Source organism: Paenibacillus sp. FSL W8-0439, assembly GCF_038008995.1.
GTDB classification, from domain to species: Bacteria; Bacillota; Bacilli; order Paenibacillales; family Paenibacillaceae; genus Paenibacillus; species Paenibacillus polymyxa.
The window spans coordinates 817,843-875,000 of record NZ_JBBPAK010000001.1; the positions used below are offsets into that span (position 1 = coordinate 817,843).

53 protein-coding genes and 1 riboswitch (2 of these 54 only partly in view) are annotated in these 57,158 nt (G+C 46.8%); of the genes, 36 read left to right on the forward strand and 17 right to left on the reverse strand.

What is annotated here, in order from left to right:
- On the forward strand, positions 1-51 hold the 3' portion of the coding sequence (mutY, locus tag MKX36_RS03675; RefSeq protein ID WP_340864236.1) for an A/G-specific adenine glycosylase. Its footprint begins 1,182 nt before the window's first position; 51 of the gene's 1,233 nt are visible here — the last part of the coding sequence; its start codon lies beyond the left edge, outside the window; the stop codon is at positions 49-51.
- Between the two features lie 103 nt (positions 52-154).
- Here the strand turns inward: mutY and MKX36_RS03680 are convergent, their stop codons facing one another.
- Positions 155-976, reverse strand: coding sequence for an AraC family transcriptional regulator (locus tag MKX36_RS03680; RefSeq protein ID WP_164965345.1), 822 nt, complete (start codon positions 974-976; stop codon positions 155-157).
- Between the two features lie 174 nt (positions 977-1,150).
- Here MKX36_RS03680 and MKX36_RS03685 point away from each other — a divergent pair, with 174 nt between their 5' ends.
- Together MKX36_RS03685 and MKX36_RS03690 are read left to right on the forward strand one after the other, a co-directional pair.
- Positions 1,151-3,343: an alpha-galactosidase gene (locus MKX36_RS03685; RefSeq protein WP_340864237.1), complete on the forward strand. Its 2,193-nt coding sequence runs from the start codon at positions 1,151-1,153 to the stop codon at positions 3,341-3,343.
- A gap of 24 nt (positions 3,344-3,367) precedes the next feature.
- Positions 3,368-4,807 carry a PTS transporter subunit EIIC gene (locus MKX36_RS03690; protein ID WP_340864238.1) on the forward strand — a complete coding sequence of 480 codons (1,440 nt, stop codon included), beginning with the start codon at positions 3,368-3,370 and terminating at the stop codon, positions 4,805-4,807.
- A gap of 85 nt (positions 4,808-4,892) precedes the next feature.
- On the opposite strand, the gene MKX36_RS03695 is transcribed toward MKX36_RS03690, so the two are convergent.
- Positions 4,893-5,381, reverse strand: coding sequence for a DinB family protein (locus tag MKX36_RS03695; protein ID WP_340864239.1), 489 nt, complete (start codon positions 5,379-5,381; stop codon positions 4,893-4,895).
- A gap of 136 nt (positions 5,382-5,517) precedes the next feature.
- Complete coding sequence (locus tag MKX36_RS03700; RefSeq protein WP_016819339.1) at positions 5,518-6,132, reverse strand: superoxide dismutase; 615 nt, start codon at positions 6,130-6,132, stop codon at positions 5,518-5,520.
- Between the two features lie 521 nt (positions 6,133-6,653).
- Here MKX36_RS03700 and MKX36_RS03705 point away from each other — a divergent pair.
- From MKX36_RS03705 to MKX36_RS03735, 7 genes are all read left to right on the forward strand, one after another.
- Positions 6,654-7,079 (forward strand): GNAT family N-acetyltransferase, encoded by a 426-nt coding sequence (locus tag MKX36_RS03705; protein WP_013369410.1) that lies wholly within the window; start codon positions 6,654-6,656, stop codon positions 7,077-7,079.
- A 119-nt stretch (positions 7,080-7,198) separates the two neighbouring features.
- Positions 7,199-7,783 (forward strand): signal peptidase I, encoded by a 585-nt coding sequence (gene lepB, locus MKX36_RS03710; protein ID WP_016819338.1) that lies wholly within the window; start codon positions 7,199-7,201, stop codon positions 7,781-7,783.
- Between the two features lie 93 nt (positions 7,784-7,876).
- Complete coding sequence (gene rnhA, locus MKX36_RS03715) at positions 7,877-8,314, forward strand: ribonuclease HI (protein WP_016819337.1); 438 nt, start codon at positions 7,877-7,879, stop codon at positions 8,312-8,314.
- Between the two features lie 96 nt (positions 8,315-8,410).
- A complete protein-coding gene (queG, locus tag MKX36_RS03720; protein WP_025364019.1) occupies positions 8,411-10,144 on the forward strand; it encodes a tRNA epoxyqueuosine(34) reductase QueG in 1,734 nt (577 codons plus the stop codon).
- Positions 10,145-10,249: 105 nt separating this feature from the next.
- A complete protein-coding gene (locus MKX36_RS03725; protein ID WP_013369414.1) occupies positions 10,250-10,504 on the forward strand; it encodes a YneF family protein in 255 nt (84 codons plus the stop codon).
- Positions 10,505-10,558: 54 nt separating this feature from the next.
- Positions 10,559-11,152, forward strand: a complete 594-nt coding sequence (gene folE, locus MKX36_RS03730; RefSeq protein WP_013369415.1) for a GTP cyclohydrolase I FolE — start codon at positions 10,559-10,561, stop codon at positions 11,150-11,152.
- 198 nt (positions 11,153-11,350) lie between these two features.
- The gene (locus tag MKX36_RS03735; RefSeq protein WP_340864240.1) at positions 11,351-12,196 is read left to right on the forward strand and encodes a lipoate--protein ligase family protein; all 846 of its coding nucleotides are present in this window, start codon (positions 11,351-11,353) and stop codon (positions 12,194-12,196) included.
- An 11-nt stretch (positions 12,197-12,207) separates the two neighbouring features.
- Here the strand turns inward: MKX36_RS03735 and MKX36_RS03740 are convergent, their stop codons facing one another.
- Both MKX36_RS03740 and MKX36_RS03745 read right to left on the reverse strand, forming a co-directional pair.
- Positions 12,208-13,587: a Fe-Mn family superoxide dismutase gene (locus MKX36_RS03740; protein ID WP_019686141.1), complete on the reverse strand. Its 1,380-nt coding sequence runs from the start codon at positions 13,585-13,587 to the stop codon at positions 12,208-12,210.
- A 252-nt stretch (positions 13,588-13,839) separates the two neighbouring features.
- Complete coding sequence (locus tag MKX36_RS03745) at positions 13,840-14,877, reverse strand: alpha/beta hydrolase (protein ID WP_017428436.1); 1,038 nt, start codon at positions 14,875-14,877, stop codon at positions 13,840-13,842.
- Between the two features lie 298 nt (positions 14,878-15,175).
- Here MKX36_RS03745 and MKX36_RS03750 point away from each other — a divergent pair, with 298 nt between their 5' ends.
- Positions 15,176-15,919, forward strand: coding sequence for an IclR family transcriptional regulator (locus MKX36_RS03750; protein WP_340864241.1), 744 nt, complete (start codon positions 15,176-15,178; stop codon positions 15,917-15,919).
- 117 nt (positions 15,920-16,036) lie between these two features.
- Positions 16,037-16,148: riboswitch (TPP riboswitch) on the forward strand.
- Between the two features lie 187 nt (positions 16,149-16,335).
- Positions 16,336-18,180 (forward strand): phosphomethylpyrimidine synthase ThiC, encoded by a 1,845-nt coding sequence (thiC, locus tag MKX36_RS03755; protein ID WP_340864242.1) that lies wholly within the window; start codon positions 16,336-16,338, stop codon positions 18,178-18,180.
- Between the two features lie 207 nt (positions 18,181-18,387).
- Here thiC and MKX36_RS03760 read toward each other — a convergent pair whose 3' ends face one another.
- Positions 18,388-18,540: a hypothetical protein gene (locus MKX36_RS03760; RefSeq protein ID WP_010348453.1), complete on the reverse strand. Its 153-nt coding sequence runs from the start codon at positions 18,538-18,540 to the stop codon at positions 18,388-18,390.
- Positions 18,541-19,046: 506 nt separating this feature from the next.
- On the opposite strand from MKX36_RS03760, the gene MKX36_RS03765 reads away from it, so the two are divergent.
- A complete protein-coding gene (locus tag MKX36_RS03765) occupies positions 19,047-19,883 on the forward strand; it encodes a YitT family protein (protein WP_013369422.1) in 837 nt (278 codons plus the stop codon).
- Positions 19,884-20,056: 173 nt separating this feature from the next.
- Here the strand turns inward: MKX36_RS03765 and acnA are convergent, their stop codons facing one another.
- Positions 20,057-22,768: an aconitate hydratase AcnA gene (gene acnA / locus MKX36_RS03770; RefSeq protein ID WP_016819329.1), complete on the reverse strand. Its 2,712-nt coding sequence runs from the start codon at positions 22,766-22,768 to the stop codon at positions 20,057-20,059.
- Between the two features lie 421 nt (positions 22,769-23,189).
- On the opposite strand from acnA, the gene MKX36_RS03775 reads away from it, so the two are divergent.
- From MKX36_RS03775 to MKX36_RS03840, 14 genes are all read left to right on the forward strand, one after another.
- Positions 23,190-24,185, forward strand: a complete 996-nt coding sequence (locus MKX36_RS03775; protein ID WP_019686143.1) for an amidase domain-containing protein — start codon at positions 23,190-23,192, stop codon at positions 24,183-24,185.
- A 73-nt stretch (positions 24,186-24,258) separates the two neighbouring features.
- The gene (locus MKX36_RS03780) at positions 24,259-25,347 is read left to right on the forward strand and encodes a D-alanine--D-alanine ligase (RefSeq protein WP_019686144.1); all 1,089 of its coding nucleotides are present in this window, start codon (positions 24,259-24,261) and stop codon (positions 25,345-25,347) included.
- A gap of 102 nt (positions 25,348-25,449) precedes the next feature.
- Positions 25,450-25,773 carry a hypothetical protein gene (locus MKX36_RS03785; protein WP_016819326.1) on the forward strand — a complete coding sequence of 108 codons (324 nt, stop codon included), beginning with the start codon at positions 25,450-25,452 and terminating at the stop codon, positions 25,771-25,773.
- A gap of 139 nt (positions 25,774-25,912) precedes the next feature.
- On the forward strand, positions 25,913-26,914 hold the full coding sequence (uvsE, locus tag MKX36_RS03790) for a UV DNA damage repair endonuclease UvsE (RefSeq protein ID WP_340864243.1): 1,002 nt from the start codon (positions 25,913-25,915) through the stop codon (positions 26,912-26,914).
- A gap of 173 nt (positions 26,915-27,087) precedes the next feature.
- Positions 27,088-27,954: an inositol monophosphatase family protein gene (locus tag MKX36_RS03795; protein ID WP_029514326.1), complete on the forward strand. Its 867-nt coding sequence runs from the start codon at positions 27,088-27,090 to the stop codon at positions 27,952-27,954.
- A gap of 37 nt (positions 27,955-27,991) precedes the next feature.
- Positions 27,992-28,228 carry a hypothetical protein gene (locus MKX36_RS03800; RefSeq protein ID WP_193190435.1) on the forward strand — a complete coding sequence of 79 codons (237 nt, stop codon included), beginning with the start codon at positions 27,992-27,994 and terminating at the stop codon, positions 28,226-28,228.
- 171 nt (positions 28,229-28,399) lie between these two features.
- Positions 28,400-30,130, forward strand: a complete 1,731-nt coding sequence (locus tag MKX36_RS03805; RefSeq protein WP_206704095.1) for a sensor histidine kinase — start codon at positions 28,400-28,402, stop codon at positions 30,128-30,130.
- Positions 30,108-31,667: a response regulator transcription factor gene (locus MKX36_RS03810; RefSeq protein WP_016819321.1), complete on the forward strand. Its 1,560-nt coding sequence runs from the start codon at positions 30,108-30,110 to the stop codon at positions 31,665-31,667. Before MKX36_RS03805 ends, MKX36_RS03810 begins: the two co-directional genes overlap by 23 nt.
- A 174-nt stretch (positions 31,668-31,841) precedes the next feature.
- Entirely contained in the window at positions 31,842-33,134 is a 1,293-nt protein-coding gene (locus MKX36_RS03815) for an ABC transporter substrate-binding protein (RefSeq protein ID WP_340864244.1), read from the forward strand.
- Positions 33,135-33,324: 190 nt separating this feature from the next.
- A complete protein-coding gene (locus tag MKX36_RS03820; RefSeq protein ID WP_016819319.1) occupies positions 33,325-34,233 on the forward strand; it encodes a carbohydrate ABC transporter permease in 909 nt (302 codons plus the stop codon).
- A gap of 5 nt (positions 34,234-34,238) precedes the next feature.
- Entirely contained in the window at positions 34,239-35,078 is an 840-nt protein-coding gene (locus MKX36_RS03825) for a carbohydrate ABC transporter permease (protein ID WP_013369435.1), read from the forward strand.
- A gap of 116 nt (positions 35,079-35,194) precedes the next feature.
- Positions 35,195-36,307 carry a rhamnogalacturonan acetylesterase gene (locus MKX36_RS03830; protein WP_340864245.1) on the forward strand — a complete coding sequence of 371 codons (1,113 nt, stop codon included), beginning with the start codon at positions 35,195-35,197 and terminating at the stop codon, positions 36,305-36,307.
- 73 nt (positions 36,308-36,380) lie between these two features.
- Positions 36,381-37,415 (forward strand): glycoside hydrolase family 88/105 protein, encoded by a 1,035-nt coding sequence (locus MKX36_RS03835; RefSeq protein WP_340866067.1) that lies wholly within the window; start codon positions 36,381-36,383, stop codon positions 37,413-37,415.
- Between the two features lie 52 nt (positions 37,416-37,467).
- Positions 37,468-37,869: a sensory rhodopsin transducer gene (locus MKX36_RS03840; protein ID WP_019686151.1), complete on the forward strand. Its 402-nt coding sequence runs from the start codon at positions 37,468-37,470 to the stop codon at positions 37,867-37,869.
- 101 nt (positions 37,870-37,970) lie between these two features.
- On the opposite strand, the gene MKX36_RS03845 is transcribed toward MKX36_RS03840, so the two are convergent.
- The 3 genes from MKX36_RS03845 to MKX36_RS03855 form a co-directional block, all read right to left on the reverse strand.
- Entirely contained in the window at positions 37,971-38,921 is a 951-nt protein-coding gene (locus MKX36_RS03845; protein WP_340864246.1) for a DMT family transporter, read from the reverse strand.
- 207 nt (positions 38,922-39,128) lie between these two features.
- Entirely contained in the window at positions 39,129-40,445 is a 1,317-nt protein-coding gene (locus MKX36_RS03850; RefSeq protein WP_340866068.1) for a glutamate-1-semialdehyde 2,1-aminomutase, read from the reverse strand.
- Between the two features lie 82 nt (positions 40,446-40,527).
- Complete coding sequence (locus MKX36_RS03855) at positions 40,528-41,649, reverse strand: LCP family protein (RefSeq protein WP_044788127.1); 1,122 nt, start codon at positions 41,647-41,649, stop codon at positions 40,528-40,530.
- 103 nt (positions 41,650-41,752) lie between these two features.
- Here MKX36_RS03855 and MKX36_RS03860 point away from each other — a divergent pair, with 103 nt between their 5' ends.
- From MKX36_RS03860 to bcp, 4 genes are read left to right on the forward strand one after another with little or no spacing between them, the layout of a single operon-like run.
- Positions 41,753-42,793, forward strand: coding sequence for an ABC transporter ATP-binding protein (locus tag MKX36_RS03860; RefSeq protein WP_016819312.1), 1,041 nt, complete (start codon positions 41,753-41,755; stop codon positions 42,791-42,793).
- The gene (locus tag MKX36_RS03865; RefSeq protein ID WP_016819311.1) at positions 42,786-43,580 is read left to right on the forward strand and encodes an ABC transporter permease; all 795 of its coding nucleotides are present in this window, start codon (positions 42,786-42,788) and stop codon (positions 43,578-43,580) included. Before MKX36_RS03860 ends, MKX36_RS03865 begins: the two co-directional genes overlap by 8 nt.
- Positions 43,581-43,584: 4 nt before the next feature.
- A complete protein-coding gene (locus MKX36_RS03870) occupies positions 43,585-44,373 on the forward strand; it encodes an ABC transporter permease (RefSeq protein ID WP_080902359.1) in 789 nt (262 codons plus the stop codon).
- 42 nt (positions 44,374-44,415) lie between these two features.
- On the forward strand, positions 44,416-44,892 hold the full coding sequence (bcp, locus tag MKX36_RS03875) for a thioredoxin-dependent thiol peroxidase (RefSeq protein ID WP_045245112.1): 477 nt from the start codon (positions 44,416-44,418) through the stop codon (positions 44,890-44,892).
- 59 nt (positions 44,893-44,951) lie between these two features.
- Here the strand turns inward: bcp and MKX36_RS03880 are convergent, their stop codons facing one another.
- From MKX36_RS03880 to MKX36_RS03905, 6 genes are all read right to left on the reverse strand, one after another.
- Positions 44,952-46,070 (reverse strand): GerAB/ArcD/ProY family transporter, encoded by a 1,119-nt coding sequence (locus MKX36_RS03880; protein ID WP_045245111.1) that lies wholly within the window; start codon positions 46,068-46,070, stop codon positions 44,952-44,954.
- 15 nt (positions 46,071-46,085) lie between these two features.
- Positions 46,086-46,322 carry a hypothetical protein gene (locus MKX36_RS03885; RefSeq protein WP_016819308.1) on the reverse strand — a complete coding sequence of 79 codons (237 nt, stop codon included), beginning with the start codon at positions 46,320-46,322 and terminating at the stop codon, positions 46,086-46,088.
- 31 nt (positions 46,323-46,353) lie between these two features.
- Positions 46,354-47,463, reverse strand: a complete 1,110-nt coding sequence (locus MKX36_RS03890) for a GerAB/ArcD/ProY family transporter (RefSeq protein WP_090891539.1) — start codon at positions 47,461-47,463, stop codon at positions 46,354-46,356.
- A gap of 5 nt (positions 47,464-47,468) precedes the next feature.
- A complete protein-coding gene (locus MKX36_RS03895) occupies positions 47,469-48,677 on the reverse strand; it encodes a Ger(x)C family spore germination protein (RefSeq protein ID WP_340864247.1) in 1,209 nt (402 codons plus the stop codon).
- Positions 48,674-50,215: a spore germination protein gene (locus MKX36_RS03900; RefSeq protein ID WP_340864248.1), complete on the reverse strand. Its 1,542-nt coding sequence runs from the start codon at positions 50,213-50,215 to the stop codon at positions 48,674-48,676. Before MKX36_RS03900 ends, MKX36_RS03895 begins: the two co-directional genes overlap by 4 nt.
- 516 nt (positions 50,216-50,731) lie before the next feature.
- Positions 50,732-51,388, reverse strand: a complete 657-nt coding sequence (locus tag MKX36_RS03905; RefSeq protein ID WP_340864249.1) for a DedA family protein — start codon at positions 51,386-51,388, stop codon at positions 50,732-50,734.
- Between the two features lie 145 nt (positions 51,389-51,533).
- Between MKX36_RS03905 and guaA the strand changes: the two genes are divergently transcribed.
- Both guaA and MKX36_RS03915 read left to right on the forward strand, forming a co-directional pair.
- On the forward strand, positions 51,534-53,072 hold the full coding sequence (guaA, locus tag MKX36_RS03910; RefSeq protein ID WP_340864251.1) for a glutamine-hydrolyzing GMP synthase: 1,539 nt from the start codon (positions 51,534-51,536) through the stop codon (positions 53,070-53,072).
- Between the two features lie 467 nt (positions 53,073-53,539).
- The gene (locus tag MKX36_RS03915) at positions 53,540-54,157 is read left to right on the forward strand and encodes a Type 1 glutamine amidotransferase-like domain-containing protein (protein WP_016819293.1); all 618 of its coding nucleotides are present in this window, start codon (positions 53,540-53,542) and stop codon (positions 54,155-54,157) included.
- A gap of 99 nt (positions 54,158-54,256) precedes the next feature.
- On the opposite strand, the gene MKX36_RS03920 is transcribed toward MKX36_RS03915, so the two are convergent.
- On the reverse strand, positions 54,257-55,387 hold the full coding sequence (locus tag MKX36_RS03920) for a Gfo/Idh/MocA family protein (RefSeq protein ID WP_031462885.1): 1,131 nt from the start codon (positions 55,385-55,387) through the stop codon (positions 54,257-54,259).
- Between the two features lie 129 nt (positions 55,388-55,516).
- On the opposite strand from MKX36_RS03920, the gene MKX36_RS03925 reads away from it, so the two are divergent.
- The 3 genes from MKX36_RS03925 to MKX36_RS03935 all read left to right on the forward strand — a co-directional run.
- Positions 55,517-56,362, forward strand: a complete 846-nt coding sequence (locus MKX36_RS03925) for a LysR family transcriptional regulator (protein ID WP_019686163.1) — start codon at positions 55,517-55,519, stop codon at positions 56,360-56,362.
- Between the two features lie 294 nt (positions 56,363-56,656).
- On the forward strand, positions 56,657-57,022 hold the full coding sequence (locus MKX36_RS03930) for a MarR family winged helix-turn-helix transcriptional regulator (protein WP_230877827.1): 366 nt from the start codon (positions 56,657-56,659) through the stop codon (positions 57,020-57,022).
- A gap of 37 nt (positions 57,023-57,059) precedes the next feature.
- Positions 57,060-57,158 carry the beginning of a hypothetical protein gene (locus MKX36_RS03935; protein ID WP_016819289.1) on the forward strand. It continues 291 nt past the right edge of the window, so only the first 99 of its 390 coding nucleotides appear in the window; the start codon lies at positions 57,060-57,062; its stop codon lies off the right edge, out of view.

The window sequence follows — 57,158 nt, forward strand, 5'->3', positions numbered from 1 at the left end:
GTGTTCCTTGATCTGATCACCGAGTATTATACGAAGCAAAATGGGAACTGATGTTGATAAAATAGCGGCAGTATGGACTTGAGGTTACTCCATGCTGCTGCTATTTTTTTGTTTCTGGAATGAAAATGCCTAACTTAGTTACGAACAAAGCGTGTTATTTCTGGTGATGTTTTCGGTATTCGGATGGGGTCAATTTGTTGACCGTTTTGAACATCTTGGAGAATAGGAGTACATCTTTATACCCTACAGACCGAGCAATATCTCCGATTTTCAGGGAAGTATTTTTTAATAGGGAGCATGATTTTTCAATCCTCAAATGCAATAAAAATTCCTGCGGTGACTTATTGAGTTGCTGTTTAAATAAACGATGCAAATACGAACGGTCAATTGAAATGTACTTGGCAATGTCACTTACGGTAATGAAATGTGAATAGTTTTGCTGAATAAAGAGAAGCGCTTCTTTAATATACCGCTGCTGTCTTACCTCATTGTTGACTTCCTGATTAGGATAAAGTTCAAACATCAGATATAGAAATTCATACAACTTGGATGCAAGCAGCAGGTCTTTGTTGGATTTCAGCGTAGAAGAAACGACGATGCTCTCCATACAGCGGGCAAGGCTGCCCTCGGCTTCGAACTGGAAAATGGGATTATCCCTATTGATACAGGTTCGGCTTAGATATTCTTTGGCTTGCACCCCATTAAAACCGATCCAGGCATATTCCCACGGGTCGACTTCATCCGCTTCGTAGTAAATTAAAACCTTCGGCTCAATAAAGAAAGCATCGTTTTTCTCCAAATGATAGATTTTATCATTGACTTTAAAGATCCCTTTTCCTTTTAAAATAAAATGCACCATATACCCGCTTCGAATGGCTGGACCATAAGAGTGTTTGCTGGTACAGCTCTCTTTGCCACATGTGTATAAATTAAGATCCAGGTTGTTATAGGAATGATTGGAAAAATGCGAACTCATTTGGTTTCACCTCTTAATTCATCTCTGCATATTATCACACCGTTTCATATAGAGTCTACATTATTCCATATAATTATTAAAACTATTCAATTATTATTAGGGTGTAAGAAACAAGGAAACAACATAATTTATACTTCTTGAAAATATTACTATTGGCGCTACAAGGGGGTCACTATGGCTATAATCATCGATAAAGAGAAGCTTTTATTCCATTTACAAGGCAGCAATACGAGTTATGTCATGCAGGTTATACGAGATGGTTATTTAGCCCATTTGTATTGGGGAAAGAAAATTCAGAACTATCGGGGGAGCAATAAAATTATCTTTATGGATAGAGGATTTTCACCCAATCCGGATGGGGCGGATCGAGCCTTTTCACTGGATACCATCCCGCAGGAATATCCGTCATTTGGAAATAGTGATTTCAGGATTCCTGCGTATCAGCTTCAATTGGAGAATGGTTCTACGGTGACAGATTTTCGGTATAAAGAACATCGGGTTTACCAAGGCAAACCAAAATTGAAAGGGCTTCCTTCTACGTATGCGGAGGATGATGGCGAAGTAGAAACACTGGAAATCATCCTTGAAGACCCATTAATTGATGTAAAGGTTGTACTATCCTATAGCCTATATCAAAAGTGGGATGTCATTACCCGTTCAGTCCGTTTCGATAATGAAGGTCAGCAGCAGCTAAAGTTGCTTAGAGCATTAAGTGCTAGTGTGGATTTTCGTGATGATGAGTATGAACTCATTACCTTGTACGGTGCGCATAATAATGAAAAAAATATAGCAAGACGAAAAATTTTACCCGGGATTCAAATGGTAGACAGCTGCCGCGGAGCCAGCAGCCCTCAACAAGCACCCTTTATGGCACTTGTAAGGGAAGGAACAGATGAAGAACAGGGCGAAGTGTACGCCTTTAATATGGTGTACAGCGGGAACTTTACGGCCCAGACTCAGGTTGATTCCTATCGGAACACTAGAGTTACGATGGGGATTAATCCTTTTGATTTTACATGGTTGCTTGAACCAGAGGAATCCTTCCAAACGCCAGAAGTCGTCATGGTATACACCGAAAATGGCTTGGGTGGTATGTCGAGAATTTATCATGATTTATACAGGAACAGATTATGTCGTGGACCATTTCGTGACAAGGAGCGGCCGATCCTGATTAATAACTGGGAAGCCACCTATTTTGACTTTGATGCCGACAAGATTGAGCAGTTGGCCAAGGAAGCTCAAAGTGTAGGAGTGGAGCTGTTTGTATTGGATGATGGATGGTTTGGAAAGCGTGATGATGACAATACTTCATTAGGCGATTGGGTGGTGGATCGTCGCAAACTTCCAGATGGCTTGCCGGATCTTGCCAACCGCATTCGAAATTTGGGTATGGAGTTTGGCTTGTGGTTTGAACCTGAAATGGTATCCATAGACAGCGATTTATACAGAAAGCATCCCGATTGGTGTATCCATGTCCCTGATCGTCCGTATACGTTGGGCAGAAATCAGCTTATGTTGGATTTATCGAGGAAGGAAGTGTGTGAGTACATCGTTAAGTCGGTTTCCGACATTTTATCGGATGTTCCAATTACTTATGTGAAATGGGACATGAATCGTCACATGACAGATGTGGGTTCGGCCGCTTTACCACCTGAAAGACAAAGGGAGACGGCGCATCGTTATATTCTGGGGCTCTACAGTGTTATGGAAGAGCTTACATCGAAGTTTCCTCATGTCTTATTCGAGAGCTGCTCTAGTGGAGGAGGCCGTTTTGATGCCGGTATGCTCTATTACATGCCTCAGACCTGGACAAGTGATAATACGGATGCCATTTGCCGACTGAAAATTCAATGGGGAACAAGTCTTGTCTACCCTCCGATTACGATGGGCGCACACGTCTCCACGGTACCTAACCATCAAGTGGGCAGAATAACTCCATTGGAGACCAGAGGTTATGTCGCCATGGCCGGGAATTTAGGATATGAGCTGGATCTGACGGTATTAACCGTTGAAGAAAAAGAAGTGGTAAAACAACAGATAGCTCTGTATAAAGAAATGAGATCGCTCATTCAGTTTGGAAAGTTTTACAGAATTATTAATCCATTTGATGAAAATGAAGCCGCATGGAGCTTTGTGTCAGAGGATCAAACGGAAATGGCGGCCAGCTATTTCAAGGTTTTATCCCAACCGGCTGCTGCGATTAAAACGTTAAAATTCAAAGGTCTGAATCCAGACTACGTTTACAGAAATATAGAAACGGGTGAGCTGTTCGGTGGTGATGAATTAATGCATGTTGGCATAACGCTTGCCAGGGTGAAGCAGGACTTTTTAGGCATGTTCTGGAGATTTGTTAAAGAGGACATCTGATTCAGCTAGAGGAGGTTTTACTAGATGGAAGCAAAAGAAAAGCAGTATAAGCAAATATCTCAAGAAATTTTAAAATATATCGGTGGTGAAGAGAACATTATCGGTGTGGCCCATTGTGCCACAAGACTAAGAATTGTCCTTGAGGACAATGAAAAAGCGGAATTAAAGAAGATTGAAGATATTGATCTGGTTAAAGGTGTTTTCATAGCAGGGGATCAACTGCAGATCATTTTTGGAGCAGGGTTGGTCAATAATATCTATGCTGTGTTCTCCAAACTGACTGGAACGGAAGATATGTCATTAAGTGATGTCAAATCGAAGTCCGCACAAAAGCAAAATCCTTTTCAGAAAGCGATTAAATCCCTGTCAGATGTCTTCATTGAGATCATGCCTGGAATTCTTGCCGCCGCATTGTTAATGGGGATAACCGGTCTTCTAGGTCAAAAGGGGCTATTCGGCCCTAAATCGATTGTGGAGATGTATCCAACTTTCCAAGGGATCAATCGCTTTGTTCAGATCGTTTCCACAGGGATTTTCACCATCCTCCCGCTGCTTGTTGTGTATTCTGCAACCAAGAGATACGGTGGTCGTCCAATTCTCGGGCTTGTGCTAGGTGCGATTATGCTTCATCCGGCCTTGGCGGATGCTTTTGAGGTAGCTAAAGGAAGCCAAAATCCGGAATCGATCAGTCTTTTCGGGCTTCCCGTACAGTTGGTTGGCTTCCAGGGCGGTATTATTATTGCTCTAATGATGGGATATGTGGTAGCCAAGTTGGATCAGTTTTTTAACAAAAAGGTTCCAGACATGATTAAACTATTTTTGGCCCCTTTGCTGACGGTCTTTGTTTCTTCCCTGCTTCTGTTTACCATTATCGGTCCTCTTGGGAGAGAGTTGGCCAGTCTGGTGACTGTTTCGTTGCTCTGGATGACGCAAAACCTAGGGATATTCGGCTTTATGTTTTTTGCAGGTATTCAGCAGATCATCGTTATTACGGGTTTGCACCATGTTATGGGCGCGGTAGAAGCACAGTTGTTAACCGATACAGGCAGAAATTTTATTAATCCGTTGGCATCGGTAGCTTTGATGGCTCAAGGGGGCGCCGTTTTGGGGTATGTTCTTTTGAATCGCAAAGACACCAAGGTTAAAGAACTGGGTTACTCTGCATTCGGGTCTGTACTTTTTGGAATCTCGGAACCAGCCATCTTCGGGGTCACTTTAAAGTATAAATTCCCTTTAATTGCTGGTTGCCTTGGAGGAATGGTTGCAGGGGCATATGTATATTTAAGCAAGCTGACAGCCATAGGATTCGGAACCACGGCTCTTCCTGGCTTTGCAATTGCAGCATCAGATAACCACGGTCATATCAATTATCTTGTTGCTCATCTGATTGCCCTGTTATGCGGAGCATTATTTACATTGGCTTACGGTATGATCAAGAGCAAGAGGTCAAAAGTAATATCTTAAGGAATGAATCGAAGTTTATGAATAAAAAGGAGTAGAAAGAGCTTGCAGGCTCTTTTCTACTCCTTTTTATTTGGGGGTATCGTACTTATAGGGAGGGATCGCTCTCAATCAGCCCTTTGCCGATTACATTGGCTGATACCGGAGGCTTGCCGAGCTCGCGCGACCATACGGATAACTGCCCGATATGATGAATCTGATGGGCAATGACATGGCGCATTACCTCGCCCCAGGCATCAATCGCAATTCTGCCGTCCGGGAGGTGATCTTCAAACCTTTTTCGTTCCAGACCTTCATGCCAGGCGAGTACGAACGGCTCTACATCGAGTCGAAACTTTGCATCCAGCTCGCGGACTTTATCCAGCGTATTATACTGAGAGAAGTCTTCCTGAAAATCAGGTTTGCCTTGAATGATTTGAATCCAGCTCCATTCTACATCAACGATATGAAAGAGCGTTTTTAGAATTCCGCCAACCCCGCCGATGCGTTCTTTCAGCAGTTCCTCCTGCGGCACCTCTTCACACCAGCGGTACCATTGTTCCCGAATCATCCAATTGTAACGAAAAAAAGTCTGCATCCATTACCCTCCAGGGACTGTAATAAAAAATGGTTTCCACCAGTTTACCACAGAATGCCAAAAGGGCTGTCTCATTCGTAGAAAATCTACTTTTGAGACAGCCCTCGTGATTCAGGATAAGAATGTTGCTACTGGCTTATTTCTTTGCAGCAGCGTAACGTTTGTTGACTTCATCCCAGTTGATTACATTGTAGAAAGCTGCAATGTAGTCTGGGCGTTTGTTTTGATATTTCAGGTAGTAAGCATGCTCCCAAACATCCAATCCAAGAACCGGAGTCAGACCTTCGAACAGCGGGCTATCTTGGTTTGGAGTGCTAGTGATCGCCAATTTGCCGTCTTTGCCGACAACCAGCCAAGCCCAGCCGCTACCAAAACGAGTTGTAGCTGCTTTAGTGAAGTCTTCTTTAAACTTGTCATAGCCGCCCAGTTCGTTGTTGATGGCTTCAGCAATTGCACCTGTTGGCTGTCCACCGCCGTTAGGAGCGATAACTTCCCAGAACAGGCTGTGGTTGTGGTGTCCACCACCGTTATTGCGAACCGCAGTACGGATGCTTTCAGGAACGCTGTCCAGATTGGAGATCAGATCCTCCAGGCTTTTGCTTTGCAGTTCAGGAGCGCTCTCCAGAGCTGCATTTAAGTTCGTAACATATGTGTTATGGTGACGATCATGGTGAATTTCCATTGTCAGTGCATCAAAGTGTGGTTCCAGTGCGTCTTTTGCGTAAGGAAGTTCTGGTAATTGAAATGCCATAATAAAATCCCTCCTGGTTATATGGTTGGGTAAGTGTTCCTATGTAATAATACCCTCGATAGTTATATTAAACCGCATTCGGCCTATTTTTTCAACATTTTTGTTTGTAAAATACCAAACTGAGCAATAGGGCCTGGTAGCTAGCATGTCCAAAAACCCGATTGGAATACGTAATACATAGGTAATAAGAGGTAAATTTGCCCCTCAAAAATGTAAACGCTTTATATACAGCGCTTACATGAGAAAAAAGGATGTATTCCGTCAAAAAGTATGGTTTAATGGTCAAGGAAGCAGAATTTTGGGCTTTTTTGTCGTCTGCTATAAGCTGTCATGTCTATGACATGACGAACTTGAGGGCACACACCCTTTTCCTGTTCTTCATTTCATATATAGCAGATCGTATGCATTTTTATCATAATGCCTTGTGATTAACACCATGATAAGCGCTTTATGGATTTATGTAAAAATGACGGTGCTGTCTCAATTTTTTTATTATGCTTACGAAAAGGGAGATATTACTTATGCACGTTCGTTCCTTTCAATTAAGTGATGTGAATTCAGTAACGGAACTCATGCAAATTGCCTTGTCAGAGGAGTGCTACAAAGAGACGGTGGGTGCTTTTGCCCGTCAGCTTTCGTGGGATTCCGGTTTGATCGTCGTTGCCGAAGAAGAGGGAGAGATCGTTGGTGCCCTGATTGGCACGATTGATCAGAATCATGGTTGTTATTATCGTATTGCTATTCACCCGGATCATCGTCGGATGGGAATCGGGAAATCGCTTGTGGAGTCCATGGAGCAGCGTTTTCAGCAACGTAAGGTTAGCCGTATTTGGGTAGCAGGGGACAAGCATAACAGTGCGGCCATGCCGTTGTACGAAGCTATGGGCTACGGAGCAAGCCAGATTTTACAGGCGTTTCAGAAGCTGAGTATTTTGGCACCTCATTAATCGGTATTCGATATACAGAAACGAAGTATAATATTTACATTTAGAGCATATCTGAGTAACCGTTGCAATCGGGTACGGGATATGCTTTTCTATTTATAACAGGGTTGAGGAGGTTAATTATGGACGCTTTGGCTCCTTCGTCAGACCCGCTTCCTTCACCGGAAACGTCCAAACAGGCAGGTCGCTCTGGTTACATACGCGATTGGTTAGTCACTCTGCTGATCGCGATGGTTGTCTTACTGCTTCTGAACCTGTTTGTATTTAACTTGTCTACGGTCAGAGGACATTCGATGCAGCCGACGCTAATGGAAAGCCAGCATTTGTTCGTTAACAAGCTGGTTTATAATTTTCATGATCCGGGAAGAGGGGACATTGTGATTTTAAAAGATCCCGATTCCAAACTGTCCAGCCCAAGATTTTTAGTGAAAAGAGTCATAGGTATTCCCGGAGATGTCATTCGGATTGAGCATAATCATTTATATGTAAACGGTGAGCTGCTAAATGAACCGTACACCAACTCGGACGTGGAGGATGGTGATTACGGTCCTTTTACGGTGGAGCCAGAACACTTCTTTGTCATGGGAGATAATCGCCATACGGCTGCAAGCAAGGATAGCCGGTACTTTGGCAGCGTTAAGTCTGAAGATTTACTGGGACGTGCAGAGTTTATATTTTGGCCGATCTCGGAGTGGAAGTGGCTATAGAGCAGTTATGAGTCTGAAATCAATGCGGAATACGTGCGACCCGATCAGAGCTACAACGGATCAGCGATTCCCAATCAGGAAAGGAAGAGGACGATGAAAGAAGTGATGGTTTATACCGACGGTGCTTGTTCGGGGAACCCGGGCCCAGGGGGCTGGGGGATTGTTTTGCTGTATGGAGAGCATCGTAAGGAGCTGTCGGGTGCCGAAAAGATGACGACAAACAACCGCATGGAGATCAAGTCGGTGATTGAAGCGCTGAAGCTGCTCAAGGAGCCGTGCCGTGTAAAAGTACACAGTGACTCTGCCTATGTCGTCAATTGCTTCAAACAAGGCTGGATTAAGAATTGGCTCCGTAATGGCTGGCGCAACAGTAAAAATCAGCCGGTGGAGAACAAGGAACTTTGGGAAGAACTATGGGCACTAATGGGTAAGCATGAGGTTGAATATGTGAAGGTGAAGGGCCACAGTGACAACGAACTGAATAATCGCTGTGATTTTCTGGCGACGAGTGCTGTTAAAAATTTACGGTAGCATCTGCTGCTATTTTCTGTTGAAATTTGAGATAGGAGAATGATACATCATTCTCCTATCTGTCACGAAGAATTGTGAAAGAGAGGTGAGTATCGGATGCAACGCGAACTAACTCGGACGGCGACCGGAACGGCTTCGACTTGGGCTTCGCTCAAGCAGGAAATTATTGAGGCAGCTCCAGGGCTGGGGATTGATTCCATCGGGTTCGCATCCGCCGATCCCTTTCTGTCTCTGAAAGCTATATTGGAAGAGCACCGTGCTAAAGGCTATGAATCCGGCTTTGAGGAGCCCGATATTGATAAGCGTATCTATCCAGAGCTGTATGGCTCGCAGCCCGCATCCCTGATTGCCATTGCGGTGGCGTATCCTTCGAAAATGAAGGACCCGCCGAAGTCGGACAAGGGAAAATACCGTGGTATTATGGCGCGTTCAGCCTGGGGCAAAGATTATCATCTGGTACTGCGGGAAGCGATGGAAAAGCTGGAGGCTTTTATAAGTGAGCGGGTACCTGATGCACTTTTGAAAAACATGGTGGATACCGGAGAATTGTCAGACCGAGCCGTTGCGGAACGCGCAGGAATTGGCTTTAGCGGCAAAAATACGATGATGATATCACCGACACTGGGGTCATGGATTTATCTCGGGGAGCTGTTGACGAACATTCCCTTCCAGCCCGATGAACCGGTTACGGATGGTTGCGGAGAGTGCACCAAATGTTTGGATGCATGTCCTACCGGTGCGCTTGTAGGTCCGGGACAGCTGAATGCCCAGCGGTGTGTGTCCTTTTTGACGCAAACCAAGGGCTTTTTGGACGAGGAGTTTATGCTGAAAATAGGGAATCGGCTGTATGGATGTGATACGTGCCAAATCGTATGTCCCAAAAATCGAGGCCTTAACTGGGATCATCATCCCGAGCTTACACCCGATCCTGAAATTGTAAAGCCGTTGCTGTTACCATTACTGGATTTGAGCAATCGCGAATTCAAAGACCGGTTTGGTCAAAGTGCAGCGGCTTGGCGGGGGAAGAAGCCGATTCAACGCAATGCAGTCATTGGTCTTGGAAATTTCAAGGATGTTAGCGCGGTGCCCAAATTGACGGAGGTTTTATTGGATGATCCGCGTCCCGAGCTGCGAGGCACGGCGGCGTGGGCTTTGAGTCGAATAGGAGGGGAAAACGCTATGACAGCGATCAAGCAAGCATCAGAGAAGGAACAACATGAGCAAGTACGCGAAATGATCGCGCAGGCGCATTCCAAGCTAGCGGAACAAGAGCAGGCAGAGCAGCAAACTTCTGCTGAATTAAAGACGGAGGATTCACAGGGTCCAACTAAGATTTATTATGACGAAATGGAGACGCCTGTGGGCACTCTGACGCTGTGTGCTACGGATCGAGGGCTATGCCGAATTGACTATGGCTCTTTTTATGCGAAGGAAGCATTGCTTCAGCAATGGGCCCGGACATGGGTCGGGGAATATGTCTATGTACAGGAGCCGGAAAAGCTGCGCGAAGCTGCAGAACAACTGCGTGAATATTTTGCGGGAGAACGACGGGAATTCAGTATAGCCTATGATTTGAGAGGCACTCCTTTTCAAGAGCAGGTATGGCGCGCACTGCAAAATATTCCGTACGGACAAAGTGTGTCCTATCAAGATATTGCAGAATCGATTGGACGAGCCAAGGCGATACGTGCTGTCGGCGAAGCCAATAACAAAAATCCATTGCCTATCCTGTTTCCATGCCACCGTGTATCGGGTGCAAACGGTAGTTTGGTTGGCTATGCCGGAGGCTTGCCAGTCAAAATGAAGCTGCTGGATTTGGAGAAGGAATAAGGACATATGTTTGCAAAAAGTAATTTGCTAGCTGTCCCATGTTTTGCTATGATAGGTTCGTGTAATTCAAGATGTCTCATATAAATATACAGAGGTGACGACTTCGTGGTGTGGAATATTGTCATTCCGATTATTACCCTGATTGTTGGCTTGGTCGGGGGATTTTTCATCGGTGCTTATTATCTTCGCAAACAGCTTGAAAAGATGCAGAACGACCCTGAAACGCTGCAAAAAATGGCCAAACAGATGGGCTACAACCTGAATGGGAAACAAATGCAAAAAGCCCAGCAGATGATGAAGAACCAACAGTTCTCCAAAAATCAGCCTGGTGCGCGTAAAAATCAGGGCCGTCGGAAATAATGAGCAACGTGAGTACGGATGCCGCATGAGGTTGCTGCATAGAGGAGGATTACTGTGGCTGGCGTAAAAGATTATATTAACCGCAAAGCTGCGGATAACCGGGATAAAATCGAGTACCATGTGGAGCAGATTTTAAAACTGATCGGTGAGGACCCCAAGCGTGAAGGTTTGTTGGAAACACCAGCACGCGTTGCGCGCATGTATGAGGAAATATTTGCGGGTTATGAGGTTGATCCACGAGATGCGCTGGGTGTGACATTTGACGAGAATCACGAGGAGCTTGTAATCGTGAAGGATATTGTCTACTACAGTCAGTGTGAACACCATATGGCTCCTTTCTTCGGAAAAGTGCATATCGGCTATGTACCCAGCGGTAAAATTGTAGGACTAAGCAAGCTAGCCCGTTTGGTGGAGGCGGTGACCCGCCGATTGCAGGTACAGGAGCGTATTACATCGCAGATCGCTGATATTTTAAATGAAGCGGTTTCCGCTCACGGAGTTATGGTGGTCGTGGAAGGCGAACACTTGTGCATGTGTGCCAGAGGTGTCAAAAAGCCTGGCAGCAAAACGGTAACGTCTGCCGTACGCGGTACGTTCCGTGATAATGCAGCACAACGCGCAGAGTTCTTGTCCCTGATCAAGGAATAATTGAACAGAATGCAATGGTTAGTGATAAAAAAAGGGTGGTTTACGCATAGGCGTAGCCGCCTTTTTTTGTTAACATCGGTAATAGTGACAATGGGATAGCTACTGTGAAGAAGATGAAATAAAAAAATAGCAGCATGCTGCCTTGAAAATTACGATTAGCCTATGGATAACAGTTATTTTTAAGATAGGGGATAACGTATGGACCATATACATAGCTCAACAGAAATAACAACAGCATTGCCTGAGTTGCAATGGTTGGAAACGCCACTGATGACTACTCAGGAAGACGTATTGTTTCCGCTGGCTTGGGAGGAGCTGGCTTGTCGGCAAGTAGGGAAAGGAGCTGCGCCCATTTTGCATGTATGGCGGCATCCGGCAGCGCTTGTGATTGGTCACCGGGACCGCAGGCTTCCCAACGCTCCACAGGCGATGGAGCGAGTGCGTAGTTCAGGAACGTCGGTATGCGTGCGTCCTTCAGGCGGAGCAGCCGTCATGCTGGACAGGGGGGTACTGAACCTGTCCTTAATCCTACCGAATCCGCAGCGGGCCATCAGCCTGCATGAGGATTTTCGGCTCATGGCAGGGCTGATTGCCGATGCGCTGGCCCCGTGGTCTGCCGAGGCGCAGACTGGAGAAATCATCGGGTCCTTCTGTCCCGGGGATTACGATGTGAGCGTCCGAGGACGCAAGTTTTGCGGCATTGCGCAGCGGCGTCAAGCCAAGGCGTATATCATCACGGCCTTTGTGATGATTGAGGGCCACGGAGCAGAGCGCGCACAGGCGGTGCAGCAGTTTTATCGGGAGGCAGCCGGGGATACACCGGCAGGCGTGCAGCAGCCGGATTATCCCCGGGTTAATCCGGCAACGATGGGCAGCCTGGCAGAGCTGGCCGGAGTGCCGTCTGTCGAGGCGTACACAGCATCGCTACGCCGTGTAGTCGAGAGTCGGGCGGCCATTTTGCCTGCCGATGGCTCGCTGGTGCAACCGGAAGAATTGACTGGACAAATAGAAGCGCTCAGAGAGCGATACGATTTGCAGGTGTAGTTTATTTTAGCTTAGAATGGTTGCCATCTCAGCTTGGAGGCTTGAGCGTAGCGCGCTTCCACTTCAGGCCAGTTGACGACATGCCACCAATCTTCGATGTATTTATTGCGTTCAGCCTGATGCTTTAAGTAATATGCGTGTTCCCACACATCGATCGCCAGCAGCGGAATAGACTCCCATTGAGTTAGGTTCTGGTGCTTTTCGGCCTGCAAAATTTCAAGCCGCCCGGCGCGCGGACTCCACACCAGAATGGCCCAGCCGCCGCCCTCGACCTTTTCGGCTGCTGAACTAAATTGCTTTTTGAAGGCATCGTAGCTGCCAAAATCCTTTTTAATCTGTTCAGCCAGCGGTCCGCTTGGATTTCCACCGCCTTGAGGGCTCATGATCGTCCAAAAAAGAGTATGCAGATAATGACCTGCACCGTTAAATGCCAGTTCACGTTCCCAATGCTTTACGAGGTCAAAATCACCTGTTTTTCGGGCTTCTTCCAGTTTCTTTTCCGCTTTATTCAGATCATTCACATAGCTCAAATGATGCTTGTCATGGTGAATACGCATCGTTTTTTCATCAATGTACGGTTCAAGCGCATTATAAGGGTAAGGAAGCGGAGGGAGCCGATGTCCGCCAATAGGGACCGGGCGACCGATTAAGGACTTTTCTGCTGGCGAAGGTTGAGCCTGGCCGGACTGGACGCCTTTAGTAGCCCCAGAACCTTCTCCTCTCATGCCGGCATGCCGCTCTCGAAACGCTTGTTCCGGGTAATCCTTACCCTCTGCCGCTACATGATACAGCCCAGCGGCTCGCGCGATGGAGCCGGGCTCTTGAAAGGGAGTGGTTGAGATCAGGAAATATTGACTTTCATGTGCTGCGTGTATTACAACTCCGGCGGATTTTGGCTGTTGACGCAATGCATGACTGTGTTCAGTCAGCAAACCTAGCTGCCGTACATATTCTTGTGATTGACGGTTCGCGGTTTGCAGCAAATCGTCCAATCGACGATTTAATTCCTGTGAGGCAGGCTGTGAATTCAAGCCTGATTCAGACAACGATTTCTCTCCAGTCGCTGATGCGTCTGATCCCCTTGAATGTGCTGATGATTCATCCAGCTGGTGTGTATGTGCTTGAGGAACAGACGACTCTTTTTTCCATTGATGCTGCCATGCCTGTTCTGCCGGATCAAGCGCGCTCCGTTGCTCTTCGAGCAGCTCGATGGCGGTGCGTTCCGTTTGTTCGAATACGGTTCGCCAATCATCCAGCAGCCGCACATAAGCAGGTTCTAGCCCTTCAGTAGCAGATTTAATTACTTCCACGTGCCAACTTTCCTGCTGCTTCCAATGACGAATTTCCTCCAGCACACGTAAGGGCAGGAAAGACCCATAAGTACTCAGCATTCGTTTTTACCTCCCGTATCCCGCTATGGCTATCCGGCAGATCTAGCAGATCTGTCCTGGATGCATATGTACCCAGTATATTCGCCGTCTCACCGTGAATATGTCTATGAACTTCCTTCATCAGGTTATACCTGTTGCGCAGAACAATAATTACTCATGGAAAATAAAAAAAGAAGCCCGTCTACGGCACGGGTTAAGTGTCCATAGGCAGGCTTCTTTAAGACGATGATTACTTGTTTTGAAAATAATTTCTTACTTCGTAGTCGTTTGTTTATGGGCAGCAGCAGTGGTTTTCTTGTCCTCCAGCTCCTGCACACTGCTTAGAAATGTCGATACCCGTCGCAAATATTCACGGGGATGCTCTCTGAAAATAAGCTCATGTATCCCGTTTTTGACAATCCATACACTGGAAAGCGGGTTGGTTTGATTGGCAGCAAGCTTTTCCGCAATGGGGTAAGGAGCCTTTTCATCCTGTGTACCATGCACAAACATGATTGGAAACGGATAGTTCTCCTTTTTAACCTCTTGATATGGAATCTGATGCAAGCTGGTGCCGTTTAAGACTGGAAACAGCAACTCCAAAATTTCCAAAGACGGATGTCTCGGCAGATTAATTTGATTGTGAATGTTATGGTACAGTGTATCTGGCTCCAGCAGGAAGGTACTGTCCAAAATCATTGCGTCCACATCCTTGGTTTGCAAGCCCGCCTGAAGAGCGGTTCCTGCTCCCATAGAAAAGCCCCATACGATAATTTCCGACGAGCCGCGTTGCTTCGCAAGCTGAATCGCTCCAAGAAGCTGCTGGGATTCCGCCTTACCTCCGGTTGCGACGGCCTTGCTGTTTTGTGACGCGAATCCATAATCAAACATGACCACATTAAAGTTCAGACTGTGGGCATAATGCGCCAGATCATACATGGGAATCCAGCTTTCTTCGCGATTAGCCCCGTAACCATGACTGAAAATAATGGTTTTCCGCGATTGATCCGCCGGGATATACCAGCCTTGTACGATGCGGCTACCATCCTTGGCTGGGAAGCTGACATCTTCATAAGGCATGCCTTTGGCCTGCATCGGATTAGAGTACAAGGGTGCGACGGTGGGATTCGTAAGCACCCAGGCGATGTAAGCATGCAAGGCAATAAAGCAAAACAACAGAAAAAATACGACCGACAGCAGCAGAGCAATCACAACGTGCTTGAACCGCAGCATACGGGGATTAAAGAGTGGGGTGGACGGCTCCTGAACAGCGGTCTGTAGCTGAGCGTTGCGCTGGGATGTCGAAATCATGTAAGAGCCTCCTTATATAAAATTGATCTTCGAATCATAAAATTTAGGTATAATTCCACTTGAAAATAGTAGGGTATGTCCGTATAGATACCTATTATCGTATGATGGCTATTATCCAAAGTCAACGCCTGAACCGGAAAAGTAAAAATGATGCAAAGAATTGTCGATGTTTGTTCTTGTTCTGTAATATGGTTGTCACAAAAACATCGGTTTACAGTAGCCGCGACTATTCTATATAATTTATGTAACCATGTTTCATAGTGTGAAACGAATATGGATACAAGAGGAGCGGTTCACGATGGAAGACCGTAAATTAACCGTCCGCGCTGTAGAGCGTGCACTTGATATACTGCTGTGTTTTACCGCAGAATCTGATCTTGGTCTAACGGAGATTGCCTCCCAAATTGGTCTACATAAAAGCACTGTTCATCGTCTTTTGACTACGCTGGAGGATCGGGGATTTGTCGTTCGGAATGCCGCAACGGAAAAATATAGGCTTGGTTTTCGCATATGGGAGCTGTCCACGCATCTGTCCCAAAGCGATGAGCCGGCGGTGTTGTTACAGCCTGCAATGGAAGGACTGCGTGATCGCTTAGGGGAAACGGTCAGCTTGTACCTGCGGGATGGAAGCATGCGTATTCGCATACAAGCCGTGCAGAGCAATCAGGCGATCCGTAGGGTTGCGCCTGTGGGTGCGCGTATGCCGCTGGCTGTGGGAGCCTCCAGCAAGGTGCTGGCGGCCTTTATGCCACCGCAGGAGCTGGAGGTATTGCTAAGCAGTGAAGAATGGCCACCTTCGGTAGACCCGGATGTTTATAAAGCCCAGCTGCAGGACATCCGTGAGAAGGGCTATGCGACCAGCTATGAAGAACGTGAGCCAGGAGCTGCGGCTGTGGCCGCGCCTATTGTGAACCGAAAGGGACAGGTCACGGCGGCTTTATCTGTATCCGGCCCGGTCAGTCGACTTGCGCCCGAGACGCTGCATGAGTTTGCACCGATTTTGATCGAAGCAGCCAAGGAAATGGGGCTTATGCTTCCGTGACAGTAATCAATACAAAAGGAAAGCATACAAGGGTTGCCAAAGCTATAAATTTAAAGTAGTCTGATAGAGATGGCGGGATGTCTGTTATAGCCGCCAATTCATGTGAATAGAAAGTATCACAGTTACTAGGGGAGCCTGTAATGCGGGCTGAGATGGAATCAGGCAAGATTCCGGACCCTTTGCACCTGATCTGGATCATACCAGCGTAGGGAAGTAATCGGCCATTGAAATGTATACGCAGCTGCTGTCTACGGCCGCGCATTGGAATATGATTATTCCACGTGCGATCGGTTTGGATAGCTGTTTCGTTTGATTAGCCGGTTCCCTAGGGAACCGGCTTTTTTGCATAGATCAGCGCCACCCTGGGAATGGTTCCGGATCGGTGTGTCATTTCAACGATACGGGAGGAATGGATCATGAAACCGACAGAAACAAAAGGAACGAAAGAAACAGGAATGAAATCAGCAGATGCAGGATTGGCGGGAATAATAGAAGTAGAGGGAGAGAAAGCCAAAGCGGAGCAAGCCAGTGGGCTAAAGCCCTTTCCGGGGAGCCGTAAGGTGTATATTCAAGGTTCTCGGCCGGATATTGCTGTGCCTGAGCGTGAAATCGCGCTACAACCCACACATACGCCGCAGGGCACCGAGCATCATGAGCCACTGCGTGTGTATGATACCAGCGGTCCGATGACGGACGAAGCCTACCAGGTCGACATCCGTCAGGGATTGCCACCATTACGGCGAGCTTGGGCACTGGAACGGGGAGATGTGGAGGCTTATGAGGGCCGCGCCGTCAAGCCGGAGGATAACGGGATGAAGCCTGGTTCCAAACGGGAGACAGTGGAATTTCCCGGCGTGACCAACCGTCCGCTACGGGCTTCGCAAGGGCGTACTGTGACGCAAATGTACTATGCGCGGCAAGGGATCATTACGCCTGAAATGGAATTCGCGGCGATCCGCGAAGGTGTAGAGCCCGAGTTTGTACGACAGGAGCTGGCGGCTGGACGAGCTATTTTACCTTCAAATATCAATCACCCGGAAAGCGAACCCATGGTCATTGGACGCCATTTTCACGTAAAGATCAATGCGAACATTGGGAATTCCGCAGTTTCGTCCTCCATTGAGGAAGAAGTGGAGAAGATGACCTGGGCTGTACGCTGGGGATCAGACACGGTCATGGACCTGTCCACAGGTCGTAATATCCATACGACGCGCGAATGGATCATCAGGAATTCGCCTGTACCGATTGGAACGGTGCCGCTATATCAGGCACTAGAAAAGGTGAACGGCGAAGCTGAGAAGCTGACGTGGGAACTGTATCGAGACACGCTGATTGAGCAGGCGGAGCAGGGAGTGGACTATTTTACAATCCATGCAGGTGTATTGCTGCGATATATACCGATGACGGCGAATAGAATGACAGGAATTGTGTCCCGGGGCGGGTCGATTATGGCAGCCTGGTGCCTCGCGCACCATCAGGAGAATTTTTTGTATACGCATTTTGAAGAAATCTGTGAAATTATGAAAGCCTACGATGTGGCTTTTTCCCTCGGGGATGGTCTGCGTCCAGGGAGTATCTATGATGCGAATGATGAAGCACAATTTGCGGAGCTGGAAACGTTGGGCGAGCTCACGCAAATCGCATGGAAGCATGATGTCCAAGTCATGATTGAAGGGCCAGGACATGTCCCTATGCACAAAATCAAGGAGAATGTGGATTTACAAATGGAGATTTGTAAGGAAGCTCCCTTTTATACTTTAGGGCCGCTGACGACGGATATCGCACCAGGATATGATCATATTACCTCAGCTATCGGGGCGGCGATGATCGGTTGGTTCGGGACGTCCATGCTGTGCTACGTTACACCGAAGGAGCACTTGGGTCTGCCGAACAAGGATGATGTCCGCGAAGGAGTTATTACCTACAAAATTGCCGCACATGCTGCCGATCTGGCGAAGGGTCATCCGCGGGCACAGCAGCGGGATGATGCTTTGTCCAAGGCGCGTTTTGAATTCCGCTGGCGCGATCAGTTCAATCTCTCGCTTGACCCTGAGCGGGCATTGTCCTACCATGATGAAACGCTACCAGCAGAGGGGGCCAAGGAAGCCCACTTTTGCTCGATGTGCGGTCCCAAGTTTTGCAGTATGCGTATCACGCAGGACATTCGTGCCTATGCGGCCGATAAGGGACTGAATACTGAGGAAGCCGTTGCCGCCGGGATGCGAGAGAAGGCAGAGCAGTATCGGGAAGCTGGGCAGTAAAAATCGGTAGCGATACAAAAGTCAATCAACTGGGAAGCCTCAACGAAAATTACAGTTAAGCTCGTCAGAGGTTTATTTCCATAAACGTATGAGCAAGGTTTAGAAACGCGTGAGTAAAAAAAGGCCGTGGTTCTCTACAGTCGATGTAGAAAACTACGGCTTTTCAACTTATGTAAAACGGGATCATGCTACCGGATTAACGGAGCTTTATTTTTTACCCATTTTTTCATTCAAAATGTCCTGAAAGCTGAGCTTCTTCTCCGAGCTGTCTTCTTTCTTCTGCATACTCACCGCGTTGGCACGTTGGTATTGGTGGTGAAAAGGCATCAGGGTGTGGACAGTTAAGTTCATTGTATTCATGTGGTCATTCCTCCAATTCCATTTTGTCAAATTCAGATTGAGTTGCTTAGGACGTCTGTATAGGACTATGTATATGTACTTGATGTCGTAATGCCGTGTAGGTTGCTTGGTAATGTTTCAATCATTATACCCGCATTTATCCAAAGTAAAACGCTTTTGACATAAAACAGGAAGATGGTCGTATGTGTCCAAAATGTGTATTAGGAGGATGGTCATTTTAGGGGAAAATGTGCCTAGGGCCTAAACAAGGGCTAGAGGCCCGTTTTCTCAGTTTAGTAGTCGGGATTGTGTTTTTTTGTCGAATAACCTTGTATTAGCGGAATTTTGCGGAATTATAAGGTTGGACTAAGGCAGTCTGGTGGCGAATTAAAGTGTCAAAGATGTATTGACTTTATGTTGGGTAGTAGATACCATGAACTGGTTGTCAGCGTATTTTGGCAAGAAGAGTCAGCCAATCCATCTGGCAATTCATCCGTTGAAATGTTAGAGAGAGGATTAGAGCATATATGAAAAAAAGTATTGCAGATATCGTATTTATTATTCTGGGTGCGTTTTTTTTCGCGCTCGCTGTTAATCTGTATGTGATCCCGAATGAATTTGGTGAGGGGGGCGTTACAGGGGTCACGATCATCTTGTACTACCTGTTTCAGTGGTCTCCCTCGATCGTCAATCTGGTCATTAATGGCTTGCTGCTGATTGTCGGATATAAATTTTTGGACAAGAGAACGACTCTGTATACTATAATTGCGGTCGCTTTTAACTCGCTGTTTTTACATTTAACAGTCAACTGGCGGATTGATTCGCATGAGCCGACGATTAATGCCGTATTTGCCGGAGTTTTGGTAGGGGTTGGCATTGGCTTAATTGTACGGGTCGGTGGTACAACGGCAGGAACAGTCATTTTAGCCCGGATTGCTAACAAGTATCTGGATTGGAATATCAGCTATGCCTTGTTGTTTTTTGATCTGATTGTCGCCTTCTCTTCCTACTTTATTATTGGCCCGGAAAAATTAATGCTAACTATCGTTATTTTGTACGTCGGTACGAAAGTTATGGATTTCATGATTGAAGGATTGAATCCGAAAAAAGCGGTCATGATCATTTCGGAGCATCAAGACAAAATTGCTGAGATGGTCATTACGCAGATGGACCGTGGAGTTACCGTCCTGTCAGGCCACGGATATTACACCAAAAATCCGAAAGAGGTCCTATATATCGTCATTAGCAAACAAGAGGTGTCGGCGCTTAAAAAGATTGTAAAAGCTATCGATACAGCAGCATTTATCACCATTCATGACGTACGGGACGTATTCGGAGAGGGCTTTTTGGATATTTCGAAGTAATTAAAGCGTGTGAAGGTAAGGTTATAAGAGAACGTGGCTAGAAGTCGGTCCTGAGAGGATCGACTTTTTTTGTCCTGTTTGTTGCCTTACATAGGGCCTCATACAGATAAAAAACACCCCTGAATCGCAGATGAATCTGCAATCAGGGGTGTTGTATATATAATGCTATATCATTACGCTTGAATCATTTGACGCAGTACGGTTTGCAAAATACCACCGTTGTGGTAGTAGTCGATGTCAACGGTGCTGTCCAGACGAGCAGTGACCGGGAATTCGAACTTGGTGCCATCCTCGCGTTTGGCTACAACCGTAAGTTCTTGACCTGGTTTCACGTCATTGTCAATGCCGAGGATGTCGAAGGTTTCGCGACCGTTCAGGCCCAAGCTGGACCAGCCGTAGCCTTCCTGGAATTGCAGTGGCAGTACACCCATACCGACCAGGTTACTGCGGTGAATCCGCTCGAAGCTTTCTGCAATGACGGCTTTAACACCTAACAACAGCGTACCTTTGGCTGCCCAGTCACGAGAGCTGCCTGTGCCGTATTCCTTGCCGGCGATGACGATCAGGTTCTGATCGGCTGCCTGATATTTCATGGATGCATCATAGATGGACATTTCCTCATCTGTAGGCAAGTACTTGGTCACACCGCCTTCGGTGCCTGGAGCTACATTGTTACGGATACGGATGTTGGCGAATGTACCGCGCATCATGACTTCATGATTACCGCGACGGGAGCCGTAGGAGTTGAAGTCCTTGCGTTCCACGCCATGCTCCTTCAAGTACAGTCCTGCCGGGCTGGAAGGGGCGATGTTGCCTGCTGGTGAAATGTGGTCCGTCGTGACCGAATCATTCAGCAAGGCAAGTACACGGGCATTACGGATTTCCTTGATATCCTGCACACCATCCTGAAGCCCTTCAAAGAATGGCGGATTTTGAATATAAGTTGAGTTTTCATCCCATTCATACAGTTCGCCTTCAGGAACCGGAATGGAATTCCATTTTTCGTTGGCCGTAAATACATTTTCGTATTTGCGACGGAACATATCCGGGCTCAGAGACAGGCTGATCGCTTCCTTGATTTCTTCGGAAGTAGGCCAGATATCTTTCAGGTAGACAGGCTGATTGTCCTGATCGTAACCGAGTGGTTCGTTCACCAAATCAATATTTACCGTGCCGGCGAGAGCATAAGCGACTACCAGTGGCGGTGAGCCGAGATAGTTGGCTTTGACTTGCGCATGCACCCGTCCTTCAAAGTTCCGGTTACCGGAAATAACTGCGCCAACGGTCAAATCATTGTCTGTAATGGCCTGACTCACTTCGTCAGGAAGGGGTCCGGAGTTACCGATACAGGTCGCGCAGCCATAGCCTGCCACATGGAAGCCGAGGGCTTCGAGCGGTTCGATCAGCCCGGCTTTTTGCAGGTATTCCGTTACGACAAGCGAGCCTGGTGTCAAGCTTGTTTTAACATAGCCTGGCTTTTTGAGCCCGCGCTGTACTGCCTTTTTGGCGAGCAAGCCCGCGCCTAGCATTACGCTTGGGTTGGAGGTGTTCGTGCAGCTTGTAATCGCTGCAATCACGACTGAGCCAGTACCCAGCTCGCTGGTGGAGCCGTCCGGATGGGTCAGTGGAACCTTCTGTGCGATCTTTTCATCGCTCAGTCCATAGCCGCCTTTGTCTACCGGGGTACGGATAATGCCTTCGAAAGTTTCTTTCATGCGGCTTAGCTCAACACGGTCCTGCGGACGTTTGGGTCCTGCGAGACTCGGTACAACTGAAGCCAGGTCCAGCTCAAGCGTATCGCTGAACACAGGGTCCGGGGTATCGGATGTGCGGAACATGCCTTGAGCTTTGTAATATTCCTCTACAAGGCTGACTTGCTCATCGGAACGTCCAGTGCTGCGCAGGTAAGCCAGCGTTTCGGCATCAACCGGGAAAAAGCCGATCGTTGCGCCGTATTCCGGTGCCATGTTGGCCACGGTCGCACGGTCAGCCAAGCTAATGTTGGCCAGACCTGGGCCGTAAAATTCTACGAATTTGCCGACCACGCCTTTTTTACGCAGCATTTGCGTGACTGTCAGCGCCAGGTCGGTAGCGGTAGCTCCTTCCGACAGGCTACCTGTCAGCTTGAAGCCGATCACATCGGGAGTGACAAAATACAGCGGCTGCCCCAGCATACCCGCCTCTGCCTCGATCCCGCCGACACCCCAGCCTACGACACCGAGTCCGTTAATCATCGTCGTATGGGAGTCCGTTCCCACAAGGGAATCCGGGAAGACAACCGTTTCGCCGTCGATGGTTTTGGTGGCAGCCACGGAAGCGAGATACTCTAGATTAACCTGATGAACGATACCGGTGGACGGCGGCACCGCACGGAAGTTATTGAATGCCGTTTGCGCCCAGCGCAAAAAACGATACCGTTCTTCGTTACGTTCAAACTCTACATTAATATTGTAGTCCAGCGCGTCACTGGTACCGAAGGCATCAACCATGACCGAGTGGTCGATTACGAGATCGACGGGAACGAGCGGGTTGATTTGTTTCGGATCACCGCCCGCTTTTTTCACCGTATCACGCATAGCTGCCAAATCGACAACCACCGGGACGCCAGTAAAATCCTGAAGCACGATACGTGCAGGAATGAACGGAATTTCCTTGTTGGTGTCACGATCCTCAGCCCAGCCTGTCAGCTGCTGCACGTGTTCTTCCGTAATGGCGCGTCCGTCAAACTGGCGAACCGCTGCTTCCAGCAACACTTTAATGGAGAAAGGCAGCTTGGCAACACCGCTTTTTCCTTGTTCCTCCAGTGCCTTAAGACTGTAGTAGCGATAAGGCTTCCCGTTAACTTCCAAACTACGGGCAATGGAGAATTGATCTTTTCCTGACATAAGTATTACCTCCTTGAAGTGGATGCTTGCGGGAAAATAGGGATGTCTTTTTTCGACGTCATGCACATTTGGTTTTAATTGGTTGCGTTCTCAATTTCATCTTCAGTGGTGCATTGTAAGTTAAGAGGTTGAGATGAATGTAATTCGTTTCATTAGATGAAACATGATTTCAAAATGATTGCTTTTGGATTAAGTATACCGTTTTCAGACGGTCCCGTAAAGTTTTTTTGACCTAAATTATGCGTGTTCAGACTGGAAAATAAAACGTTCCGTTCCCCTGCGTTTCGATGTTCATACCAAGCTTTAGAGATTCATACTTATAGATAGAGAGCATAACCGACCAGAGAGGAAAGAAGGAAGTTATATATCAGCGTGGTTATCCCCGAATAAGGATAGCGAGACGAAAAATGGAGGGATAGGGATGGGGGAGCGGGAATGGAAACAGGCCCTTTTTGCTTATGTGAATCAGTACAATCGCAGTGAGGTAAATGGTGTACCACAGCCGGATGAGTACCTGGAGGTGGGCCAGCGAATGGAGCGGGCGGCACGTGCGGCCAGATTGGAGCAGTGGTACAACGAACGGGACGCTGTTCCCCTGCGCAGCGAGACACGCGCCAAGCCGCTACGAATAGTGCAGGATACCCCGGATGAGGCAGTGGTCGATGTACAACTGCATGTGAGGCTCTTTTATGAGAAAGGCGGGATGACGCACCGGGAGGATCGGATTGAACGGGAGCGTCTAACGTTTACACGCGAGGGCGAAGCCTGGCAGGTGACGAGGATCGAGCGCGATCCGGCAGAAAGAAAGCCGGCGGGAGGAGAGGTTCCTTTTGAACAAGCGTCGTTTAATCAGGGAGGAAGTCTGCCGCTGCTGAATCGTGGTGTGCTGGGCTTCGGCTCATCAGCACGCCCCAGTCGATATCGTCGTGAAGAAGCAGCGGCCTATGCAGATCAGTGGTGGGATAACTTTAACCCGGAGTTTGAGGCGTTTGATGTGGATTGCACCAATTATATCTCGCAGTGCCTCTTTGCAGGTGGTGCACCGATCCACTATACTGGTAAAAGAGAATCGGGCTGGTGGTATAAAGGACGGGTCGCCGGACGTGAGCTGTGGAGCTATAGCTGGGCGGTTTCCAACAGTCTGGAGCGGTATTTGGGCTCCAGCTCCTGGGGGTTGACCGCAGAGCAGGTGAGTCGACCGGAGCAGCTCATGCTGGGGGACGTCATTTTTTATGATTGGGATGGTGACGGAACCTTCCAGCACAGCACGGTGGTAACGGCCTTTGATGCTGGCGGCATGCCGCTAGTCAATGCACATACGGTAAGCTCCAGACATCGTTATTGGGACTATAAAAATTCGTATGCGTGGACGGACAATACGGTATATCGCTTTTATCACATCGCCGACTATTTTTAAATGAGATGATGGATAACAGGTACAGTGAAGCAAATCAGGCACAATGACGAAAGCAGGAAAGCGGAGGATAGGCATGGCAAATCAAAAATTGACCGTAGGGCTGGTGTACGGTGGTAAATCGGGCGAACATGAGGTATCGCTGCAAACGGCGTATGCGGTAATGAACGCTTTTAACTATGAGAAATACGAGATTATTCCTTTTTATATTACGAAGGCTGGCGATTGGCGTAGAGGGACGCTGTTAAGTGCGCCTTTGACTACTGTAGACCAATTGAAGCTGGAGCACGCTGAGGGCGGCACCAAGGCGGCATTAGATACGTTGTTCGGTAAGCTGTATGGAGAGCAGACGCTGGATGTACTGTTTCCGCTGCTGCACGGCACCTTTGGCGAAGATGGAACGATTCAGGGTCTGTTCGAAATGGCTGATATGCCCTATGTCGGGGCAGGCGTGCTGGCTTCGGCAGCAGGTATGGATAAAGGCGTCATGAAGAAGCTGTTTGAGCATGCAGGATTGCCGCAAGTGAAATACTGCTATTTTAATAGTACACAGTGGGCACAAACCGGTCATGACTTGGTGCGTAACATAGAGACTGAGTTGGGTTATCCTTGCTTTGTCAAACCAGCCAATCTGGGATCAAGTGTTGGTATTTCCAAAGCGAGTAACCGGGAAGAACTGGAAAAGGCTGTTGATCTGGCTCTGCAATTTGACCTGAAGGTGATTGTGGAGGAGTACGTCGATGCCCGTGAGATTGAAGTCAGCGTACTTGGCAATGACGAGCCGATTGCCTCGGTACCGGGTGAAATTGTGTCGTCGAGTGATTACTACGACTATGCTGCCAAATATACCGATGGTCAATCGGAAATGCTCATTCCGGCACCACTGGACGAGGAAGTGGCAGATCGTATCCGTGAAGCCGCATTGCAAGCTTTCCGTGCTCTGGAAGGTTGCGGGATTTCCCGTGCCGATTTCTTCGTCAGACGCTCAGATGGACATATCCTTATTAATGAAGTGAATACAATGCCTGGCTTTACACCGTTCAGCATGTATCCATTATTGTGGAGAGAAACCGGTGTATCCTATGTAAGTCTGCTGGATCGCATGATTGCTCTTGCACTGGAGCGTTATGAGCGCAGGTCGGCACTGCACTATGAGAACTCATAAACGAAAAACGAAGGGGAGCTGATCACTCTCCTTTTTGTTCATATACATTGATAGACTTGAGCATTTTACCAAACCCTTAAGTATGAAAGGTGGCGGCTACACATGGGCTTTCAAACTGAATTTAACTCGGTGTGCAAATTCAAGAGTGAACAAGAACTTTATGAACTGCTGGAATATGGACGTGGCAAAATGGTTAAATCCGGCCTGCGCGTTTTTCCGACAGGACAGAAGGTTATCGCTTACAGCGTGGACAACGTGGCAGTAGCCATCGTTCAGATTGTGGGCTGTATCGCCGAAATCAATTTCCAAGGTGACGAAGTGACCGAGGTAGAAATGACTCTCATCCGTAAGCTGAATGAAGAGGAATCAAGAATTCAGACCGCATTGGCGGATGAAATGTTTTTTGGAGCACAGCAGCAATCCTAGCTGTTTGTTTCTTACAGTTTTGTGCAATACACCGAATCAGCAGGTGCTTTTCCGGGTATGATCAGTAGAAAAGGGGTTTAGGTCACAGAATGAAATCGGCCTTGCCATCTACTGCGAACTGCTGAAAGGAAGGACATCTATGATCGTAAGGTTCGGTTATGTTGCCATGTCGGTCACCGTGCAAAATGCATCCCCTTCTAAAACCATGACCATGGCCAGCTTTAACAAGATCGGAGACCGAGAAGCCGCGATCCGTAAGTTAGAACGGATTGCAGCCGAAAATCTCCATAATACATTGAGGCTGCTGCGTCATAATCGTGCGAGTGATATTCAGGTCTATCGTTTCTCATCCAAGCTGATTCCGCTTGCGACCCATCAAGATCTGAGGGATTGGGACCCATTTCAGGCGCTTGCTGCTGATTTTGCAGAGGTGGGGGACTATGTCAAGGCGAATAAGATGAGGGTCTCGTTTCACCCCGATCATTTTACAGTGCTGAGCACTCCCCGTCCTGAAGTGTTGCAAAGCTCCATTCATGATCTGAAGTACCACGTGGCGATGCTGGAGGCTATGGGACTTAGTGCCGAAGCCAAGAACAACATTCATATTGGTGGTGCATACGGAGATAAGGTGACCTCAGGTCAGCGTTTTGTAGAGCAGGTTAGTGCGCTGGATCTTTCATTAAGAGAACGGTTAACATTGGAAAATGATGATAAAACGTTCAATGCGGTGGAAACACTGGAAGCTTGCAAAATAACAGGCTTACCAATGGTTCTTGATATTCATCATCAATGGGTCAATAACGAGGGAGAGAAGCCGTGGGAGCTTTGGCCGGATATATTGGATACCTGGAAAGGGGAATTGGCCCAAGCCGGATCTTCTGCGGATCATCCATTGCCGCCCAAAATTCATGCGTCCAGTCCCAAAAGTGAAAAAGACCCTCGTGGTCATGCAGACGGTGTTCTGGTGGAGCCATTGCTGACCTTTCTGCGTAATATTGCTGGATATACGGATCGGATTGATGTCATGCTTGAAGCCAAACTTAAGGATGAAGCGTTGTTCGGATTAATGAATGAACTGCGTCTTCAGGAAGATAACGGGATCAAAGTGTTGGATGGGGCTTCCATAGAAATTACGCCTTAGAAAGCAGTATTTCGCGGATAAAACTTCCATATGGAGAAACTTTATGAGGCTTATTGTGTATACTAGAATGTGTAAACTAGCAAACTTGTACTGAAACAGAGATGGTTAAGAGAATGTCTGTTGGGCAGGCTCGTAAACCACGTAACAATGATATAGAAAGTAGAGTGAACACGTTGAACGAACATGAAAACGAAAAGGTTCCCTATATCGTATCAGGAAAAAGCTATACGGCCGTGGCTATTAATGCGGCATCCAAAGCCGGGGAATGGATTAAAAGCAGGCTGGGCACAGTTGAACAATTGAATACCAAGCAGTCGCCGACCGATCTAGTGACCGAGGTAGATAAAGGTGCAGAACAGATGATTCGTAGACTCATTCTCACCCATTTTCCCGATCATGCCATCTTGGGTGAAGAAGGGGTAGAGCCGGGAGCTGAAGCTTCAGCCCGAGCATTAGAAGCTGCCCGTGAAGAGGAATATTTATGGATTATTGATCCGGTAGACGGCACTACCAATTTCGTGCACAGTCTGCCGTACTACAGTGTGTCTATTGCCTTGGCTCATCGTGGTGAAGTGATTGTCGGGGTAATTTATGATCCGTCCCGTGATGAAATGTTTGTAGCGGAAAAAGGAAAAGGCGCATATGTCCACGGCAATCGCATGCAAGCATCGAGAGAAGAGACGCTGGGAGATAGCCTGGTGTGCATCGGTTTCCCGCCGGATCGTACGTATGCACAACCGTTGAATATGAAAATTACGCAGGTTCTTACACCTCAGGTACGCGGCATTCGGGCGCTCGGCTCGGCAGCATTGCATCTGGCTTATGTGGCGTCGGGACGTTTGTCTGCTTATTGCGAAATCGGTTTGAATGCCTGGGATGTGGCCGCGGGCGCTTTGCTGGTACAGGAATCAGGAGGTACCATTACGGACACATTGGGCCAACCTTATGACCTGAGTGTGCGGCATATTGTAGCTACGAATACAGCTATTCATTCTCAACTTATTCAAGTGCTGAAAGAAGCAGACGCAACCGGGTTATAATACTACGTACACCATCATCCTGAAGGAGGAAATCGCGATGAGCCAGTCCGAAGAATTGGAACGCCAGCTCAGTGAACTGCTGACGGAAGGCGAAATTCGTGAGAATGAGGCCAAAAAACGGGAACGACTCAGTCCCAAATATGAGGTGCGGGTTCAGACTCAATTGGACCCTATTGTCGAGGAGACGCGTAAATACCGGAGTATGGCACGTGAGCTTGATGATCGATATGATGAATATATGAGCAAGGCGGACAAATCGAAAGCAAACGATTAACGCTAAGCAAGCCCAAATACCTCTTGCCGAATGACCAAGGCATGGGGTATTTTGTATAATATATAGAGTTTTCTCCATTTTGAGCTGGACGGGCAGGACGTGCGAAGGAGGCGACGTGTACTGATTACCTATTTTAAGAGCGCTTACAAAAATGCCGGAATCCATCATAAGATGGTACTGCTGATTACGGTGCTCATGCTGGTTAATTTTGCGGTTGTTGCAGTCATACTTAAATACGTATTTCATATTTATGATAATCAAATGTATAAAAAGACATCCGAGGTGCTCAATATTTCTTCGATTGGCATTGAAAATGAACTGAAGGATGTTGAAAAAGTTACGTTTAAGGTAATAACGGACGAGCAGCTTCAGCGTTATTTGCTCCAATTGGAAAAGGAAACATCACCTTATGTCAAAACAGTACTGCGCAAAAAAATAACGAATAGGCTTATTGCCTTCGCCGGCTCTGAAACCTATGTCTATTCTATGATGGTAATCGACAAAGAGGGACAGGTCATGAGTGCGGGCAACCGCGAAGGTATCCCCCAAGAGCTTCGATCCACCCTGTCGGAGTTGGCAGACGAATATGACGGCTCCCATGCATGGTATGCGGCAGGTCACTCCTCCTTGCTGGCAGCGCGGCAATTCAAATCCTTTACCGATTCCAATTTTACGCTGAACGGGCTCGGCACGCTTGCGATTCGTGTACGAATTGACCGGATTGTAGCGGATCGAGTGCAGACTTCCGGCCGTGACGGACAGTTGATGATTACAGACGGAAGACGGATGATTTATCCCGAAACACCGCTTTTGAGTGAGAGCGATATTCAGGCAGAGCTTGCGCGGAAGCAGCCTTACGGGATCGCGACCTATACAGGCGGAACCTTTTTTGCTGCTCAGATCAAATCCTCATATACGGGCTGGACGTATTTACATATGACTCCCTTTGATGATATGTTCCGCAGTATTACGATAATCAAAGAAATTGTAAGCGCTATTTTTGTCATTATGCTGCTTATTGCATTGGCGCTGGGCGCGAGGCTGTCGGGCAGCATTACTCAACCGATCGTTCAGTTGATCCAGAACATGCGTAAAATAGAAAAAGGCGACCTCGACCGTCTGGAAGAGGAAGCGCTTGGGGCGGTACCCCTTTCCACACAGGATGAGGTTGGTCTCTTGCATCGGACGTATAAGAAGATGATCCGCCGTATCCGCGAGCTTATTAATGAGAATGTTGCCAAGCAGCTATTGCTGCGGGAAACAGAGCTAAAGGCGCTACAGGCACAGATTAATCCACATTTTCTATACAATACGTTAGAATCTGTGAACTGGCTCGCCAAGGCCAACAAGCAGGACCGGATTTCAGAAATGGTGGAAGCCCTTGCTTTTCTACTACGCAGCACGGTCAGTTTTGAAGAGCAGTTGATTCCACTTCAAAAAGAGCTGGATATCGTAAGGAGCTACGTAACGATCCAAAAAACACGTTTTGATGAGCGCCTCGATTTCCACCTCGATGTCCCGGAAGAGCTGATGGATGCACAAATTCCGAAGCTAACGCTTCAGCCCTTGGTGGAGAATGCGATCCATTATGCGCTGGAGCCGCGTATTGAACCGTGTCGGATCACGATTGTGGCCAGAGAAAGCGAGGGAGCGCTGTTCCTGCGGGTTGAAGATGACGGACCTGGAATGAGCCCGGATTTCTTGGAAAAGCTACGCAGCGGTCAGATCACAACCCGTGGGCGGGGCATTGGACTTGCGAATATTCAGGAACGGATTAACCTGACATTTGGTACACCTTGGGGGATAGAACTGCACAGCGAGTCAGGAACAGGTACGTCAATTCATGTCTGTATTCCATATGTGAAAGGGGATCAGGGTCGTGTACAAGGTGCTACTGGTTGATGATGAGCGTATGATTTTGGAAGGCATATCACAGGTGGTCGATTGGGGCAAGGCCGGAACACAACTGGTAGGTACGGCGCGTAATGGGATTGAGGCATATGATCAGATCCAGGCGAGCCCGCCTGATTTTGTGATCAGCGATATTTCCATGCCAGGACTGGACGGTATCGGACTCGTTGCCAAAACGACGGAGCATTTTCCAGACGTTCGTTTTATTCTGCTGTCTGGCTACAAAGATTTTGACTATGCCTGTCGGGCCATGCAATACGGGGTAAAGCACTACTTGTTGAAGCCCTGCAATGAGCGGCAAATTCATGAGGCTCTGACTGAGCTGGGACAGGAGCGAGAGGAACAGGAAGAACGCAAGCAGTTTGTGAACCGGATGAAGCTTGATTTTCAGCGTATGCTACCGCATGTGAAGGAGCATTTTTTGAAGGAGTTTATTTCCTATAAGACTTACGGTAGCCGTGATATCGCTTTTTATGAGCGTTTGTTCGGTCTGGAGTTGCAAGATAAGCAGGTTCGAATGCTGCTGCTGCGGGTAGAGGAGTCCCATGAGCCGGAGCATTTGTTTGCTTTGCAAAATATAGCAGGGGATTTAATGGATCATGTCTTGCTCAGTACGACGATGCAAGGGCAGCTGCTGATTGTGCTGGAAAGTGCGGATGACACGTCTGGGTTTATGAAACAGATTGAAGCGGTACGTACGACGTTCCACCGTTTTTATAAGCTAGAGGTGACCGTCGCAGTTAGCGAGTCGGATAGCATGCAGCATTCGCGGGGGATGTACCGGGAGACATTGCATTGTATGAATCACCGCTTTTACACCGGGGAGGGCAGCCTCATTACGAAGGAAGATTTGGCGGCTGATGACACCCGGGAGATGGCAGATTTGGAACTGGACGAAGAGAAGTTCGGTCTGCTGATCAAGGCTGGAAATAGGGAGGAAGTTGCACAGGAAGTGGATCGGCTGTTCGGCATCCTGTCCCGTATGAAGCTGGAAATTTCCGTAACCCGTTCTTATGTGCTACAGCTATATGCTGCCATGATTCGTATATGTCCTGAAGAAGAGCGTGCGGCGTTCACGAGTCGAATGGTCGTGCTGGCAGAGCAAAAAACATTGGCATGCCTCAAATCTTTTGTACAGGAAGCCGCCGAACGAATGACCGCAATTTATTATAAAAGCAATGTATATCGCCAATCTTCCACGGTGGATAAAATGATCACTATTATTGAGCAAAACTATAGAAAATCCGATCTTTCGCTGAACGGAGTGGCGGGTCAAATGCTCTATATGAATTCCGACTACTTAGGGAAAATCTTCAAAAAAGTGACGGGGGAAAACTTTTCACACTATGTTAACCGTTACCGGATCGAGCGCGCGGCTGAGCATATTCGGGAGACGGGAGACGTAAAGGTGTTTGAGCTGGCGGAATGGTTCGGCTTCGGCGGGAACGCGCAATATTTTAGCCAGGTGTTCAAAAAATGGGCAGGTATGACACCCTCCGAGTACATTAAATCACACGAACGGGGATGAGCAGCTGAGTCCCTCTGTTTTTTAAACCTTTGAAATCTGATTTGTGTATTCCAATGTTTCTCTGCTTTTGGGAAAATAACAACAGGAGCAAATGTAAACGCTATCAAACAAGCGTAAGTACATTGTTACTCGTAATAAGGCTCCTTTCTAGAACAGCGAAAAGGGGAGAGATAGGTGGGCAAAAAGGGATGGTTTCTGGTTATAGCGATGCTGCTCGTGTTGACGACGGCATGTAGTGGAGCGGACGGTGGAGGCAATTCGGGCACAAGTGCAGACGGAAAAGTAAAGTTGCGGATCGCTTGGTGGGGATCGGATACGCGCCACGAATATACGCAGAAGGTCATCGATTTGTATAAGCAAAAAAATCCGAATGTGACGATTGATGTGGAATATGCCTCTTTTGATGACTACTGGAAGAAGCTCGCCCCGCAGGCGGCAGCCAACCAACTGCCGGACATCGTACAAATGGACATTTCGTATATTAGCCAATATGCAAAAAACGGCCAGCTGGAAGATATGGCGCCTTACTTGAATCAGAAAATCCAAGTCGCTGATGTAAACGAAAATGTACTCAAAACCGGGATCATTGCCGGAAAACAATATGGTGTTCCCACAGGTGTCAATGTGCTGGGCTTCCAGTACGATCCGGCATTGCTCAAAAAAGCGGGCATCGACAAAATTCCTGATGACTGGACATGGGATCAATACAAAGAGCTGGCTTTGAAGGCAGCCTCCAATAAAGTTTACTTTGACAGTTCTATGGCTGCGGATATTTTCTTCCACTACTATTTGCGGACACATGGAAAATCTCTCTACAATACGGAAGGAACAGGATTGGGGTATGACGACGATAAGCTGTTTGTTGATTTCTTCGGTGGTTTAGCTGAGCTGATTAAGAAAGGGGCGACACCGACTCCTGAAGTCATGAACCAAACCAAGGGAATTCTTGAGGAATCGGATATCGTAAAAGGAACAGGTATCGGCATTTGGCAGTGGTCCAATCAGTATGTGGGCTTACAACAGGTCGTTAATCGCCCAATGGCGCTTGCTCCGATGTTTGGACCGAATATGGAAAAAGGCGTATATATGCAGCCTACGATGTACTGGGCGGTGGCTTCCCGTTCACAGGTGAAGGATGAGGCCGCAAAGTTTATTGATTTCTGGATGAACGATGTAGAAGCGAACAAATTGATTAAAGGCGAACGGGGCGTACCGATTTCTGCCAAAATTAAGGAAGCTGTAGCACCGGAGTTGAGCGAGGCAACGAAGCAGGTGTTTGAATTTGTGGCTTCCATGGAGCCAAAAGCTTCCCCAATGAGCCCGCCTCCGCCAGTCGGATCACCGGAAGTGATTGCTACATTGACCGATTATATTGAGCAGGTCAATTTCGGACAGATGACGCCTGAAGACGCAGCGGTCAAATTCCGGGCTGATGCGAATACCATTCTTGCGAATAACAAGCAGTAATAATGCAGGGTTGAAGGATCGATTCTTTAGGTTAACCGTGCGTAGTGCAAAGCATGACTTGCGCACGGTTGATCCGGCGAATCCATCGCAGAAGCAACCTTTGTAGGTATCACAGGATAATTCATATAACAACGTAAAATTTATGTTTACACGTACGCAAATTCTTAAAATGCAACAGAAGGGAGGCTTGATGAGCTTGCGAAATCATCAGAGCTTGAAAGCCAATATGACCGGATATGCGTTTATCAGCCCGTTTATTGTGGGCTTTCTGGCATTTACGTTAATTCCAATGTTTATTTCGCTGTATCTGTCCTTTACGAGCTACAATCTGTTCACCCCGCCCAAATGGATTGGTCTGGGTAACTTCGAAAAAATGTTCACAGGTGATCCGAAATATTGGAATTCGATCAGGGTCACATTTACGTATGTATTGGTCGGTGTACCGTTGCGACTGATTTTCGCGTTGTTTGTGGCGATGATTTTGAATACCAAGTCACGCATGGTAGGCACCTATCGGACGATGTATTATCTGCCTTCTATTATCGGGGGTAGCGTTGCAGTGTCCATCATGTGGCGCAATATTTTCAGTAATGAGGGCATTGTTAACAGCTTGCTTTCGGCCTTGGGGGCAACCCCAGTGAAATGGTTTGGTGATCCGAATGCTTCGCTCATGATGCTGATCACCTTGTCTGTATGGCAGTTTGGTTCATCCATGCTTATTTTTCTAGCAGGGCTGAAAAACATTCCGCTTGAAATGTACGAGGCATCCAGTGTAGATGGCGCTACGCCAGTACGAAAATTTTTCAGTATTACGCTGCCACTGCTGAGTCCGATTATTTTATTTAACTTGATTATGCAGACGATCAGTGCGTTTATGACCTTCGTCCCAGCCTATGTTATCTCCAAGGGTGAGGGTGGTCCAATGGATGGAACGATGCTGCATTCACTGTATCTGTTCCGGCAGGCGTTTATGTTCAGCAATATGGGATATGCGGCAGCTATGGCCTGGGTCATGCTCATTATGATTGCGATACTGACAGCGATTTTATTTATGACATCCAAGTTCTGGGTGTTCTATGAAACGGAAAAGGGGCGCTGATACCAATGGCATGGAAAACGTTCAAATGGCCAATTTATCACATTCTGGTTGCTGCACTGGCGCTCCTAATGCTGTATCCCGTGTTCTGGATGCTGTTCAGCTCTTTTAAAGAAAGTCGGACGATATTCGTCACGGCCTCCTCACTTTTCCCTACAGAATGGATTTGGCAAAACTATGTAACAGGCTGGAAAGGCACGACTGGTTATAACTTTGGCACATATATTCTGAATTCGCTCACGATCGTAGTGATTTCCACGATTGGCGCTGTGCTTTCCTCCTCATTGATCGCATTTGGCTTCGCACGTTTGAAATTCAAAGGGCGTAACTTGTGGTTTGCTCTGATGATGGTGACGCTGATGCTGCCGGGGGATGTAGTGCTGGTACCGCAATATATTATTTTCACCAAGCTTGGATGGATCAATACGATCTTACCGTTGGTGGTGCCATCCTTTTTCGGGATGCCGTTCTTCATCTTTCTGATGGTGCAGTTTATACGGACGATTCCAGCAGAGCTGGATGAAGCGGCGACGATTGACGGATGCGGCAAGTTCCGGTTGTATTTTCGAATTATTTTACCCTTGCTCAAATCCTCGCTGGCTACGGCGGCAATCTTCTCTTTCTACTGGAAGTGGGAGGATTTGTTAGGCCCGGTACTGTATCTGAACTCGCCAGAAAAATATACCGTATCGATTGCACTCAAAATGTTCCTCGACAGCGAGTCAGCCTCCAACTGGGGAGGAATGTTCGCGATGTCCATCCTAAGCCTGCTGCCTGTCATCGCTGTATTCTTCGCTTTCCAAAAGCAAATCGTAGAAGGAATGAGCACGAGTGGCCTGAAGGGCTAAGACCTAAAAAATGCATAGCGTGAGGATATAAAGCGTGCGTATAAAAAGGGGATGCACCTGAATATGCATACGATTGATGGTGAGGATTTAAGGGTGAAGGCCGAGGAGTGAGTAAAATGTGGAAGTTTGACTTTGGTCCGGGGGAACCTGCGGAGGGCTACAAGGCCGTGTCCCCGGATTGCATATTTACGGCTGAGCAAGGCTATGGCTTCGAGACTACGGAGCATGTGTATGGCCGACAAAGGCAGAATCCAGCCAAGGATGCACATACACGGCTGCGAAGCAGCTTTTGTATTCCACTGAACGCTTCGTTTGTTGCAGATGTACCGGACGGAATAGTTTTGGTCACCGTATTGCTCGGCGATCCACTGGCAGAAACGCTCACGCGGCTCCGGGCTGGTGAGGGCAAGCATATGCTGCCTCCCGTCCACACGTTGCCAGGCCAGTTCACCGAGGCAATGTTTACAGTGCCTATTCGGGATGGTAAACTGCGCCTCATCGTATCTGGCACCGCACCGAGACTCAATGCGCTGGAGATTGTGCCAGCACCACAGAATCTGCGGCTATTCCTAGCCGGAGATTCCACGGTTACGGATCAAGGGATGTCCGGCTATCCGTACACAGGCTGGGGACAGGCTTTGCCGGCCTTGTTCAAGCATGATGTGTGCGTGGATAATCACGCTGTATCGGGGCGAAGCTCCAAGAGCTTCGTGGACGAGGGACGGCTGAACGTTATTTTGGAGGAAATGAAGACAGGAGACTTCCTGTTCATCCAGTTCGGCCATAATGATCAGAAGCCCGATCTGGAGCGGGCCACGGAGCCTTTTACGACCTACAAGGAGCATCTGCGTCTGTATGTCGACGGAGCGAGAAGCAAGGGCGGAACCCCGGTGCTGATTACGCCTGTACATCGTCGCTATTTTAACGTGGACGGTACGTTGTCCGACACACATGGCGACTATATAACGGCGGTTCGCGAGCTGGCGGAAGAAGCGAACGTGCCGCTTATTGATCTGTCTGCCCGCACGCAGGAGTTATATGAAGAGCTTGGCCCCGAAGAGAGCAAGGAGCTTTTTATGTGGCTGCTGCCTGGGGAATACATGAACTTTTCCGGCGGTCTGGAGGACAATACGCATTTTCATGAGAACGGTGCGGTCCGGATTGCAAATATGGTGACGGCGGCTGTGAAGGAACTGAATTTGCAACCGCTGCGCATGTACTTACGTTGACGGATGACCTTTTTTGGAGCAGATGGCAAGGAGGGCAACTAACGTGAAGCTTACCAAAGGAGGAGACGTGGAAATGCCCGCATTGAGTTTTGATGAAGAACAGGTTAAACAGGTGATTGACCGGGTAGTGGAACGCACGTTTCAAATGCACTATAGCTGGGATTGGCCTGGCGGAGTAGCCTTTTATGGAGTATGCGAAGCCTATGAAGCGACAGGCAATGAACAGTATTTGATCAAGCTGAAAGAATGGGTTGACGAAAATATTGAGGATGGACTTCCGCCTCTGTCGGTGAACGGCGTTTCTGTCGGGCATTGTTTGTTGACACTACATCAGGCTACAGGTGAGCAAAAATACCTGGATATCGCTATCGAGATGGCAGAATTTTTGACCAAAAAAGCTGAGCGGTTTGCCGACGGCATTTTCCAGCATACCGTGAATTCACTACATGATGTATTTCCGCAGCAAGCATGGGTGGATACGATGTTTATGGCCGGTTATTATTTGCTGCGGATCGGTCATTTGCTGGGCAACAAGACATATTGGGAGGATGGAATCCGGCAATATCACGGGCATGAAGAATTTTTGCAGGACCCGGATACGAATTTGTATTACCATGGCTGGGATCATGCGAACCAAAGCCGCATGTCGGGCATATACTGGGCGCGCGGCAATTCATGGGCAGCACTCACGATGGCCAAGGCGCTGAAATGTGTGGAGGTCCAGCATCCATCCTATATGATCATTGACGGCTCGCTGCGTGACCAGCTCAATGCACTGGTGCGGCTGCAATCCCCAGAAGGATTGTGGCATACGGTGCTGAACGATGATACCTCTTATCTGGAAACCTCTGGTTCGGCAGGAATTGCGACTGCTTTGCTTATGCAGGGCCGATTGTTTAACAAATACACGCAAAAGGCGATTGACGGTATCCTTTCCCGCATTAAAGAGGACGGCACAGTGACTGGCGTATCCGCTGGAACTGCTGTAATGAACGATATAGATGGCTACCGAAACGTACCCTACAAACGCATTCAGGGGTGGGGTCAGGGCTTGGCGCTTGCTTTTCTGGCTGAACTGCTGCGTACCAAGGAGAATCCGTACGGGTAGAAAAGAGGCATAGAGATGTAAAAGTATTCATAGCTGAAAGGAGGCCATTGGCATGGGAGATACTGAACGGTCACAGGAAAAGGCGGCTAATCAGCCGCGAGGAAGCTTATTCTGGGTCATTCCCGACGGGTATATTCCACCGGAAAGCCGGGGAGAGCTGCTCAGTCATGAAAGTATATGTGTGCTGAACTGTGGAAACTGTGCGGCAAAGCTGAGCATAGACATTTATTTTGAAGACCGCGAGCCGTTGGAGGGAATGATCGAGGTGGTGGAAGGAAGACGAACCCGCCATATCCGAACAGCCTCGCTGGAAAAGTCCGGCGAACGGATTCCGACAGGTATTCCTTACGCAATTACGGTCACTAGCGATGTACCCATCATCGTACAATATAGTAGACTGGACACCACACAGCCGGAGCTGGCATTAATGAGTGTCATGGCGTACCCGGTCTAGTCCGACGAAGGCAAAGAAGATAAAAAAGAAATCTCCAGGCTGGAATTGCCCAGTTTGGAGATTTCTTTTTTAAGACAAAATTTGTGCCTGCTCTTAGTCCATTATTGCGATTTTGCCGAAGTTGTTTTGATCGGCGCGAAGCTTTTTCGTCCTCCGAAATTGGTGCCCACCACACCGATAATGATCACTACAGCACCAATAATGTGATAGTAGGCAAGCTGCTCTTTCAAAATGTAAGCACCGGCAATCATGGAGATAAGCGTGGATAAATTACCGATCACACTCATTTTAGAGGCTTCGATCCACTTCAAGGCAAAGCTGGACAACAGCGAAGTCACGAGAGTAGACAGTATACCCAGATAAGCCAGTGCCATCCAGTAATCAGGCTTTACCAGTGGAGCTGTATAGGCGCTCATGGAACCATCTATGGCATGATACCCCAAGGCCGCCAGGTTAAAAACGATACATCCTAAAATGGAGGTAACGTAGGTCAACTCCATCGGACTGTATTTTTGCGTTAATGGACGAGCCAGCACGTTATAGCCAGATAGGCATATAGCAGAGAGCACGAGCAGAACAATACCGCCAAAGCTATTGGAAGCTAACGGTGCTCCGCTCTTCATCACAAATATAAAAACCACACCAAAAACAGAGAGCAGTAAGGATATCTTTTGAAGCACTGTTGTGCGCTCTTTAAGAAAATAGGAGGCTAACAGAAGTGTAAAGATAGGAACAGTAGCTTGAATAATTCCACCTTCCGATGAAGAAGTGCTCATCAGCCCGAACGCTTGCAAGGGGAAGAACAGTAACGGTGAAAGCAGCGCCAATGGCAAGATACGCAGCACATCACGCCACTTGATATTGATTTTAATCCAACCCAGCAGCACTGGAATGGTCAAAGCGATCAATGACAACCCAAAGCGGTGGGCGATCACATCCAGTGGGCTTGCCTCCGTCACTGTCAGTTTTACAAATAAAAATGAGAAGCCAAGTATAGCTGCATAGCTGAGAGCTGCCAGATAGGCGACCCCATTTCTGGAACGACTGTGCATAATAAACCTCCGTAATCATGATCTCAACTTGTGGTTCTCTCAATATAACCGGATGGCATAACCAGATACAATTCATAAATTTCACAACTGTACGGGTACAGTTGTGAAATGAAAAAGAGCTGAAACGCAGTCCCAGATGTCGGATACCCATCTTTAAGACTACTTCCAGCTCTCATTCTATTCATATTTTATCGCTTACTGCTCTGCTTATTTACCTTGTGACATCGCACGGAACGAATCGTCCGCTGCTTCCAGCGTGGCATCCACGTCTTCGTCCGTATGCGCTGTTGTGAGGAACCAAGCTTCGAACTTGGATGGAGCCAGATGGATACCACGATCCAGCATGTGGCGGAAGAAGGATGCGAACGCTTCGCTATCCGTATCCTGTGCCTGCGCGTAATTCGTGATCGGATGATCACAGAAATGCGTCGAGAACGCTCCACGAATGCGGTTGATCGTCAATGGCACGCCGTAACGATCAGCGGAAGACTGAATACCGTCCGTCAGTCTCACAGCCAGACGTTCCATCTCTTCATACACGCCTTCCCCTTGAAGAACTTCAAGGCAGGCGATGCCTGAGGAGATGGAAGCCGGGTTGCCTGCCATTGTACCTGCCTGATAGGCAGGGCCGAGTGGAGCAACCTGCTCCATGATCTGCTTGCTGCCGCCGTAGGCACCAATCGGCAGACCACCGCCCATGATTTTGCCCAGCGCGGTCAAATCCGGCTGAATCGCATCATGATTGTCCAGACCTGCATACGTTTGGGTTGAGCCGTAGTGGAAGCGGAAGGCGGTAATGACCTCGTCATAAATGACAAGGGAGCCGTTCGCCCGCGCCATCGAGCACAGCCCTTCCAGATAGCCTGGCTGCGGCATCACCATGCCAAAATTACCGACAATCGGCTCCACCATGACTGCCGCCACATCGTCGCTCCAGCGCTCCAAAGCTTGGCGCAATGCGTCAAGGTCGTTGAATGGCACAGTAATGACCTCGCTCGCAATGTTGGTTGTAATACCTGCGCTGTCAGGTATGCCCAGTGTGGAAGGGCCGGAGCCTGCGGCTACAAGTACCAGATCCGAGTGACCGTGGTAGCAGCCGGCAAATTTGATGATCTTGTTCCGCCCCGTATAGGCTCGTGCTACACGAATCGTCGTCATGACTGCCTCTGTGCCGGAATTCACAAACCGGACTTTATCCATAGAAGGAATAGCCTCCTTCAGCATCTTGGCCAGTTTGATTTCCAATGCCGTCGAGGTTCCGTACAATACGCCATTCGCAGCCGCTTCGCTGATAGCCTTGGTAATATGGGGGTGAGCATGTCCGGTAATAATAGGGCCGTAGGCCGCCAAATAATCGATATACCGATTATCATCCTCATCCCAGAAATGAGCGCCTTGGGCGCGTTTCATGAATACTGGAGCGCCACCGCCCACAGCTTTAAAGGAGCGTGAAGGGCTGTTAACGCCCCCGACAATATGCTCCAGGGCTTCTTTATATAGTGCTTCGGAGTTTTCCCGTTTCATCATCAAAACTTCCTTTCCGTTCATTAAAATAGGGTATACACACGCCAAAGGGCAGCGTTCACGGCTGCCCCTGCATACATCATTATAGCTCTTTTTGTCCTGTCTTTGTTGTTGATTGTGTGGAAGCATCCTCAGTACTGGTTTTATTGCCTCCTGTAAAGGAAGCTTTATCCGTCTTGGAGGACGATGCACTATCCGGCTGTTTCGTTTCGTTTTGATCCTTATTTTGTTCCTGTGTTTGTGTAGGAGGATTATTAAATATATCCTGTACATAAGATTTCAGTTCTTCCGGATCACGGACGGTAAGAACTGCCGCGCCGCCCACATTTTCTTCGCCAAGCAGCTTCATCGGTGGAACCTGTTCGCTGCCTGCAAAGCTGCTTTGGTACCCCACATTTGCTAGCTTCCACATATCGTTAACACTGAGATTCGTATCAATGTACGGGTTAACCTGCTCTAAAATGCTTGGCAGATTAGCAATGGAAGTCGTGGTCTGCATTTTCTGGGCTACAGCCTCCAAAAATGCCCGTTGCCGTCCGGAACGGGAGAAGTCGGACATGGCATCGTGGCGGAATCGCACATATTGAAGCGCCGTCTTGCCGTCCAGATGCTGCATACCCTTTTTCAAATCAATATCGTATTCATGCTTATCCGCATTACTTGTATAATGCATATCCTTTTCCACTTCAAAATCAATGCCGCCTACAGCGTCCACCAGTTTAATAAAGCCTTGGAAATCCGTATACACATAATATTGCACTGGGATGCCCAATAGATCGCCAGCCGTCTTCATGGCCGTATTGGGTCCGTGGGTAATGGCGGTGTTGATCCGATTTTTTCCGTAGCCGGGAATATCCACGTACGTATCACGCAAAATAGAGAACAGGTGCATTTTTTTCTTCACAGGGTCCAGCGATACAACCATCATGCTGTCAGATCGGGGGACTTCCCCTTTCTGGATGCCACGACCATCGACACCCATCAGCAAAATGTTGACCATATCGGTACCTTCCCACTTGGGCGGTTCTGGTGTACGAACCTGATCGACCTGCTTTACATTTTTGAAGGGGGAGTTAGCACCCTCTTTATGCAGATTATCCAGCTGATTATAAATGGATGTAAAATAGTACACGGCAAAGCCGACAATCGCGACGATTACCACGGCTAGAACCGACCATATCGTCCTTTTGGTTCTGCTTGTCATGGATGCTCTCCCTTTCGCTTTTCAGTTCATTACATTATAATTTCTTTTTGGAGCACAATCAATTTAACTATGGATTTTACAAATCCTGATTGAGAGGTATAACATGCTGGCAATTGATGTGCAGGATCTGCGCAAAACATTTAAGGTTCAAAAAAACCGCGAGGGCTTAAAAGGTGCCTTCCTTGATTTATTCGCCCGCGAATACAACGAGGTGGCTGCGGTCAAAGATATATCCTTCCGTATTCCGCAAGGGGAAATATGCGGTTATATTGGTGAGAACGGGGCCGGAAAGTCCACCACGATTAAGATGTTGACAGGTATTCTCGTGCCAACATCGGGACATCTCAAGGTGGGGGGCTATGTCCCTTATGAGGATCGCGAGAAGTTTGTAGGTAACATAGGCGTTGTTTTTGGTCAGCGCAGCCAGCTTTGGTGGGACATCGGCGTGATCGAGTCTTTTCAACTGCTGCGCAAAGTATATCAGGTTCCGGCTATGGACTTCAAACGCAGGCTGGATGAGCTGGTAGAAAGGCTGCAATTGCAGGATTTGCTAAGCCGCCCGGTGCGTAAACTTAGTCTTGGACAACGGATGCGTTGTGAGCTGGTAGCTGCTTTGCTGCACAATCCGTCGATTGTTTTTCTGGACGAGCCGACCATTGGGCTTGATATTATGGTGAAGTCCGAAATTCGTGAGTTTTTGAAGGACATGAACCGGGAACACGGGACCACTATTTTGCTGACGACCCATGATTTACAGGATATTGAGGCGCTGTGCTCGCGCGTCATTATGTTGGATGATGGGAATATCATTTATGATGGTGGACTGGATGATCTCAAGGCTCGTTGGGGGACAGGTCGGGAAGTACGGTTCCAATTTGGTACGACGACTGTGCTGGAGCAATTGCAGGCATGGACAGCCGATATGCCATTGACGTGGACTATGGATAACGATTTGGCTGCCAAGGTGTGGATTCCTCTTCATATTAATGTATCGGATGTGCTGGCTAGCGTAGTTGGCCGCACGGACATTACGGATATCAAAATCATTGAAACCAACACGGATGATATCGTTCGCAGTATCTATCAGTCTGGCTCGGCAGAACGCCAAGGCAATCCGCTAGTGGAGGCCAAAGTTCATGCTTAGCGTATATACCGATTTTATTCGTATCCGATTTCTCACGATGCTTGCTTATCGTGTGAACTATTATTCGGGCATACTTATTTATTCCATGAATATCGGCGTGTATTATTTCACATACAAAGCGATATATGGCGATGCGGGTAGTATTGGAGGTTTTACTGCTGCTCAGATGACGACCTATGTAGCCGTATCGTGGATGGCGAGAGCCTTTTATTTTAACAATCTGGATCGTGAAATATCGACGGATATTCGTGATGGTAGCATTGCTATTCAGATGATCCGACCTTATAACTATGTACTTGTTAAATTTATGCAGGGGCTTGGCGAGGGAATGTTTCGCTTCCTCCTATTTATGATTCCAGGTATGGCGATTGCGATGCTGCTGTTTCCCGTGAAGCTGCCTAGTGATCCGGTAGCCTGGATCGGTTTTCTGGTCATGCTGTTTTTCAGCTTTCTGATCAACACTCAGATTAATATTATTACGGGCTTGACGGCCTTTTTTATCGAAAATAATGAGGGCATGATGCGTATGAAGCGCGTAGTCGTAGACCTGTTTTCTGGGTTGATTTTGCCAATTAGCTTGTTTCCGGGCTGGCTGGCGACAATTTCCCAATGGATGCCGTTTCAGGCAATTACTTATTTGCCGGGCTCTGTATTTACGGGACGTGTAAAAGGCGTTGGCATATGGAATGTGCTGGGTATCCAAATCATTTGGCTGGTCGTTCTGCTCGTGCCGATGATCATCATTTGGCGGCTGGCGCGCAGACGTCTGTTCGTGCAGGGAGGGTAAGCCGATGATGTACTATTTGGGCCTCATTAGCGAATATTTGAAAAATTACATGAAGTCACGGCTCACCTATCGTGCCGATTTTTGGGTAGAAGTCATTTCGGATCTGCTCTTTCAGGCCACGAATCTTATTTTTATTTTAGTTATATTTATGCATACAGACAGCTTGGGTGGCTGGAGTGAAAATGAGGTCGTGTTCGTTTATGGATTTTTTATGGTTCCTTACGGACTGTTTAGTTGTTTCGTTAATCTTTGGAACTTTAGCGAGCGTTATATTGTAAAAGGTGAACTCGACCGAGTAATGACCCGTCCTGCGTATAATCTGTTCCAGATTTTCCTTGAAAATGTGGACCCGCCCGCGTTGGTCGGCTCAGTGATTGGTCTGATTATTATGGGGATCAGCGGCGCACAGATGGATTTGGCTATGGAGTGGTGGTTTGTCCCGGCACTAATCGTTTTGAGCCTAAGTGCTGTGGCGATCTATACGGGCATATACACCATATTGACTTCTCTTTCATTCTTTTCGGATGCGCCCACAGGAATTATCCCGCTCATGTACAATATTCAGGGTTACGGACGTTATCCGGTAACGATCTATAACCGTGCCATTCAGGTTGTGCTGACTTGGATACTGCCTTTTGCTTTTGTTGGCGTATATCCCGCTTCCCTGTTCCTTCAACGAGAGGACATGCGCCATATGGCGCTCTTAACTCCTGTGATGGGAATTGTCTTTCTCACACTAGGCTTACTGGCTTGGAACTGGGGGATTCGGCGTTACCGGGGTGCTGGCTCATAGGGCGGATGATATAAGAACCCCTACAAGATAGGAGATGATAAGATGTCCACGACATTGACCGTTATTGGACAAGCGGCACCGGATTTTGAATTGCCTGGGAGTGAGGGAAAGAGTGTCAAGCTGTCGGATTATCGAGGCAGTAGGGTATTGTTGTACTTTTATCCCAAGGATTTGACCTCTAGCTGCTCGACCCAGGCTTGCGATTTTCGGGATAAACATGCGGAGTTTAAAGGCTTAAACACCGTGATTCTCGGCATAAGCCCCGATCCACTCAAGCAGCATGACAAGTTTATTGCCAAGTATGGCCTACCTTTTCAGCTGTTATCTGATGAAGAGCATCAGGTGGCTGAGACATATGGTGTCTGGCAGCAAAAACAGATGTACGGCAAGCAGTACATGGGCATTGTTCGTTCTACGTTCCTTATTGATGAGAATGGCATTTTAGTTCATGAATGGCGTGGTTTAAGGGTAAAAGGACATATTGATGCCGCGCTGGCATACATTCAGGATATGGCATAAATTAAAAAAACCTTTTGGAATCGGGTTATGCTTTTTAAGCATCGGTTTCAAAAGGTTTTTTATTCATTTTTGGGTGTATTTTGCCGATGTTTCCACTTTTGCCGGCAGAGGTAAACAATCCACAAAAGAAGCGGAATGATCAAGCCGTTCGTATAATGCCAGGCAGCCATGGGATAAACAAGAGTTCTTACATAATAAAACACATTGGGGGTTATCGAAATGGTCATACCAAACACAATCGCTCCTGCGGGTATGACGAATGGACGACTATTAGAAATTCGGAACAACTGGGGTGTTCCAAAAGTGAAGGCGTAGAAAAAAAGAACTCCCTTGAAATAGGCAGCCAGTGCCCAGGTTAAAGCAACAAGCGATTCAACACGTGTAATATAATTCAGTTCATTAATTTTTGTCGTGAGTACAGAAGAAATGTATGGACTGTAATGGGTCACAAAGGGTCCAATCACAAGCAGGGAGAGCAGCAGAAATAGGCTAATCACGATTCCGCCTATAAGGGAAGCGAGCAATATGTCCTTTTTAAAATGGGCTTTTTTGTTTACATAAGGAAAAACCATGAGCATAATAGACATTCCGGCAAAAGGCATTGCCACGCCTGGAACCATTCCTTGAGCAACAGGAGCCAGCCCATTTTCCAAAACAGGCCGTACATTGGAAAGCTGAACTTGTGGCAGGAGTGCAAGGAATAGACCAGAGAAAATTAATATATATGCTGGTAATAGCATCTCGCTAACACGACCGAAAGCTTCAATTCCGGCTAACGCAGTAAGCACCATTAAGGCTATTCCCATAGCGAGCAGAACACGTAGAGGGGTATTTACAAATAACTGTGTAGTCAGAAAATCGCCTACCTCTCTCGCAATAAGAACGGTGTTCATTAAAAAATAAAATAAATACCAGCAGGAAACAACGGTTCCTAACACGGGCCCCAAAATTTTGCGAATCGCTTCAATAAGTGTAAGGTTCGGGTAGAGCTCATGAACGCGAATAAGCACGTAAATTATGATTAAGCCCAGCGGAATGGACAGCATGGAGCTGATCCAGGCATCCTGATGAGCAATATGTGTAATCATAGTCGGATAGAATAAGAGCATATCCCCGATTAAACTCATAAACATCAGGACAGTCACTTGCCGAACGCTAATACGTGTTTTTTTTGACATGTGGCTGTCTCCTTTCTAAAAACCAAATACATGTGACACAAAAGCGTTAACAGGGTTGTAGATGATTTCAATCAGTACCAGCGGGCTTGGCGTAACCTCTGACTTGGCGGCAAGGACACTAAGCCATGTGCCTATTCCGAGCATAATGATGTACACGAACATATCTTTAAAGCGATGTTTTCGATACAAGCCTGGCAAATCTTTGGCAGCAATGGCTAGACCGATACAGATAATAACAGTGGTGATTAGCACGGTGAAGACTCCTTCCGTTAAAGGGTGTGGATCAACTGGGTTCCAGGCTGTGGCGGCCTTTCGATCTTAACTTGTATACGATAAGCAGCAGCGAAGGAAGGACAACAGAATCCGTCAAATCCCAATAAATCCAGGCGTTGACGATCGTATCCAGATAGTAAGTAATATTAGGCGCCGACACGATAATCAGACCAAACAGGATCATGAAGCTAGGACCAAGAAAGGTCCGAACATTATTTAATCGCAGTAGTTGAGTTATTCCTAAGGTAAAGGCATAGAAGTGTAAAATGGTTTTAACAAAAGTAGTGATAATCCAGGCAGTACTCATCATGGATTCAATTCTCTGCAGGAAATTTCCTATGTTGATCTTTTTAGATAGCGTATAAGAGGTATACACACTATGTTCGGTTACAAAAGGACCCAGCACCATGAGAGAAACCAGGAGGAGTACGCTTAACAGAATGCTGGCCGTAAGTCCTGAGAGTAAAACTGATTTTTTTAGACCCGGTTTTTTGCTCACATAGGGAAAAATCATCAGTAAAAAAGCTAGTTCACCGAATGGGTAGGAGAGCGCAAATAGGCTGCCCTCCATAATTTTAGGAATACCTTGTTCCATAATAGGCTTAAGCTGCTGACTGTCACATTGGGGAAGCAAGCACAGGATTAAAAACAAAGCGAAAGCCAAGCATAATGGAAATAAGATTTGAGCCGTACGCGCAATTGGTTCCAATCCCATATACATCCCCCACATCAGCACAAGGATTAAAAGTAAATTAATAACAGGAAGAGGTGTCATTACATAGGTCTGGCTGTTCATAAAATCTCCGACTTCTCTTAAATAAATCGCTGAATTCATCATTAAATGGAACAAATACCATATGGAGATGAGGGCGCCTAGCCACGGACCCAAAATTCGCTGGCAGAGCTGCACAAAGGTGAGATCAGGATACAGCTGATGTACCCGCAGGAGTAGCAGTAGTACAGCCAGTCCTGCAGGGATGCTAAGTAATGAGCTGATCCAGGCATCCTGCTTGGATATGCTAGTAATGAGGGAGGGATACACCAATACACAGTCTCCGATAATACTCAAAAAAACGAGTACGGCTATATTTGTAATGCTGATACGCCCTTTCTCCTCCACCAAGCTCACTCCTTCATTTCTTTTTGGAACGATTCAAACAAGGAACCAATTTTTTTGATCGTAGTCTTTGCCTTATATTCAATTTGTAAGTCCATAAATGGATTTTCTTTTTCTTCTTTTAGTCGTTTCCAAAGCTCAGGTTTGGACTGGTGGATCAGCTGACCAAAGCCGAAAATGTCTGACTTAAACTCACGTCGAACAGTCTCTACGGAATGCTTCATAATTTCAACAATTTTTTCATTGCTTGCGGCCTCAATTTCTTTAATATCAGCCATACTGCTTAACTTCATATGCTCACAGTTGACCTCTCGTACTGTGCTGTCGTTGGTAACGGATATGGAGATAACAGGTTCTCCATCGCGAATGATCACTTTTTTTTGGGTGTTGCTTCTTAAGGTTAATAAGGCGATATTACCTCCTCCCTGACAATCGGTGTGCCCCGTTGTAGACTCCACTTTATCCCTGATGTAACTGAGCCCTTTACTGTCAAGGTCATTGATCCATCCCAGCAACCGGTCTTTTTTGAATACACCATTACCTGAAAACCGCAATATGGTTTCAGGCGATATGCTTTTGGTGGCATCCATACCTTTTTCATTGGTCGATTCTATATCTCCCACAGCTTCCAATGCGGGCAGAGTGGACTGGATGTCGGGATTAACCAGATCGCTAAGAAGTTGATCCATGGTTACTTTGGTAGCAGGAGCCCAGGTTTTGGTTAAGGTATCTAACGAAGCAAATAATTTATTTGCCGGCAATTTTTCCATTGGAGTGGGGATCTTTAACATCGTAGAAGCCTTATTGTTTTTGGCTATCGCAATATAAAAGTCACTTCTTGTAAAAGGCTCTCGCATCATGGCTTCAATCGCATCAGCAATTCCCCTTCTCGCATACTCCTCACCTAAAATCAGCATACGAATATGAGATAAATAAATGGAGCGCGGACTTGTATTCGTCATTTTTTCAATGGCCTCTTGAATCGTGGGTGCAGTGGTCTGATAAGTAACGACTGGAGGGCCTGCACTTGGTGATGATTTGGAAGCTACAGCAGAAGGAATGACCACCTGAGCGGTTACCTGATACTGGTCTCCTTCCATATCCACACCGATCCCAATAGCTATGCCCAGCTCATTTAATTCTTGGCGATCCCAGCAACCACCTAACAGTAATGCAATCAGGCCCCAGACGAAGAACAAATGTATGGTCTGCTTCATGGCTGATCCCTTCTGGTTTTTGATTTATTACTGATCCGTCTTTTTTTCGTTTTTTGGCGAATCGTATTTTGGATAGAGATGGATTGAGGCCGTGTCTTCATGCGAGGCCAAGGTAGGCGAAACAGCGTATCTTTCAAATCGCTTTCCACATAGGGACCGAACGGGCTCATATAAGATACTCCGAAGGATCGCAGACTGGTCAAATGCAGTAAAAGTACGATTACCCCCATCAATATTCCAAGAAGCCCGAAGGCTGCGGCTAGCATCATTAAAGCAAAGCGGGCAATACGAACCGCAATGGAAAGACCGTTTTCCGGAATAACATAGCTGGAGATCGCTGTAATGGACACAACAATAACCATAGCCGCCGAGACCACTCCTGCATCCACGGCTGCTTGTCCAATGACCAGTGTACCTACGATGGATACGGCCTGTCCGACAGTCTTGGGAATTCGAACTCCTGCTTCACGCAAAATTTCATAAGTTATTTCCATGAGCATCGCCTCGACAAAAGCCGGAAACGGTACGCCTTCCCTTTGTGCAGCGAGACTGACCAATAAGTTTGTAGGAATCATCTCTTGATGAAAGGTAGTTACCGCAATATAAACTGCTGGCGCAAGCATAGCGATAAAAAAGGAAAAGAAACGCAGCAAACGCAACAACGTGCTGATATCAGCACGCTGGTAATAATCCTCTGCTGATTGGAAAAATTGCACAAATAGTGCAGGAATCAACAGAACAAAGGGTGTCCCGTCCACCAAAATAGCAATTCGGCCTTCCAGCAGGCTGGCAGCGACTGAATCCGGACGCTCGCTGTTATAAATGGTGGGGAACAGGGTGAAGGTTTCATCCTGAATTTCCTCCTCGATGTAACCCCCTTCCAGAATTCCGTCAATATCAATTCGGTCCAAACGTTCTCTCAGTTCCTGAATAACTCCTTCGTCAGCGATGCCTTTGACATACATTACGGCCACATTGGTGTGGGTGACTTGCCCGATCTGTCTTGTTTCCATCCACAGGCGCGGATCGCGGATTCGCCTACGAATTAGAGCGGTATTGGTTCGTAAATTTTCGGTAAAAGCCTCCATTGGACCCCGTACGACACTTTGTGATTGGGGCTCGCTAACACTGCGATCCTCCCAACCGACCGCATCAATCCATATGCCCTTTGCGTATCCGTCCAGCAAAATGATAATACCGCCAGATAGCATCTGGTTGAATAAGGCATCCATTTCGTCCACACTACCTGAGTTACCTGCAATCAAAACTTGATTCTTCAAATAGTCGAATGGTTCTGCGCCCTCCGGTACATGATGTTCATTTACTCGCATCAATGAACGGAGAACGGAATCATGGAGCAATTGAGTGTTAACCAGACCATCGATATAAAAAAGAGCTGCTGGCCATTTTTGCATCCATAATAGCTCTTTAATGATTACATCTCCGCTGTTTCCAAAGGAGCTCTCGATATGATTTACATTATCTTTCAAGTTAGAGGATACATGAGTAAGCGGACAACTTTTATTCTGATTTGGCATACGTAAAATCCTCCGATATTGGAGTTTGTTGGCTTAGTATGCTCTGAATATATGAATTTATGCCTTGACGGCTGCAAAGTAATCTGATGATTAGTGCTAAATGGTTAATTATATTTTTGTTTAATTTATGGAGTCTGTCGTATTAGAACTGATTAGAATGGTAGATTGGCAGTACAGGGAGTTATTCGCTGCAGGTAACATTAATGGAATTGGGGGGGCGTTTCTCCGTATCGCTTTGTTGGGTTTTAATATAACGGCTTATGGGTTCGGGATTTAGCGTAGGTGTCTTACTGTCTAGTGGGTGATTCCTTTTTTGGTCCTGTCATCTGCGGAGGGTCTGCTTATTACCCGCATATTTGGAGACATTATTAATGCAGGAGACCCCATTGTATTTACAGGGTCCATTGTTGGGTATGCTGACGACGTAGAACCAAGGTATGATCGGAATGTCTATGTTTGGAGCAGGGGTAGCTCGAATCATGAGCCGCGAATGTGGGCTCGGCTGAAGGAGTTTAACTATTCCGTGTCATCCTTGTGGCTGGTTTTTACTGATTTTTTGGATTTGTATAGCGATCCAAACAGGAAGCTTCTCCACCGATATATAAAATACAGCAGGATTACGAATCCAACCGCTGCTGCGATTCGTAGTGCGTACAGCTCTACCAAATGGAAAATGGCATCCCATTGCGGGCCAAACAGCTTGCCGATGCTTAGAAAGAGGACGACCCAGAATAAAGCACCGCTGTAAGCATACAGGACAAATTTACGGAAAGAAAGAGCTATAATTCCAGCAAAATAGCCGGTAAAATGCCTGACACCTGGGATGAAATATCCAAGGAAAATAAGCCAGTATCCATAATGTTGAAACCATTTTTGTGTTTTCTGTAGCTTGTCCGGCGATAACAAAACCCATTTGCCGTATTTCTGAATAAAGGGAAGCCCAGCCCATTTTCCAATAAAATAGGTAATGGTCATACCGATGGTTGTGCCCGAAAAAGCTAACAGCACCAGCTTGCTGAAATCCAGAGTACCGGCATAGGAGAGATATCCCGCATAAGCCATCGTGGTTTCCCCGGGAAAAGGCAAGGCAATAAACTCCAGCAGCAAGCCGAAAAAAAGGACCCCGTATCCATATTCTTCGAACAATTGCGCAATCCATTTCAGCACATCCATCGTGTACACTCCTACGGGCAGATTAAGTAATTTAGAATCAATTTATTTTATCAATCTTTTCATGACCACTCAACTATGGTTGATTTCTTGACGTGTTGTTTTATCGTTGCGTATAATGAAACGAACAATTGAGGGAGGCACGGTAATGAATAAGCCTAATGAAATCGTTGTAGTTCTCGATTTTGGAGGACAATACAACCAGTTAATTGCAAGAAGAATTCGGGATCTCGGCGTATATAGCGAGCTCCTTCCATACAATACGCCTGCGGAGAAGCTGAGAGAGCTGGCGCCGAAAGGGATTGTTTTCTCAGGCGGACCTTCCAGCGTATATACAGACAATGCTCCTCAGGTGGATCGGGCAATTTATGATCTTGGCATCCCTATCTTTGGTATTTGTTATGGTATGCAGTTGATGGCTCATCAACTGGACGGTAAGGTAGAACGTGCGGGCAAGCGTGAATATGGCAAAGCAGACGTGCAATTCAATGAGGATGCCCGTTTGACTAAAGGGCTGGATTCTCGTCAAACGGTATGGATGAGCCATGGCGATCACGTTACAGATCTGCCAACTGGCTTTACACTGGATGCGGGAACAGAGAGTGCTCCGATTGCTGCAATGAGTAACCTGGAGCGGAATCAGTATGCGGTACAATTCCATCCAGAGGTGCGTCATTCTGTTCAAGGTAATGAGATGATTAGCAACTTCCTGTATGAAGTGTGTGGTTGTGAAGGCAACTGGACCATGGAATCGTTCATTGAAGAGCAAATCCGTGAAATCCGCCAGCAAGTAGGCGACAAGAAAGTACTGTGCGCTTTAAGTGGCGGCGTGGATTCTTCCGTCGTAGCCATGCTTATTCACAGAGCTATCGGCGACCAACTGACATGTATGTTCATTGATCACGGACTGCTGCGCAAAGGTGAAGCCGAAAGTGTAATGGAGACGTTCGTTGGTAAATTTGATATGAAAGTTGTCAAAATTGATGCACGTGAGCGTTTCCTGTCCAAACTGGCAGGAGTGGATGATCCGGAACAAAAACGTAAAATCATCGGTAACGAGTTTATTTACGTCTTTGAAGAAGAATCCGCTAAATTCGATGATTTTGACTTCCTGGCACAAGGCACGTTGTACACAGATATTGTAGAGAGCGGAACAGCAACGGCACAAACTATCAAGTCGCACCATAACGTGGGCGGTTTACCGGAAGACATGAAGTTCAAACTGATCGAGCCACTGAATGCTTTGTTCAAGGATGAAGTGCGTAAAGTCGGCGAAGAATGCGGACTTCCGGCCGAAATTGTATGGCGTCAGCCATTCCCAGGTCCGGGTCTTGCCATCCGTGTATTGGGCGAAGTGACAGAGGACAAGCTCAAGATTGTCCGTGATTCTGACTTTATTTTGCGCGAGGAGATTGCCAAAGCGGGTCTGGATCGGGAGATTTGGCAATACTTCACCGCTCTGCCGAATATGAAGAGTGTTGGTGTCATGGGCGATGCCCGTACGTATTCCTACACTGTAGGTATTCGCGCAGTAACGTCGATCGACGGTATGACCGCCGACTGGGCACGTATCCCTTGGGACGTGTTGGAGAAAATCTCCGTTCGTATTGTCAACGAAGTGGACAACGTCAATCGTATCGTGTACGACGTAACTTCCAAACCACCAGCAACAATCGAGTGGGAATAAGCGTGGAGACTCCCGCATCGTAACCACGAACCCTTTGAGATTTACCAATACAATATCAGGCTCCTCTGCATCGGCGAAATATCGCTATGCGGTGGGAGTCTTTTTTTACGGGGGCAAGGTCGAAACTTTGCTCGGGAAAGTTTACTGCACGGCAACCTCAATCGACGAGGTTTAGCTAAAGGCGAACAGCATTGCCCCATGCGACGGATATATAAAGTCATTTGTTGTTACAAAACAGAATATGAAGTTGAAAAAAGGAGATATTATTCAATGGTAATGTCTCCTTTTTTTATATGATTTTATTAGCTTTAAGCTATAAATAGCTTAAATCAAGTATGGAATTAAACGTTTATTTTCATGTCATCCTTTAATGGTGTCATGTTTTGATACCAATATATTTTATAATTTATCTAGATTAAAGTGTTACATATCCCGGTTCATTAAACGCTACTAAGGAGAATAAAGAGATGAGAAAATTATTTTTGTCGTCCTCATTTAAGGATGTTGCACCATGCTTAGTTCATTTTGCCGATGAAAACTTGGAAGGAAAAAAAGTCACTTTCATCCCAACCGCAAGTATTCCAGAGAAAGTTAAGTTTTATGTGAATACAGGGAAAAAAGCATTAGAGAATTTAGGATTAATCGTGGATGAAATCGAAATCAGCACAGCAACATGGAATGAAATAGAGAGTAAAATTAGAGGAAATGACTATATTTATATGACCGGAGGCAACACATTTTATTTACTTCAAGAGTTAAGAAGAACCGGAGCTGACAAAATCATTGCTGAGGAAGTTAATGCAGGGAAGTTGTATATAGGCGAATCGGCAGGTTCGATGATTTTATCACCTAATATCGAATATGCCCGACTTATGGACAATGTGCAGGAGGCGCCTGCTTTGGATTCCTTTGCTGCACTCAGGGCAATTGAATTCTATCCAGTCCCTCACCATACGAACATCCCGTTTAAAAAAGCAGTGGAGAACATCATTGAGGAATATGGTAGCCAATTAAATTTATATCCAATCAGCAACGAAGAGGTTATTTTGGTTGAAGGTGATAGTATAAAAGTCGAGAATGCATGACTTCATTAAATAAAGGAGAATTTCAACTGCTAAATATTTTAAAGAACCTTCAATCCACATCTATCATGGTATTGAAGGTTCTTTTTTTAAAATTCTAACTTACCATACGATCTTTTTCCCAGTTGTAGCCGATTCCTCGATGCGGTCCAGTAACTGATGTAGTTTTAAGGCATGGTTGAAATCGGGGGCGAGACGGGTGTCCGTCAAAATATCCCTGGCAAATACATGATGAGCTTTGGCTACATTCAGGGTTACCCCTTCTTTTGGGAAATCCAGGGTACTATCAGGTTCATGAGCTATACTGATTGTTTCAAAAACACCGTTAGGCGCATGACTCTGCTCACTACTTGGATCATATATCAGTTTTTCAAGCGTCAGATTCCCAAATTGAATATGCCCAAGCGAAGGATTCTGTGACAAACGCAAAATGCCCTTTTTCCCCTGAATCTCTAGCTCAAACTTAGAATTCACTCCACCTTGAATGTGAACGGATGTCGGTGCTCCATTTTCCATTAGTCCGTGAATCAGAATTTGATCGGCAGTATCCTTGGAAATGACTTCACCCGTTTCATGAATAATGGCTTCATTATAACGGGAGGATGTGATGGCCGATAGCTCACGGAATTCGCCAACGATGTATTGTAGTGCATCCAAGGAATGCCCTCCGTTAATGGTCAGTAGGTTGGCACCACTGGCTCTATTCAGCAGATAAGACGTATCCTGATTTGTTCGTCCTCCTTTGCCGGGAGTAGCTACTTGCATATGACAGGATACTATTTCACCAATTGTCCCGTCTTCCACCAGCTTTTTCATCATTTGCACCTCAAAATCCTGACGTGCCTGCAAGCCGACGGTATGATGGATGCCCGCCAGTTCCGCCGCCTTAGCCATTTCAGTAGCTTCCGCAGTGTTGGCCCCCAGAGGCCACTCACAAAAAATATGCTTTCCCTCTTGAATAGCCGCCATCACCGCCTCATAATGATGGGGAACTTTTACGCTCACCACGACCATGTCCACATCCTCGGAAGCTGCGAGCTTTTTGGCATCGTCAAAAGCTAATGTTGCCCCTACGTCCTCTGCACTTTTTCGTGCACTCTCCATACGGGAAGTGCCGATGGCCGTGATATCCAAGCTCGGGTGCTTGAGCAAAGCAGGAATATGCGTTTGGCTGGCCCATTTGTTATTCATCGAACCTCCTATGATACCTGCACGAATCTTCTGTTTAACCATGTGCCATCCCTCCTAATTTTAAAATGTGAGTAGAAAATAACGCTTAAGCCCAATATAATACACTTAACTCATAAAGAATAATGCTTGTTAATGATGTAGATATCATTTTATTTGATGGGAGGTAAAGCGGTGGATATTCAAAATATGCAGGCATTCGTTTCGGTGGCAGAGCTTAGAAGTCTAACAGAAGCTGCCCAGAAGCTGAATCATCTGCAATCGAATATGACGGCAAAAATAAAGAAGCTGGAGACCTATTATGGCACAGCGTTATTTTACAGAAAGCCTCGTGGTATGGAACTGACACCCGCAGGCGAAATTTTATACGCTCAGTACAAGCAAATTTTGCTGCTATGGCAAGACACGGAGATGAAAATGAGACCCCAGGAGGAAAAACTGCGCGTCGGCACGATGCAGTCCATTGTAGCAGGCGAAACAACAAGGGCGCTAACGAAGGTATATGAGATGTATCCGCAGGTTTCGGTGACATTAAAAACGGGAACCACCACGGAAATGGAACAATTCATCCTCGACGGAGAGCTTGATATTGCTTTTGTTACAGGATATCCTACCAACCCATATATTCATTATCAAAAAATATGCCGTGAAGAGCTGGTGCTGGTGGGGAAAGGTATACACGAAGGTTCGGATCTCCAGCAAGTACTACAAGGAGCTTCTATTATCATATTGTCGGATAGCTGCCTGTACCTCACGCATTTAGAGAAGATGTATCAGGACATGCAATTGACCCATAGCGAGGTTGTCGAGGTTGGAATATTTGATACGATGGTGGAATTCGCTCTAATGGGAATGGGAATTACCCTTATGTCCAAAAAGCTGGCCCGGCAATTTAAAGTAGCATCCTATCTACCCGTTCCTCCGGTTTTTGGCTATATGGATACATATTTAATATCTCGTCCCAATCACAAAATGACAGCAATTGAACATAAATTTATCGAAATCAACAATACGATCTAATAGATAGGAGAGACATCGAATGCCAATTAATCAAGGCAAATACCAAGGTAGCCATGCTGTATTTCTGGGCGATAGCATTACGTTTGGATATGACTTGCGTGATGGAGAAAAGCCATAGTCCCAACTTTTTTGTGATATGTAGACTTGTCTCATGGCTTGTTTATTTATAGTGAGGGTGTATAATACTTGATATATCAATTGATGGGTCAAGTATAAAAAGGAGGCGAGGTAGTCATCGAACATTGCTCTGAAAAAAGCCAGTTATTTTATCGCATGCATCTTTTGTGTAAAGAAATGAATAACGCTTTTGAAGCACAGTTAAAAACCAGCTTTACCAAGGTCGAAATTTTGTATCATATTGACCATCGTCAGGAATTAAGTCAGCTGGAGCTTCAACATCTGCTCGTTCTGGATGGTGCAGCAGTGACCCGGCATCTAAAAAGGCTGGAAGAGGAAGGTCTGATTTTACGCAGTAAAAAAGAGCAGGATAAGCGTGTAACTTATATACGTTTAACCGAATTAGGGATTCAAGAGCTGCAAGTTTTGACAGAGCAAAGACAAGCCTTTCAGGAACAACTTCTCTACAATTTTCAAGACGAGGAAATTGTGGCTTTAACAGATGCACTACAGCGTATGTCTAGCAATGTGAAGAATATGTAAAAATATGCGAGGACAAAATGATTTTGGAGGCCACTCGATGAAGATTTTAGAAGACTATTTTCACTACTATGATTTAGCAAAAGATGATGAGACGAGCAGAGAACGATTAATCAGCCTTTTTTCCGAGAAGATTGAG

Excerpts from the sequence above, each read along its gene's own strand:
- MKX36_RS03825 (WP_013369435.1), top strand. The coding sequence starts at position 34,239 with ATGGCATGGAAAACGTTCAAATGGCCAATTTATCACATTCTGGTTGCT.
- MKX36_RS03805 (WP_206704095.1), top strand. The coding sequence starts at position 28,400 with ATGGTACTGCTGATTACGGTGCTCATGCTGGTTAATTTTGCGGTTGTT.
- MKX36_RS03895 (WP_340864247.1), bottom strand. The coding sequence starts at position 48,677 with ATGAAGCAGACCATACATTTGTTCTTCGTCTGGGGCCTGATTGCATTA.
- MKX36_RS03820 (WP_016819319.1), top strand. The coding sequence starts at position 33,325 with ATGAGCTTGCGAAATCATCAGAGCTTGAAAGCCAATATGACCGGATAT.
- MKX36_RS03830 (WP_340864245.1), top strand. The coding sequence starts at position 35,195 with ATGTGGAAGTTTGACTTTGGTCCGGGGGAACCTGCGGAGGGCTACAAG.
- MKX36_RS03735 (WP_340864240.1), top strand. The coding sequence starts at position 11,351 with ATGGACCATATACATAGCTCAACAGAAATAACAACAGCATTGCCTGAG.
- MKX36_RS03850 (WP_340866068.1), bottom strand. The coding sequence starts at position 40,445 with ATGAAACGGGAAAACTCCGAAGCACTATATAAAGAAGCCCTGGAGCAT.
- MKX36_RS03695 (WP_340864239.1), bottom strand. The coding sequence starts at position 5,381 with ATGCAGACTTTTTTTCGTTACAATTGGATGATTCGGGAACAATGGTAC.
- thiC (WP_340864242.1), top strand. The coding sequence starts at position 16,336 with ATGAAACCGACAGAAACAAAAGGAACGAAAGAAACAGGAATGAAATCA.
- MKX36_RS03690 (WP_340864238.1), top strand. The coding sequence starts at position 3,368 with ATGGAAGCAAAAGAAAAGCAGTATAAGCAAATATCTCAAGAAATTTTA.
- uvsE (WP_340864243.1), top strand. The coding sequence starts at position 25,913 with ATGATCGTAAGGTTCGGTTATGTTGCCATGTCGGTCACCGTGCAAAAT.
- MKX36_RS03780 (WP_019686144.1), top strand. The coding sequence starts at position 24,259 with ATGGCAAATCAAAAATTGACCGTAGGGCTGGTGTACGGTGGTAAATCG.
- MKX36_RS03840 (WP_019686151.1), top strand. The coding sequence starts at position 37,468 with ATGGGAGATACTGAACGGTCACAGGAAAAGGCGGCTAATCAGCCGCGA.
- lepB (WP_016819338.1), top strand. The coding sequence starts at position 7,199 with ATGGACGCTTTGGCTCCTTCGTCAGACCCGCTTCCTTCACCGGAAACG.
- MKX36_RS03775 (WP_019686143.1), top strand. The coding sequence starts at position 23,190 with ATGGGGGAGCGGGAATGGAAACAGGCCCTTTTTGCTTATGTGAATCAG.
- MKX36_RS03740 (WP_019686141.1), bottom strand. The coding sequence starts at position 13,587 with ATGCTGAGTACTTATGGGTCTTTCCTGCCCTTACGTGTGCTGGAGGAA.
- MKX36_RS03760 (WP_010348453.1), bottom strand. The coding sequence starts at position 18,540 with ATGAATACAATGAACTTAACTGTCCACACCCTGATGCCTTTTCACCAC.
- guaA (WP_340864251.1), top strand. The coding sequence starts at position 51,534 with ATGAATAAGCCTAATGAAATCGTTGTAGTTCTCGATTTTGGAGGACAA.
- MKX36_RS03765 (WP_013369422.1), top strand. The coding sequence starts at position 19,047 with ATGAAAAAAAGTATTGCAGATATCGTATTTATTATTCTGGGTGCGTTT.
- MKX36_RS03930 (WP_230877827.1), top strand. The coding sequence starts at position 56,657 with ATGAATAACGCTTTTGAAGCACAGTTAAAAACCAGCTTTACCAAGGTC.
- MKX36_RS03855 (WP_044788127.1), bottom strand. The coding sequence starts at position 41,649 with ATGACAAGCAGAACCAAAAGGACGATATGGTCGGTTCTAGCCGTGGTA.
- acnA (WP_016819329.1), bottom strand. The coding sequence starts at position 22,768 with ATGTCAGGAAAAGATCAATTCTCCATTGCCCGTAGTTTGGAAGTTAAC.
- MKX36_RS03920 (WP_031462885.1), bottom strand. The coding sequence starts at position 55,387 with ATGGTTAAACAGAAGATTCGTGCAGGTATCATAGGAGGTTCGATGAAT.
- MKX36_RS03700 (WP_016819339.1), bottom strand. The coding sequence starts at position 6,132 with ATGGCATTTCAATTACCAGAACTTCCTTACGCAAAAGACGCACTGGAA.
- MKX36_RS03900 (WP_340864248.1), bottom strand. The coding sequence starts at position 50,215 with ATGCCAAATCAGAATAAAAGTTGTCCGCTTACTCATGTATCCTCTAAC.
- MKX36_RS03800 (WP_193190435.1), top strand. The coding sequence starts at position 27,992 with ATGAGCCAGTCCGAAGAATTGGAACGCCAGCTCAGTGAACTGCTGACG.
- queG (WP_025364019.1), top strand. The coding sequence starts at position 8,411 with ATGCAACGCGAACTAACTCGGACGGCGACCGGAACGGCTTCGACTTGG.
- MKX36_RS03835 (WP_340866067.1), top strand. The coding sequence starts at position 36,381 with ATGCCCGCATTGAGTTTTGATGAAGAACAGGTTAAACAGGTGATTGAC.
- MKX36_RS03705 (WP_013369410.1), top strand. The coding sequence starts at position 6,654 with ATGCACGTTCGTTCCTTTCAATTAAGTGATGTGAATTCAGTAACGGAA.
- bcp (WP_045245112.1), top strand. The coding sequence starts at position 44,416 with ATGTCCACGACATTGACCGTTATTGGACAAGCGGCACCGGATTTTGAA.
- MKX36_RS03880 (WP_045245111.1), bottom strand. The coding sequence starts at position 46,070 with ATGTCAAAAAAAACACGTATTAGCGTTCGGCAAGTGACTGTCCTGATG.
- MKX36_RS03785 (WP_016819326.1), top strand. The coding sequence starts at position 25,450 with ATGGGCTTTCAAACTGAATTTAACTCGGTGTGCAAATTCAAGAGTGAA.
- MKX36_RS03865 (WP_016819311.1), top strand. The coding sequence starts at position 42,786 with ATGCTTAGCGTATATACCGATTTTATTCGTATCCGATTTCTCACGATG.
- MKX36_RS03860 (WP_016819312.1), top strand. The coding sequence starts at position 41,753 with ATGCTGGCAATTGATGTGCAGGATCTGCGCAAAACATTTAAGGTTCAA.
- MKX36_RS03845 (WP_340864246.1), bottom strand. The coding sequence starts at position 38,921 with ATGCACAGTCGTTCCAGAAATGGGGTCGCCTATCTGGCAGCTCTCAGC.
- MKX36_RS03680 (WP_164965345.1), bottom strand. The coding sequence starts at position 976 with ATGAGTTCGCATTTTTCCAATCATTCCTATAACAACCTGGATCTTAAT.
- MKX36_RS03750 (WP_340864241.1), top strand. The coding sequence starts at position 15,176 with ATGGAAGACCGTAAATTAACCGTCCGCGCTGTAGAGCGTGCACTTGAT.
- MKX36_RS03745 (WP_017428436.1), bottom strand. The coding sequence starts at position 14,877 with ATGATTTCGACATCCCAGCGCAACGCTCAGCTACAGACCGCTGTTCAG.
- MKX36_RS03685 (WP_340864237.1), top strand. The coding sequence starts at position 1,151 with ATGGCTATAATCATCGATAAAGAGAAGCTTTTATTCCATTTACAAGGC.
- MKX36_RS03915 (WP_016819293.1), top strand. The coding sequence starts at position 53,540 with ATGAGAAAATTATTTTTGTCGTCCTCATTTAAGGATGTTGCACCATGC.
- rnhA (WP_016819337.1), top strand. The coding sequence starts at position 7,877 with ATGAAAGAAGTGATGGTTTATACCGACGGTGCTTGTTCGGGGAACCCG.
- MKX36_RS03870 (WP_080902359.1), top strand. The coding sequence starts at position 43,585 with ATGATGTACTATTTGGGCCTCATTAGCGAATATTTGAAAAATTACATG.
- MKX36_RS03905 (WP_340864249.1), bottom strand. The coding sequence starts at position 51,388 with ATGGATGTGCTGAAATGGATTGCGCAATTGTTCGAAGAATATGGATAC.